The sequence below is a fragment of the Mesorhizobium intechi genome (assembly GCF_002879535.1).
Classification (GTDB): Bacteria; Pseudomonadota; Alphaproteobacteria; order Rhizobiales; family Rhizobiaceae; genus Mesorhizobium; species Mesorhizobium intechi.
In genome coordinates this window covers 1-47,181 of record NZ_PNOT02000210.1, presented here as the reverse complement: position 1 = coordinate 47,181, position 47,181 = coordinate 1, and the positions used below count along the sequence as shown (strand labels likewise).

At 65.2% G+C, this 47,181-nt stretch carries 40 protein-coding genes; 21 read left to right on the top strand and 19 right to left on the bottom strand.

The window, feature by feature from the left end:
* From C1D09_RS17820 to C1D09_RS17805, 4 genes are all read left to right on the top strand, one after another.
* Positions 1 to 979 (top strand): COG4223 family protein (locus C1D09_RS17820; RefSeq protein WP_143975551.1); only part of this gene is annotated, 979 nt, incomplete at its 5' end.
* Between the two features lie 10 nt (positions 980 to 989).
* Entirely contained in the window at positions 990 to 2,591 is a 1,602-nt protein-coding gene (locus tag C1D09_RS17815; RefSeq protein WP_143975550.1) for a heme biosynthesis protein HemY, read from the top strand.
* A 52-nt stretch (positions 2,592 to 2,643) separates the two neighbouring features.
* Entirely contained in the window at positions 2,644 to 3,123 is a 480-nt protein-coding gene (locus tag C1D09_RS17810) for a tellurite resistance TerB family protein (RefSeq protein WP_143975549.1), read from the top strand.
* Between the two features lie 18 nt (positions 3,124 to 3,141).
* On the top strand, positions 3,142 to 3,858 hold the full coding sequence (locus C1D09_RS17805; RefSeq protein ID WP_143975548.1) for a glutamine amidotransferase: 717 nt from the start codon (positions 3,142 to 3,144) through the stop codon (positions 3,856 to 3,858).
* A 737-nt stretch (positions 3,859 to 4,595) separates the two neighbouring features.
* Here C1D09_RS17805 and C1D09_RS33190 read toward each other — a convergent pair.
* A complete protein-coding gene (locus C1D09_RS33190; RefSeq protein ID WP_167514664.1) occupies positions 4,596 to 5,261 on the bottom strand; it encodes a hypothetical protein in 666 nt (221 codons plus the stop codon).
* Between C1D09_RS33190 and C1D09_RS17800 the strand changes: the two genes are divergently transcribed.
* Entirely contained in the window at positions 5,236 to 8,160 is a 2,925-nt protein-coding gene (locus tag C1D09_RS17800; protein WP_167514663.1) for an autotransporter outer membrane beta-barrel domain-containing protein, read from the top strand. The genes C1D09_RS33190 and C1D09_RS17800 overlap by 26 nt on opposite strands.
* Before the next feature lie 251 nt (positions 8,161 to 8,411).
* On the opposite strand, the gene C1D09_RS17795 is transcribed toward C1D09_RS17800, so the two are convergent.
* The 7 genes from C1D09_RS17795 to C1D09_RS17765 form a co-directional block, all read right to left on the bottom strand.
* The gene (locus C1D09_RS17795; RefSeq protein WP_143975546.1) at positions 8,412 to 9,650 is read right to left on the bottom strand and encodes an MFS transporter; all 1,239 of its coding nucleotides are present in this window, start codon (positions 9,648 to 9,650) and stop codon (positions 8,412 to 8,414) included.
* 262 nt (positions 9,651 to 9,912) lie between these two features.
* Positions 9,913 to 11,013 (bottom strand): aminotransferase class I/II-fold pyridoxal phosphate-dependent enzyme, encoded by a 1,101-nt coding sequence (locus tag C1D09_RS17790; RefSeq protein WP_143975545.1) that lies wholly within the window; start codon positions 11,011 to 11,013, stop codon positions 9,913 to 9,915.
* Between the two features lie 115 nt (positions 11,014 to 11,128).
* A complete protein-coding gene (locus tag C1D09_RS17785; RefSeq protein WP_143975544.1) occupies positions 11,129 to 11,587 on the bottom strand; it encodes a Ros/MucR family transcriptional regulator in 459 nt (152 codons plus the stop codon).
* Positions 11,588 to 11,798: 211 nt separating this feature from the next.
* On the bottom strand, positions 11,799 to 12,503 hold the full coding sequence (locus tag C1D09_RS17780) for an ROK family protein (protein ID WP_143975543.1): 705 nt from the start codon (positions 12,501 to 12,503) through the stop codon (positions 11,799 to 11,801).
* 14 nt (positions 12,504 to 12,517) lie between these two features.
* The gene (gene zwf, locus C1D09_RS17775) at positions 12,518 to 13,894 is read right to left on the bottom strand and encodes a glucose-6-phosphate dehydrogenase (protein ID WP_143975542.1); all 1,377 of its coding nucleotides are present in this window, start codon (positions 13,892 to 13,894) and stop codon (positions 12,518 to 12,520) included.
* A 22-nt stretch (positions 13,895 to 13,916) separates the two neighbouring features.
* Positions 13,917 to 14,933 (bottom strand): phosphogluconate dehydrogenase (NAD(+)-dependent, decarboxylating), encoded by a 1,017-nt coding sequence (gene gnd / locus C1D09_RS17770; protein WP_143975541.1) that lies wholly within the window; start codon positions 14,931 to 14,933, stop codon positions 13,917 to 13,919.
* 49 nt (positions 14,934 to 14,982) lie between these two features.
* Positions 14,983 to 17,400, bottom strand: coding sequence for a glucan 1,4-alpha-glucosidase (locus C1D09_RS17765; protein WP_143975540.1), 2,418 nt, complete (start codon positions 17,398 to 17,400; stop codon positions 14,983 to 14,985).
* A 210-nt stretch (positions 17,401 to 17,610) separates the two neighbouring features.
* On the opposite strand from C1D09_RS17765, the gene C1D09_RS17760 reads away from it, so the two are divergent.
* The 5 genes from C1D09_RS17760 (at position 17,611) to C1D09_RS17740 (ending at position 24,303) form a co-directional block, all read left to right on the top strand.
* The gene (locus C1D09_RS17760) at positions 17,611 to 18,624 is read left to right on the top strand and encodes an ABC transporter substrate-binding protein (protein ID WP_027047529.1); all 1,014 of its coding nucleotides are present in this window, start codon (positions 17,611 to 17,613) and stop codon (positions 18,622 to 18,624) included.
* A 49-nt stretch (positions 18,625 to 18,673) separates the two neighbouring features.
* The gene (locus C1D09_RS17755) at positions 18,674 to 20,143 is read left to right on the top strand and encodes a sugar ABC transporter ATP-binding protein (protein WP_143975539.1); all 1,470 of its coding nucleotides are present in this window, start codon (positions 18,674 to 18,676) and stop codon (positions 20,141 to 20,143) included.
* 1 nt (position 20,144) lies between these two features.
* Positions 20,145 to 21,125: an ABC transporter permease gene (locus C1D09_RS17750; RefSeq protein WP_167514662.1), complete on the top strand. Its 981-nt coding sequence runs from the start codon at positions 20,145 to 20,147 to the stop codon at positions 21,123 to 21,125.
* 3 nt (positions 21,126 to 21,128) lie between these two features.
* On the top strand, positions 21,129 to 22,076 hold the full coding sequence (locus tag C1D09_RS17745) for an ABC transporter permease (RefSeq protein ID WP_143975537.1): 948 nt from the start codon (positions 21,129 to 21,131) through the stop codon (positions 22,074 to 22,076).
* A 154-nt stretch (positions 22,077 to 22,230) separates the two neighbouring features.
* The gene (locus C1D09_RS17740) at positions 22,231 to 24,303 is read left to right on the top strand and encodes a 3-hydroxyacyl-CoA dehydrogenase NAD-binding domain-containing protein (protein ID WP_143975536.1); all 2,073 of its coding nucleotides are present in this window, start codon (positions 22,231 to 22,233) and stop codon (positions 24,301 to 24,303) included.
* A 75-nt stretch (positions 24,304 to 24,378) separates the two neighbouring features.
* Here C1D09_RS17740 and C1D09_RS17735 read toward each other — a convergent pair whose 3' ends face one another.
* The 9 genes from C1D09_RS17735 to C1D09_RS17695 all read right to left on the bottom strand — a co-directional run bounded on the left by C1D09_RS17735 (position 24,379) and on the right by C1D09_RS17695 (position 32,268).
* The gene (locus C1D09_RS17735; RefSeq protein WP_143975535.1) at positions 24,379 to 25,887 is read right to left on the bottom strand and encodes an aldehyde dehydrogenase family protein; all 1,509 of its coding nucleotides are present in this window, start codon (positions 25,885 to 25,887) and stop codon (positions 24,379 to 24,381) included.
* A 160-nt stretch (positions 25,888 to 26,047) separates the two neighbouring features.
* Positions 26,048 to 26,392: a cupin domain-containing protein gene (locus C1D09_RS17730; protein WP_143975534.1), complete on the bottom strand. Its 345-nt coding sequence runs from the start codon at positions 26,390 to 26,392 to the stop codon at positions 26,048 to 26,050.
* Between the two features lie 22 nt (positions 26,393 to 26,414).
* Positions 26,415 to 26,756, bottom strand: coding sequence for a cupin domain-containing protein (locus C1D09_RS17725; protein WP_143975533.1), 342 nt, complete (start codon positions 26,754 to 26,756; stop codon positions 26,415 to 26,417).
* A 23-nt stretch (positions 26,757 to 26,779) separates the two neighbouring features.
* Positions 26,780 to 27,130, bottom strand: coding sequence for a cupin domain-containing protein (locus C1D09_RS17720; RefSeq protein WP_143975532.1), 351 nt, complete (start codon positions 27,128 to 27,130; stop codon positions 26,780 to 26,782).
* The gene (locus tag C1D09_RS17715; protein WP_143975531.1) at positions 27,127 to 28,401 is read right to left on the bottom strand and encodes a glycosyltransferase; all 1,275 of its coding nucleotides are present in this window, start codon (positions 28,399 to 28,401) and stop codon (positions 27,127 to 27,129) included. The genes C1D09_RS17720 and C1D09_RS17715 overlap by 4 nt, the downstream gene beginning before the upstream one ends.
* A gap of 10 nt (positions 28,402 to 28,411) precedes the next feature.
* Positions 28,412 to 29,485 carry an ABC transporter ATP-binding protein gene (locus tag C1D09_RS17710; protein ID WP_143975530.1) on the bottom strand — a complete coding sequence of 358 codons (1,074 nt, stop codon included), beginning with the start codon at positions 29,483 to 29,485 and terminating at the stop codon, positions 28,412 to 28,414.
* Positions 29,482 to 30,276: an ABC transporter permease gene (locus C1D09_RS17705; RefSeq protein ID WP_143975529.1), complete on the bottom strand. Its 795-nt coding sequence runs from the start codon at positions 30,274 to 30,276 to the stop codon at positions 29,482 to 29,484. The genes C1D09_RS17710 and C1D09_RS17705 overlap by 4 nt, the downstream gene beginning before the upstream one ends.
* Positions 30,269 to 31,111 (bottom strand): ABC transporter permease, encoded by an 843-nt coding sequence (locus C1D09_RS17700; RefSeq protein ID WP_143975528.1) that lies wholly within the window; start codon positions 31,109 to 31,111, stop codon positions 30,269 to 30,271. Before C1D09_RS17700 ends, C1D09_RS17705 begins: the two co-directional genes overlap by 8 nt.
* A 92-nt stretch (positions 31,112 to 31,203) precedes the next feature.
* Positions 31,204 to 32,268, bottom strand: coding sequence for a polyamine ABC transporter substrate-binding protein (locus tag C1D09_RS17695; RefSeq protein WP_143975527.1), 1,065 nt, complete (start codon positions 32,266 to 32,268; stop codon positions 31,204 to 31,206).
* Positions 32,269 to 32,504: 236 nt separating this feature from the next.
* Here C1D09_RS17695 and C1D09_RS17690 point away from each other — a divergent pair, with 236 nt between their 5' ends.
* From C1D09_RS17690 to C1D09_RS17675, 4 genes are read left to right on the top strand one after another with little or no spacing between them, the layout of a single operon-like run.
* Complete coding sequence (locus C1D09_RS17690; RefSeq protein WP_143975526.1) at positions 32,505 to 33,443, top strand: GntR family transcriptional regulator; 939 nt, start codon at positions 32,505 to 32,507, stop codon at positions 33,441 to 33,443.
* Between the two features lie 10 nt (positions 33,444 to 33,453).
* The gene (locus tag C1D09_RS17685) at positions 33,454 to 34,737 is read left to right on the top strand and encodes a glycosyltransferase (protein ID WP_143975525.1); all 1,284 of its coding nucleotides are present in this window, start codon (positions 33,454 to 33,456) and stop codon (positions 34,735 to 34,737) included.
* 5 nt (positions 34,738 to 34,742) lie between these two features.
* Positions 34,743 to 36,116 carry a glutamine synthetase family protein gene (locus tag C1D09_RS17680; RefSeq protein ID WP_143975524.1) on the top strand — a complete coding sequence of 458 codons (1,374 nt, stop codon included), beginning with the start codon at positions 34,743 to 34,745 and terminating at the stop codon, positions 36,114 to 36,116.
* Positions 36,117 to 36,118: 2 nt separating this feature from the next.
* Entirely contained in the window at positions 36,119 to 37,417 is a 1,299-nt protein-coding gene (locus C1D09_RS17675) for an NAD(P)/FAD-dependent oxidoreductase (protein ID WP_167514661.1), read from the top strand.
* 16 nt (positions 37,418 to 37,433) lie between these two features.
* Here C1D09_RS17675 and C1D09_RS17670 read toward each other — a convergent pair whose 3' ends face one another.
* The gene (locus C1D09_RS17670) at positions 37,434 to 38,204 is read right to left on the bottom strand and encodes an IclR family transcriptional regulator (protein WP_143975523.1); all 771 of its coding nucleotides are present in this window, start codon (positions 38,202 to 38,204) and stop codon (positions 37,434 to 37,436) included.
* Between the two features lie 114 nt (positions 38,205 to 38,318).
* Here C1D09_RS17670 and C1D09_RS17665 point away from each other — a divergent pair, with 114 nt between their 5' ends.
* The 7 genes from C1D09_RS17665 (at position 38,319) to C1D09_RS17635 (ending at position 46,143) form a co-directional block, all read left to right on the top strand.
* Entirely contained in the window at positions 38,319 to 39,176 is an 858-nt protein-coding gene (locus C1D09_RS17665) for a CoA transferase subunit A (RefSeq protein WP_143975522.1), read from the top strand.
* The gene (locus C1D09_RS17660) at positions 39,173 to 39,970 is read left to right on the top strand and encodes a CoA-transferase subunit beta (RefSeq protein ID WP_143975521.1); all 798 of its coding nucleotides are present in this window, start codon (positions 39,173 to 39,175) and stop codon (positions 39,968 to 39,970) included. Before C1D09_RS17665 ends, C1D09_RS17660 begins: the two co-directional genes overlap by 4 nt.
* Position 39,971: 1 nt before the next feature.
* Positions 39,972 to 41,177 (top strand): 3-oxoadipyl-CoA thiolase, encoded by a 1,206-nt coding sequence (gene pcaF / locus C1D09_RS17655; RefSeq protein ID WP_143975553.1) that lies wholly within the window; start codon positions 39,972 to 39,974, stop codon positions 41,175 to 41,177.
* Positions 41,178 to 41,331: 154 nt separating this feature from the next.
* A complete protein-coding gene (locus tag C1D09_RS17650) occupies positions 41,332 to 42,363 on the top strand; it encodes a BMP family protein (RefSeq protein WP_143975520.1) in 1,032 nt (343 codons plus the stop codon).
* Positions 42,364 to 42,656: 293 nt separating this feature from the next.
* Positions 42,657 to 44,147: an ABC transporter ATP-binding protein gene (locus tag C1D09_RS17645; protein WP_143975552.1), complete on the top strand. Its 1,491-nt coding sequence runs from the start codon at positions 42,657 to 42,659 to the stop codon at positions 44,145 to 44,147.
* Positions 44,147 to 45,202, top strand: a complete 1,056-nt coding sequence (locus C1D09_RS17640; RefSeq protein ID WP_143975519.1) for an ABC transporter permease — start codon at positions 44,147 to 44,149, stop codon at positions 45,200 to 45,202. The genes C1D09_RS17645 and C1D09_RS17640 overlap by 1 nt, the downstream gene beginning before the upstream one ends.
* Positions 45,199 to 46,143, top strand: coding sequence for an ABC transporter permease (locus C1D09_RS17635; RefSeq protein WP_143975518.1), 945 nt, complete (start codon positions 45,199 to 45,201; stop codon positions 46,141 to 46,143). Before C1D09_RS17640 ends, C1D09_RS17635 begins: the two co-directional genes overlap by 4 nt.
* Before the next feature lie 74 nt (positions 46,144 to 46,217).
* Here C1D09_RS17635 and C1D09_RS17630 read toward each other — a convergent pair whose 3' ends face one another.
* The gene (locus C1D09_RS17630) at positions 46,218 to 46,985 is read right to left on the bottom strand and encodes an SDR family NAD(P)-dependent oxidoreductase (protein ID WP_143975517.1); all 768 of its coding nucleotides are present in this window, start codon (positions 46,983 to 46,985) and stop codon (positions 46,218 to 46,220) included.
* Positions 46,986 to 47,181: the final 196 nt, after the last annotated feature.

The window sequence follows — 47,181 nt, the reverse complement described above, 5'->3', positions numbered from 1 at the left end:
CGCCGGTGGCTTGCAATTTGCCGGCCTGCTCGGCGCGCCAGGTTCCGGCGCCGGCGTCTCGCTCGACGGCGTCAATGGCGAAATCGCTTCGCTGAAGACCGAGATTGCCGGGCTGAAGAACGGCGGCGGCAACAACGACGCCGCGGCCAAGGTGGTCGGACTTTCCTCGGGGCTGGAACAGGTAAAGGCCGATGTCGCGGCGCTGAAATCGGCTGTCGAACAGGGCGGCGCTGGCGACAATGCCGGGCTGGCGGCCCTTGGTGACAAGGTCAAGCAGATCGAAACCGCGGTCGCCACCCTCGGCAAGGCCGGCGGCGCGGCGCCGGTCGATCTCGGCCCGCTCAACGAAAAATTGGCTGGGCTCGACGCGCTGGTGAAATCGACGGACGAGGCGGCGAAGGCCCGGGACAGCCGGCTCGCCGCGCTTGAACAGTCGGTGTCACAGCTTTCCGACAAGGTCGAGGCGGCGGCAGGACAGCCGAAGATCGCGCTCGCCATTGCCGCGTCGGCTTTGAAGTCGGCGCTCGAACGCGGTGCGCCGTTCTCGGCGGAACTCGATACGCTGGCCGCGATTTCACCCGACGCGCCTGAGCTCGCGACCTTACGGCCCTATGCCGAAAAAGGCGTGCCCACCCGCACCGAGATCGCCGCGCAGATGGATGCCGCCGCCAATGCCATGGTCGCCGCCGCCACGCCGGTCGACCAGAATGCCGGCTTCCTGCAGAACCTGATGGCGAGCGCCGAATCGCTGGTCAAGGTCCGGCCGATCGGCGCCGTCGAGGGTCCCGGCGCGCCGGAAACCGTGGCGCGCATGGAAGTGGCCGTCACGCAGGGGGACTATGCCAAGGCGCTCAGTGAATACAATTCGCTGCCTGAGGCCGTGAAGGCCGCCGGTGCCGACTTTGCCGGCAAACTGAAGGCGCGCATCGAGGTCGAAACCCAGGTCGACGCGCTGATCTCCGGCGCGATGAAGGCATGAGGGCAAAACGATGATCCGCCTGCTCGCCTTCCTCATCGTCGTCTTCGCGCTCGGGCTCGGCTTTGCCTGGCTGGCTGACCGGCCGGGCGACATGGTCGTCACCTTCGACGGCTATCAGTACCAGGTCAGCCTTATGGTGGCCGCGGTGGCCGTCGTCGCTGTCGTCGCCGCCGTGATGATCCTGTGGTGGCTGATCAGGTCGCTGTGGAACAGCCCCTATACGATCTCGCGCTATTTCCGCGTGCGCCGCCGCGACCGCGGCTACCAGGCGCTGTCGACCGGCATGATCGCGGCTGGCGCCGGTGACGGTGCGCTGGCTCGCAAGAAGACCAAGGAAGCGGCCAAGCTGATCCGTTCCGATCAGGAACCGCTGATCCATCTGCTCGAGGCGCAGGCCTCGCTGCTCGAAGGCGACCATGAGGGCGCGCGCCAGAAGTTCGAAAGCATGCTCGACGATCCGGAAATGCGGCTGCTCGGCCTGCGCGGGCTTTATCTCGAAGCCGAACGGCTGGGTGATCGCAATGCCGCCCGGCACTATGCCGGCCGTGCCGCCGCCGTTGCGCCGCAGCTGGCCTGGGCGGCCGAATCGACGCTGGAGGAAATGACCGCGCGCGGCGACTGGGACGGCGCCTTGAAACTGGTCGATGCGCAGAAGTCGACGCGGCAGATCGAGCGCGACGCCGCCAACCGCCGCCGCGCCGTGCTGTTGACCGCCAAGGCGCAATCGCTCGCCGACAGCGATCCCGCCGCCGCCAGGACAGCCGCGCTCGAGGCCAACAAGCTGCAACCGGATTTCGCCCCGGCCGCCGTTGCCGCCGCCGCCGCGCTGTTCAAGCAGAACGATGTGCGCAAGGGTTCGAAAATCCTGGAGACGGCCTGGAGGGCCGAGCCGCACCCCGAGATTGCCGAACTCTACACCCATGCCAGGCCGGGCGATGCCGTGCTCGACCGGCTCAACCGGGCGAAGAAGCTGCAGGAGATGAAGAGGAACCACGCCGAATCGTCGATGACGGTGGCGCGGGCCGCGCTCGACGCACAGGACTTCGCCACCGCCCGCGGCGAGGCCGAGGCCGCCATCCGGATGGACCGCCGCGAGGGCGCCTATCTGCTGCTGGCCGACATCGAGGAGGCCGAGACGGGCGACCAGGGCAAGGTGCGGCAGCTGCTCTCCAAAGCCGTGCGGGCGCCGCGCGATCCGGCCTGGGTCGCCGATGGCGTCGTTTCGGAACGCTGGGCGCCGGTGTCACCCGTCACCGGACGGCTCGACGCCTTCGAGTGGCGCGCGCCTATGGAGCGGCTTGGCCAGTTGATCGACAGCCATGAAGATGCGCCTGAGACCACGGTGCCGGTGATCGAGGCGCTGGCGAAGCCGGCCAGTGAAAAGCCGGTCGAAACGATCGAGCCTGCCACGGCGGGCAGCGAGACAACTGGCACGGGAGTCGACAGAAGCGAAGACCACGTCGCGCCGATCACCGCGGCTGGGTTCGCGGCGGTGCCGACCGATGCCGAGGCCGTCGAGCCGGCGGAAGAAATGGTGCGGCTGCCGGACGATCCAGGCGTCGATCCGGACGAGGAAGCGGAAAAATCGCCGCGCCGGTTCCGGCTGTTTTGATTTTGGCCTTCGGCCGATTGGCTTGGCCCTGGGGCCTTTTGGGAATGGATTGATGTTCGAACGTGTTCTGTCGTTTCTCAGGGATTTGCCGGCCGGGGCCGGCGCGCAAACCAGCACGGACGATCCGCGCGTCGCCGCCTCGGCGCTGCTCTACCATGTGATGAACGCCGACGGCGTGCGCCAGGACGTCGAATGGGAGCGATTCAAGGCTGTGCTCTCCGAGAGCTACTCGATCAGCGGCGCCGAGCTCGAAGCGCTCGCCGCTGCCGGCGAGCGGGCCGACAATGAGGCGATCGACCTCTATGCCTTCACCAGCGTGCTCAAGCGCCATCTCGACGCGGACGGGCGCAAGGCCTTCATCGGGCTGATGTGGGAGATTGTCTATGCCGATGGCGAGCTGCACGAGCTTGAGGACAATACGGTGTGGCGGGTCGCCGAACTGATCGGCGTCGAACGCCACGACCGGGTCGAGGCGCGCCGCCAGGCGGCCGCGCACGCGCCGGGTGCCCGTGGAACATCCAGCGACGAATAGACGGGATCCCGCCTGACGATGCCGCGCGCAACGAGCTCGAAGCCAAAGATCCTGATCGTGCTGCATCAGGAGAATTCGAGCCCCGGACGCGTTGGCCACATGCTCATCGAAGAGGGTTTCGAGCTCGATATCCGCCGGCCGCCGCTCGGCGACGCCTTGCCGGAGACGCTGGACGGCCATGCCGGCACGGTGGTGTTCGGCGGACCGATGAGCGCCAACGACGAGGATGAGTTCGTTCGTCGCGAAACCAACTGGCTGGAAATCCCGCTCCGCGAGAACCGGCCGTGCCTGGGCATCTGCCTTGGCGCGCAGATGCTGGTCAATCATCTCGGCGGCAAGGTCGAGGGCCACGGCGAAGGGCTGGTCGAGATCGGCTGGTATCCGATCAAGGCGACCGAGGCCGGCAGGAACCTGATGCACTGGCCCGAAATGGTCTACCAGTTCCACCGCGAGGGCTTTTCCCTGCCGAGGGATGCGACGCTGCTGGCGACGGCCGAGACCTACCCCAACCAGGCTTTTCGCTATGGCGACAATGCCTGGGGCATCCAGTTCCACGGCGAACTGACCCGGGTGATGATGCAGCGCTGGGTGGTGCGTGGCGCCCATCGCTTCGAATTGCCGGGCGCGCAGCCCGGCCGCGATCATCTCGGCGGCCGGCTGATCTGGGACATGCATCTGAAGCGCTGGCTGGACGAGTTTTTGCGGATGGTGTTCGGCAAGGGGGCGGTTCGTTAGAGGCAACCCAACTCGCTGGATGGCCGAACTTGGCTCAAAACGACTTGCGTCCGCCGAGGCGCCGACCGCTTTGCGCCCTCATGGCTGTCGTTCGGGCCAGCGACAGCGTTTCTCGGAAGCAGACGCGCAGGCAGAAGTCGTGTATTTGCTGGCACGCTTTTTGGCTGGCCCAGCATGATCGAAGCCGAACTCTGGCAATGGAACAGATGAAGCGCGGTCGGAACCAAGTTGCTGCTTCACTCAATTATAAGTCGCTACTTTACTCAATTGTAAATTGTGATTTTCGGGCAACGGATAGCAGAAAACACAACCAGAAGGCGTCACCATTCGTTGCTCCATGACCCGGCTGCTGCAATCTTCCGGTGGGGGGCTTTGCGGTGACTGAAGGGAATGCCTGTGGGAATCGCTGGAATGCCGGATCGGCCCGGCGCGCCGGAATTGCGCGCGCGGGCAACGCTGGCTTCGTTGCGTGCCGGGCTGCTCGCATCCGCGGCGCTGCTTGTCACCGTCTTGCCGGCCGCGGCCCAGGACGCGACCTGGAATCTCAACCCGACGGCACCTGGAATCCCCGGGACGTTCGATTACAGCAGCGGCGCCAATTGGACCCCGGCAGCAGTGCCGACCGGCACCGCCATTTTCGGAGTATCGAACGGCACCAACCTGTCGCTCACGGCGCCCACCATCACTGTCGGTGGCTGGACACTCAACGCCGGGGCTTCCGCCTATACGTTCAACATTCAATCATTCTTCTCCCCAAAACTGACGTTCAATGGCGCCGGCATTGTTATCGACGGCGGCAGCGCCACCATCAACAACAACGGCTCTCTCTCGTTCTCCAACAGCAGCACGGCCGGCAGCGCCACCATCGTCAATAACAGCGGCGGTTTCAGCACCTTATTGCAGTTCCTCAACAGCAGCACGGCCGGAAATGCCACCATCAACAACAACAACTCGCCATCCAACCAAACAGAAAACATAATAGATTTCTTCAATACGGCCACGGCCGGCAACGCCACCATCAACAACGAAAAAAATCTTAACTTCCGCGACAACAGCACGGCCGACAATTCCAAAATCATCAACAACGCCGTAACGGATTTCTTGGGCGCGAGCACGGCCGGCAACGCCACCATTACCGAGAACGGCTTGTTGGCCTTCCACGACACCAGCACAGCCGGCAACGCCAGCATCACCAACAATGGCGGCACCGGGATGAGTTTCGCAGATACGAGCACGGCCGGCAGCGCCACCATCATTAACAATTTCAATCTGGGTTTCTTTAATACGAGCGCGGCCGGCAGCGCCAACATTACGACCAATAGCGGCGGCACGACTTTCATTCGGGACACGGCCAGTGGCGGCACAGCGCGCTTCATCTTGAACGGGACCGGTGCGCTGGACATTTCAAATCTCACGAGCGGCGGCACCACGGCCGGGTCGATCGAGGGGGACGGCAATGTCCATCTCGGCGCGAACACATTGGCGGTTGGCGGCAATGATCTCTCGACGGCGTTTTCCGGTGTCGTCAGCGGGACCGGCGGGCTGACCAAGGACGGCGCCGGCACACTGACCCTGAACGGCACCAACACCTATACCGGCCTCACAACCGTCAACGGCGGCGCGCTTCTCGTAGAGGGCTCGCTCGGCAATACCGAGACGACGGTCAACAGCGGCGCGACGCTGGGCGGCTCCGGCTCGATCGGCAGCGCGGTGATCATCGCCGATGGCGGCGTGCTGGCGCCGGGTTCCAGCCCCGGCACGCTGACGGTTGGATCGCTCAGCCTGAGTTCGGGCTCAACCCTCAACTACGAGCTTGGCCGGGCCGGCATTGTCGGCGGCGGCGTCAACGACCTGACCGTGGTGACCGGCGACCTGACGCTGGACGGCAGCCTTGACATCACCGATGTCGGCGGCTTCGGGCCTGGCGTCTACCGGCTGATCAATTATGGCGGCACGCTCACCGACAATGGTCTCGAGCTCGGCACTCTGCCGGCCGGCGTCACGCCAGCCGACCTGACGGTGCAGACCTCGGTGGCCAACCAGGTCAATCTGATCAGCACGTTCGTCGCCGAGCTGTTGTTCTGGGACGGCGACGCGGCCGGCAATGCCAACAACAATCTGGTCGATGGCGGCAACGGCACCTGGACGGCGACGAGCCCCAACTGGACGGAAAGCAACGGCCTGAACAACGGCGCCATGACGCCGCAGCCCGGCTTCGCCGTCTTCCAGACGCTCGGCGGCACCGTCGTCGCCGACGACGGCGACGGCGCGCTGGCGGTCACCGGCATGCAGTTTGCAGCCGATGGCTACCGCATCGAGGGCGACGCCATCACGCTGGCCGGCGCCGGCGGCGAAAGCATCATCCGGGTCGGCGACGGCACGGCGGCCGGAGCGGGCTATACAGCCACCATCGCCTCTGTTCTGACCGGGGCCAGCAGCCTGATCAAGACCGATGCCGGCACGCTGGTGCTTTCGGGCGCCAACACCCACACGGGCGGCACGACCGTCTCGGGCGGCGTGCTTTCGGTTGCGGCCGACAACAATCTCGGCGCGGCCGCCGGCAGCCTGACGCTCTCCGGCGGCGCGCTACGCAACACGGCGGCCTTCGCCTCAGCGCGCAATGTTACGCTTTCGGCGGCCGGCGGCACCCTCGACACCGTGGCCGACCTCACTTTGTCCGGCGCGATCTCAGGCAGCGGCAACCTTGCCAAGACCGGCGCCGGCACGCTGGTGCTTGCCTCGGACAACTCGGCATTTACCGGCGCCATTTCGGTCGGCGGTGGCACGCTTGCCGCAGGCGCGGCGAACGCGTTCAGTTCCTCCTCGCAATTCTCGGTTGCCTCGAGCGCCACGCTCGATCTTGCCGGCACTTCCCAGACGGTTGCCGGGCTGGCCAACGCCGGAACCGTGCGCATCGCCGCCGGCGGCGTCGGCCACACGCTGACCGTCAGCGGCAACTATATCGGCATTGGCGGCAACATCGTTCTCAACACCGCGCTCGGTGGCGACAGTTCGGCGACCGACATGCTGGTCATCGCCGGCAACACATCGGGCACGAGCACGCTCCAGATTGCGAATCTCGGCGGCGCCGAAGGCCAGACCGTCGACGGCATCAAGATCGTCGATGTCGGCGGCACCTCGAACGGCACCTTCTCGCTGAAGAGCGACTACACCTTCGACGGCGATGCGGCGGTCGTCGGCGGCGCCTATGCCTACAGGCTCTATGAGGGCGGCGTGAGCACGCCCGCCGACGGCGACTGGTATTTGCGCTCCGCGCTTATCGATAGTGGCGGCCCCGGAACTCCACTCTATCAGGCCGGCGCACCGCTCTATGAGGCCTATGCGGGCTCGTTGCAGAGCTTCAACCAGCTGGGCACGCTGCAGCAGAGGCTCGGCAACCGCTCCTGGACCGTCGAAGCGCAAGGCGCCGATGGGGTCTCCGACGATGTGAAGGCCGAGGCCGGCATCGGGCTGTGGGGCAGGATCGAAGGCGCCAGCGGCTCCTACGATCCGCAAAGCTCGACCACCGGAACGACTTACGACAGCTCGACCTGGAGGCTGCAGACCGGAGCCGACATGCTTTTGTCCGACAGCGCGGCCGGTCAGTTCATCGGCGGCGTCGTCTTCCAGTATGGCACGGTGTCGGCCGACGTCTCGTCGGTGTTCGGCAGCGGGTCGATCGATAGCACCGGCTACGGCGTTTCCGGCTCACTGACCTGGTATGGCGCGGAGGGCTTCTACGTCGACGGCCAGGCGCAAGTGATCTGGTACGACAGCAATCTCGACTCGGCGACCGCGGGGAAGCGGCTCGTCGACGGCAACAAAGGCGTCGGCTATGCGCTCGGCCTCGAAGCGGGCAAGCGCATCATGCTCGACCCGAACTGGTCGCTGACACCGCAGGCGCAGCTTGCCTGGTCATCCATTAATCTCGACGCCTTCACCGACACGTTCGGCGCCAGCGTTGCTCCCGGCGACAGCGACAGCCTGCTCGGCCGCCTCGGCCTCTCGCTCGACCACCAGACGCAATGGCAAGACCGCATGGGCCGCGCCGGCCGCACGAACCTCTACGGCATCGCCAACCTTTACTATGACTTCGGGGATGGCTCGTCCGTCGACCTCGCCGGCAGCACGCTTACCAGCCGCGATAAGCGGCTCTGGGGCGGCCTCGGCATCGGCGGCACGATCAACTGGGCCGACGACAGGTTTTCGGTTTTTGGCGAAGCCGTCGCCCGGACCGACCTGGAAGACTTCGGCGACAGCCATGTTCTGACCGGCTCGCTTGGCTTGCGCGTCAAGTGGTGAAAACAAGGTCGACATCCAACACCGAAGTTGGTTGTGTCGCTCCGCGTCGATCTATGCGGGGCGCCTGAAGGTCTGCTTCTGATTGTGCGAGCCTCGAAGCTGCCAGTCCATTCACGGCATATTGCGGCCCTTCCAGAACTCGGGACGGACGGCTCTCTTGGCGCGCCGGTCTGCCCTCTAACCGTTGTGCTCGCCGGCCGACGAGTTCTCGCTCCGAGCGCCGGACTCGGCGTTTTGGGCCTACCGCCCAATCAGTTGCGCCCGTCGAGGTGCCGCACCCTGCGCAACTGCGGAAACAGCCACGCCCACAGGCCCGCCACCGCGATGGCGCCGACGCCGCCGATCACCACCGCCGGCACGGTGCCGATCAGCGCCGCCATGGTGCCAGCACGGAATTCGCCGACCTCGTTGGAGGCGCCGACGAAAACCTGGTTGACGGCGTTGACGCGGCCGCGCACCTCGTCCGGCGTCCACAGCTGGATCAGCGTCTCCCTGATATAGACGCTGAACATGTCGGTCGCGCCGAGCAAGGCCAGTGCGACGATCGACAACCAGGTGATGGTCGACAGGCCAAACAGCACGGTGCAGGCGCCGAATGCCGCGACGAAGCCGAGCATGATCTTACCGGCATTGTCACGAAGCGGGTGCCCGGCCAGCCAGACCGCAACACAGATGGCGCCTATGCCGGGCGCCGAGCGCAAAAGACCGAGGCCCCAAGGGCCGAGTTCAAGAATATCGCGCGCATAGACCGGCAACAGCGCCGAGGCGCCCGACAGAAGCACGGCGAACAGATCGAGCGAGATGGCGCCGAGCACGATCTTCTCGCTCCATATGTAGCGGAAGCCGGCAAACAGCGTCTCCATCGTCGGCTTGTCGGTGGCGCTCCGCTGGGCCGGCCTGGGAATGGTGAAGATCAGCAGACCGGCCACCAGCATCAGCAGAGAGGCAGTGCCGTAGGCCAACTCGGCCGACACGCCGTAGAGCAGGCCGCCGGCGACCGGGCCGACGATCGTCGCCGTCTGCCAGGCGGACGAGTTCCAGGCGATGGCATTGCCGAAATCTTCCGGTGGCACCAGATTGGCAAACAGCGACGACGAGGCCGGTCCGTAGAAGGCACGCGCCATGCCGAACAGCGCCAGGACGACGAAGATCGGCAGCGGACTGAGGAGGCCCCGCAGCGTGAAATACAGGAGCACCAGCGCACAGCCTGCCTCGACCACCGTTGCCAGCGCCATGATCAGCCGGCGGCCGAAGCGGTCGGCGACGACGCCGGTGATCAGCACCAGAAGCAGGGACGGCGCGAACTGGACGATGCCGACAATGCCGAGGTCGAAAGGATCGCGAGTCAAATCATAGACCTGCCAGCCGACGGCGACAGAGACGATCATGGTCGCGAAAGTGGTGAGGAAGCGCGCCGTCCAGTAGCTGAGGAAAGCTTTGTGCCGGAAGGCAGCGTAACGCTGCTCTGGTGGAGTTTGCAGGGATGTCATGAATATAGGCCCCGTTGCGATCGCATTGGAACGACGCGCATCCCACCGGACGCACAAAGTACGCTCCAACGCCGATTAGTTTCGTATCGTGTTTTCCGAGAATCGGAGTGGATTTTCGGGCCGATGCGATGCCGGCGGGGCACTTCCCAGATGGGCGCTGGTCCGACCAATGGAACGTCTAGCAAAGTTCGATGCGGGATGTGTGCGAAAATCAGCACTGGATCAAGGGATTTCAGCCCGTTGCGTCCATCGCACAGGGAAGTTACTGCCGAAGTGCCGCCGAAATGGCGTCGAGCCCGCCTCGCAACTCGACCTCCGTCGGCCAGCCGAAGCCGACGCGGAAGAAGCGTTTTTCCATTTCGAACCAGTGGCCGGGCCCGACATAGGTGCCATGGTTTTCCAGCAGGTTCACATAGAAGCGGTCGAGATCGAAGCCGGGTTCGACCTTGAGGCGCGGGAAGCCGACGACGCCGCCCTCGGGGCGCACCCAGTCGACCAGCGGCTCGCGGTCGATCCAGGCCTGGACGATGTCTCGACGCTTCGCCATTTCGGGCAGCAGCGCTCCCAGGAAAGCCTCACGACGCTCGAGCATGCCGCACGCAATGCCTTCGTCGATGACGCTGCCGCAGATGCCGATCTGTTCCTTGGCGGCAAGGAACGTCTCCTGAAGCGCGGCATCCCTGGTGATCAGCCAGCCGATGCGGATGCCCGGAATGCCGAAGGCCTTCGACAGCGACGAGACGCTGATCGCCTTCTTGCTCAGCGACGCCGCCGACGGCAGGCGCCTGCCATAGGAAAGGTCGCGGTAGGTCTCGTCGACCAGCAAATGGCAATTGCGGCTTTCCGCGAGCGCCACCAGCGCGTCGAGATCGGCCTGGCGCATCATCGTGCCGGTCGGGTTGTGTGGGCACGTTACGCTTATCAGCCTGGTGTTCGGCCGCATCGCCGCCCTGACGGCCTCGACATCGATGGCAAAGCCTTGCTCGAAGGCGAGGTCGACAAAGCCGATGGCGCAGCCGATCGCGCGTGGTGTTTCGATGTTCGTGGCATAATTGGGCCGTATGACGACGAGATGATCGCTCGCCGACAGCAGCGACGTCGAGATGATGAACAGCGCGCCGGCCGCACCGGCGGTGACCAGCACATCGTCAGGCGAGATGCCGGCATCCTGCGCCGCTATCAGAGCGCGCAGTTCCTTGTCGCCGCGATGCTCGCCATAGAACAGCGTGAGGTCCGGCAGCGAAAGGCCAATGTCTGAAAGCTTCTGGTCGGCGATCGAACTTTCGGAAAGATTGTAGAGGATGCGGTCGTAGCCGTACTCCTCCGGCGCCTCTTTCTCGATCACCATCCTGGTGTAGTTCATGGCTTCCCCCGCATGACCTTTGTCCGGTTCATCCAAGCCACAAAAACAGGAAGCCTGCCAAGGCGGTTTCGCCGGCAGGCTCCTGTTCCAGTCGTCCTAAATATTGGCTCAGGGCTCAGGCCGAAACCTTGGCCTTGCGGCCCTTGGCTTTGACGGGCGCCACTTCGACGGCCTTGCGGCCGAGGCCGATCGACTTCGCCAGTTGCGAGCGCGAGGCCGCATAGTTGGGCGCCACCATCGGATAGTCCGACGGAAGGCCCCATTTGGCGCGGTAGGCGTCCGGCGTCAGGCCGAAATGCACGCCGAGATGGCGCTTGAGGGATTTGAACTTCTTGCCGTCTTCGAGGCAGATGATGAAATCCGGCGTCACCGACTTCTTCGGGTTGACCGCGGGAACCAGGGGGGCCGCCACCGGCACTGCCGGCTTGCCGAGCCCGCCGATCGAGGCGGCGACGCTGGCGATGAGGTCCGCCAGGCCGGAGGCGGGCAGGCGGTTCTTCTCGACGTAGGCGGATACGATGTGGGCGGTCAGCTCGAGAAGGTCGATGCGAGCGTCGTTGCTATCGTCGGTCAATGTTTCCTCCGTCTATGGTGCGCGGCCTTGAAAATGGGGATCGTTTTCGAAGGGACGAGGCACAAATCAAAAATGCTGAAGGGTCGTCAAGCGTATCCAGTGGAGCACGCGGGTCAGTGCGTGAAATTCCTAGTCGGCCAATCTGCACAACGCAATGATTAAGGGTGGCGTCACACGTTATTTTGAACAACTATACTGAACTGTAATAATATCAGACGATCAAGGCCTTGTCTCGCCACAGACGAAATCCGCCTTCGAAGGCGCGTGTGTTGTCACCGCGCCTGGCCTCGGCCGGCAACTCGTCGAGCTTGTCGACATTGCCGCCGCCAATGACGACATAGTCTGGCTGCAGGGCGGCGCGCAGCCGGGTGACGACGTCGAAGACGTATTTGCGCCACTTCGTCTTGCCGCGCTTCTCCAGGCCGCGCTCGCCGACATAGTCCTCGAAACTGCGGCCTTTCCTGTAGGGAAGATGGGCGAGCTCCAACGGCTGGCCGACATTGTCGAAGACCATGGCCGCACCGAGGCCGGTTCCCAGCCCCAGGAACAGCATGCGCCCGCCTTCATAGCTGCCGATGGCCTGCATCAGCGCATCATTGACGACCTTGACCGGCTTGCCGAACTGCGTGGCGAAATCGAAGCCGGCCCAGCCCTTGCCGAGATTCTTGGGGTCGAGCACGGGCTTGTTGTGCCGCACCGGGCCGGGATAGCCCATCGAGATGACGTCGTAGGACAAGCCCTCGGCGAGCTTCTTCACCTTGTCGATCATCTGCTGCGGCGTCAGTCCCGGCCCGGAATCGTCCCGGCGCTCGGCGCCGCCGGCGCTGGTCAGGATCTTGACGTGCGAGCCGCCAATGTCGATCGAAAGCACGATCTGCTCGGCGTCCGATGCCGCCTTCTTCACCGCTTTGGCCATAGCGTCCCCTCCACTCATGCCACCGGGTCGATCCAGCCATTGGGAGGCCCGAAGCCGGCCATGGCGTCGGCCGGCCCCCATGTCTTCGGCTCGTAGAGATGCGGCGGCGTGGTGTCGCCGAGCACCGGCCCGACGATGCGCCAGGCGAGCTCGGCCGCGTCCTGGCGGGTGAAGAGCTGGCCATTGCCGTTCATGGCGTCGCCGATCAGCCTTTCGTAAGGCGGCATGTCGGCCTTGCTGTCGTCGAGCGCCGTGAGTTCCACCTGCTCACCGACCATGTCGTCGCCAGACGCCTTGCGCTGCGCGCCGATGGCGATCACCACCTGCGGGTCGATGCGGAAACGCACGTAGTTCTGGTCGGCGGGCTTGATCGGGTCGAAGACGTCGAGCGGCGGGCGCTTCAGCCGCACCACCACTTCAGTGACATGCACAGGCATGTTCTTGCCGGCGCGGATGAAGAAGGGCACATCCTGCCAGCGCCATGTGTCGACGAAGAAGCGCACCGCCGCGAAGGTCTCGACCGGCGAATTCGGCTTCACGCCGGGCTCGGCGAGATAGCCGGTGAACTGGCCGCGCACGACATCCTCTTTCGTCAGTGTCCGGATGGCCCGAAGCACCTGCACCTTTTCGTCGATCAGGTCGTCGGCGGAGCGGCCGACCGGAGGTTCCATGGCCAGCAGCAAGAGGATGTTGAGCAGATGGTTCTCGATGACATCCCTTATGCAGCCGACATCGTCATAGAACCGGCCACGGCCCTCCACGCCAAAATCCTCGGCCATGGTGATCTGCACGCTCTCGACGAAATTGCGGTTCCAGATCGGCTCGAGGAAGGAATTGGCGAAGCGGAAATAAAGCAGGTTCTGGATCGCTTCCTTGCCCAGATAGTGGTCGATGCGGAAGATCGACTGTTCGTCGAACACCAGATGCAGCACCCGGTTCAGCCAGCGTGCCGACTGCAGATCGTGGCCGAACGGCTTTTCCACCATCAGCCGCGCGCCACGCGCGGTGCCCGACTGCTCCAACCCCTGCACGACAGTCTCGAACATGGTCGGCGGCACCGCCATGTAGTGGAGCGGCCGCTGGGCGGTGCCAAGCGCGGTCTTCAGCTTCTCGAAGGTAGCGGGATCGCGGTAGTCGCCGCTGACATAGCGCAGCAGCGAGGCGAATTTGGCGAACACCTTCTCGTCGATCTTGCCGATGGCGTTGACGATGCCGTCGCGGGCGCGGGCCTGCAACTGCTTGATGTCCCAGGCGTCGAAGGCGACACCGATCACCGGTTCGGTGAGCGTGCCCTTGGCGACCATCTGGTACAGGGCCGGAAATATCTTCTTGTGGGCGAGGTCGCCGGTGGCGCCGAAGAGCACCAGCGTGTCGGACCGTTCCTGGCTCATGCGTGCGTCTCCCGCTGTGGCGTCACTTGCCGGCCTTCGGCTTTTCGACATGGCCGCCGAAGGCGTAGCGCATGGCGGACAACAGCTTGTCCGAGAATTCGGATTCACCTTGCGAGGAGAAGCGGTCGAACAGCGCCGAGGACAGCACCGGCGCCGGCACGCCGGTGTCGATCGCCGCCTTCAGGGTCCAGCGGCCTTCGCCGGAATCCGAAACCCGGCCGCCGAACTGCGCGAGGCCAGGATCGCTCTTCAGCGCGCCCGCGGTGAGGTCGAGCAGCCACGAGCCGATGACGCTGCCATGCCGCCAGACCTCCGCCACCTGCGGAAGATCGATGTCGAACTGGTAATATTGCGGGTTTTCCAGCGGGCTGGTCTCGGCGTCGGCCGTGCGCGGCCGCTTGCCGGCATTGGCCGACTTCAGGATGTTCATGCCTTCGGCATAGGCGGCCATGACGCCATATTCGATGCCGTTGTGGACCATCTTGACGAAGTGGCCGGCGCCGCTCGGTCCACAATGCAGGTAACCGAAGGGCGCGGTGCCGGCGGCCTTGTCGGGCGCCGGCGCGCCGGCATCGGCGCCGGGCGCCAGCGTGGCGAAGATCGAATCGAGGTGCTGCACCGCAACGTCGGGACCGCCGATCATCAGGCAGTAGCCGCGCTCGAGGCCCCAGACACCGCCGCTGGTGCCGACATCGACGAGATGGATGCCCTTGGCGGCCAGTTTCGCCGCCTGGTCGACGGCGTCGTGATAGTAGGAGTTGCCGCCGTCGATGACGATGTCGCCGGGCTCCATCAGGGCCGAGACCTGATCGATGATCTTGCCGGTGATCGCCGCCGGCAGCATCAGCCAGACACAGCGCGGCTTGGCGAGCTTGCCGACGAACTCCGTCAGGGATGCCGCGCCCAGCGCGCCGTCGCTGACCAGGGCCGCGACGCTTGCCGGGTTGATGTCGTAGACGACGCATTCATGGCCGTCGCGCATCAGGCGCCGCACCATGTTGGCACCCATCCGGCCCAGTCCCATCATTCCGATCTGCATGGTTTCGTCCTGTTTCCTAGAGATTTTCCGGGTTTATCGAGGAAGGATCTTAGCCGTTATCCCGCGCGCCTGATGTGACGGAGAAGTCGACATTCTCCCAATCGCCGGTTCCGGGCCAGAAAAAAGTGAAGATCAGGGTGCTTCCGCCGGGGAGGCCGGCGGTGGGAAGATCGGCAAGATGAATGCCGAAGGCATTTTCCGCCGTCTGGCTGTCATGGGCGGTTGCCCAACCGTCGCTGCTCCAGTGCACCGTGGCCGCGGCCTGCAATTCGATGCGCAGCGTCTTGCCCTCGGGCAGCGTGCGGATCTTGTTGTTGAAGCGCCAGGTCCTGAATGGCGATACGGTCTTGTCCTTGATGTAGCGCTTCACGCCTTGCGGCGGCATGTCGAAGACAACGCCGTCGCGCAGCGAGCGCAGCAGCTTGATATGCTCGGAATGCGCCCAGACCAGCGGCATGGCGCTGCCCGAGGGGCGGCCATGCCGCAACTCGCGCTCCGGCAGGTCGACGCCGTCCCAGACCTGCTCCGGCAGGAGGCCGCCGGGCTCGGCCGAACCTTCCAATGCCGCCAGAAGACTGGCTGCCTTATCCATGCGCCCCGCCGCCAGTTCATAGTGGGCGCGCTCGCCGGCGAGCAATGGCCACGGCCGGCCCTGGCCGGTGCCGTCGAAAGGCGCGCCCTCCTGGTGTTCGCCATAGCCGTCGCCATTGTAGCGATACCAGAGCGGGCCTTGCGGCAGCGCGCAGCGCAAGTGCGCGTCGATGACCTTGACCGTATCGACGATGCGCGGGTCATCAGCCGACCTCAGGCCGAAGCGCACCAGCGCCAGCGCGTCCGGGCTGACGATTTCCTGCGCCGGCCGGTCGGTGTCGTCGGGCGGCCGGTTCTTGATCGGCACATAGCCGTCCTTCGGCGAGGCGGCCTCGGCGCTGTCGGGTGGCGCGATGCGAACATAATAGCCTTCGACGCCGGCCGCCCTGCCGATGGCCGTGTCGGTGGCATAGGTCCAGCGTTCGACCTGGTCGTTCCAGCCGTCCGATGTCTCGCGCAAATAGGTTGCTTCGTCCTTCCTGCCGCAGGCATCGAGCAGGTCGGCCGCGGCAAGCAGAGCCGCGATCTCGACGGCCAGGGTGAACGGGCTGTAGCCGGCATCCTCTTCCCAGCGGTCCTCGCCGGTAACCGGTCCATTGCGCACGACATAGGTCGCGGCGCGCTCGATCATCGGCAGGAAGGCGGCAAGCCTGGCGCGGGGCAGGTGTCCCGCGCGATGCAGGGCATCGGCCAGAAGCAGCGGCAAGGCGCATTCGTCCATCTGGATGCCTGGCCAATAGGCCGACCCGTCGAGCCAGACATTTTGCGGCCAGTGCCCATCCGGCTGCTGAATGGAGCGCAGATACTCGAGGATCTGCAAGGCCGAGCCGGCATCGCCGGCGGCGAGAAAGCCGCCCGCCGTCTCCACAAGATCGCGCGGCCAGACCAGATGGTAGCCGCCGAGATCGTCGTCCCCCTTGTTGAAACCCCAGGGGATGGACAGGCTGGCGACCGCCGCGCCCGGCATGGCGGTGGAGCGGTGCGTCGCCAGAACCGCGGTCGAGGTGCGATAGGTGTTGATGCCGGATGCCGCTGTCCGGTCCAGGGGCAGCAGGCCCGCCTGCCATTTGCGCCAATTCTGGACGTAGGCCTTGGCGGCGGGCTCAAAGCCCCGATTCAGGCTGGCGAAGGCATTGTCGGCGGCCTCGTCCGGCGTCGCGCCGAAACCCAGCGCCAGCACCGCTTTTGTCTTGGTCGGCGAAAGACCGATCTCGCCGGTCAGCGCGACATTGCCGTCTTCCGCGCGCTGGCAAGCCGGATCGAGCTTGCCGGTATGGTTCAGTTGCTGCCAGCCGTCGGAGAAACCTACATAGCCGGCTGAACAGTCCCGCCAGGGCAGCGACGAGGCCAGTGCCAGGCAAGAGCCGCGGCCCGAGGCGAACAGCACGGGCTTTCCCTTGTGGTCGCCGACCCAGGCGGTGTTGCCCATGCCGGCATTGACTAGATGCGGCGCCAGCAGCGCGTAGACGCGGTAATCGTCGGGCGCACCTTCAAGCGCGGTGAAGGTGATTTCCTGCAGCAGCACGGGCCGCGCCGGATCGCACAGGGTGCGCTTCTCGATGCGGTAGGCGCCGTCGGCGGCCGTGTTGACCATCCGGTAGGCGGGCACGCCGGCCTCGAACGGCTCTATTTCATGCGCGGCATCGCGCTTCTCTTCCGAGAAATAGCCGTTGGGGCCGGTGACGATCAGGCCGAGGTCGCGCGTGCAGGCACAGTCGAGCCGCGGATAATAGATTTCGTTCAGGATGCCGTGGCTGACGGTGAACCAGATCCGGCCGGCGGGCGACAGCGAGGTGCCGACGCCGCTCTTGGCGCTCGATGTCCAGCGCGCCGGAATGCCCGGTGCGCCCGGGGGAACGATCGGCGTCACTGCCATCTCTGTTTGGCCTCCTGTGCGCATGGCTTACCCATCCAGTCAGACCATTTCAATTGGCGCACCGCAAGTTGATCGGCAGGCTTTGCGGATTGCAGTTGACAGGGTCGCTGTCCCGGTTGCATTTGTCTGACAATCGATAAAAAACAGGAACGCAGGCTCGATTTTTCACCTAGAATCCGCACGACCAGCAACTCTTGGGAGGAGTATGACATGAAGAAACTGTTAGCCTTGAGCGCTCTTGCCGCAATGCTCGCATCGGGCACGGCACTTGCCGATACCAGCGGCAAGAAGATCGCATTCTCGAACAATTACGCCGGCAATTCGTGGCGGCAGGCCATGCTCGACAGCTACGGCATCGTCACCAAGAAGGCGGTCGCCGACAAGATCGTCGGCGCGGCCGACATCTTCACCACCGCCGACAAGGAAGTGCCGACGCAAGCGGCCCAGGTGCAGAACCTGATCCTGCAGGGCTATGACGCCATCGTCATCAATGCCGCCTCGCCGGACGCCCTCAACGGCGCCATCAAGCAGGCCTGCGATGCCGGTATCACGGTCGTCTCCTTCGATGGCACCGTGACCGAGCCCTGTGCCTACCGCGTCGTCGTCGACTTCAAGGACATGGGCAAGCAGGAAGTCGAGCAGATGGCCAAGTTCCAGCCCAAGGGCGGGAACCTTCTGGAAATCCGTGGCCTGGCAGGCACCTCGATCGACGATGCCATCCATGCCGGCATCCTCGAAGGCGTCGCCGCCCATCCCGAGTTCAAGATCGTCGGTTCGGTGACCGGCGACTGGGATCAGACGACGGCGCAGAAAGCCGTTGCGACCATCCTGCCTTCATTGCCCGACGTGGTCGGCATCGTCGACCAGGGTGGTGACGGCTATGGTGCCGCCCAGGCTTTCGCCGCCGCCGGCAAGCCGCGCCCGACCATCATCATGGGCAACCGGCAGGACGAGCTGAAGTGGTGGAAGGAGCAGAAGGACAAGGACGGCTACAAGACCTGGTCGGCTTCGATCGCGCCCGGCGTGTCGTCGCTCGCCTTCTGGGTGGCGCAGCAGGTGCTCGATGGCCGCAAGGACATTCCGCACGATCTGCTGGTGCCGTATCTGGCCTTCACCCAGGACGACTTCGAGGCAGCCCTGCCGAAGATCAAGGAAGGCGGCGTCGCCACCCACGAATACACGCAGGAAGACGCCCTCGCGGCGATCAAGGCCAACATCAAGTGAATGTCGCGCCAGCGTCGCCCTTCGTACCATCGCGCGGATATCTCTAGGCATGCCTGAAGGGGACGCTGACATCATCAGACTGAACGGCGCCGAAAAACATTTCGGCGCCGTTCGCGCACTGGGCGGCGTGGACTTCCATGTCCGGCGCGGCGAATGCGTCGGCCTCGTCGGCCACAACGGCGCCGGCAAATCGACGCTGATGCACATGGTGGCTGGCACGCTGACGCCGGACAGCGGCAAGATCGGCGTGCATGGCGGCGTCGAGGACAACTACTCGGTGTCGCGGGCGCAAAAGCGCGGCATACGCTGCGTGTTCCAGGAACTGTCGCTCTGCCCCAATCTCAGCGTCGCCGAAAACACGCGCATCAACCACGCGTCGCTCTCGGGCCTCGGCTGGCGACGCAAGGCGGCCGCGCTGATCACCGCCAAGCTTGACGAGATCTTTCCGGATCATGGCATTTCGGCCTGGGACATTGTCGGCGACCTGTCGATCGGCCGGCGCCAGATGGTCGAGGTGGCACGCGCCTTCACGGTGACGCAGGACAGGCTCGACCTGGTCATCCTCGACGAGCCGACATCATCGCTGGACGCGCATACGGCCGGCCAATTGCTGGCCTTCGTGCGCCGCTTCATCGCCGGCGGCAAGAGCTGCATCCTGATCTCGCATGTGCTGGGCGAAGTGCTCAGGAATGCCGACCGCATCGTGGTGATGCGCGACGGCAAGGTGGTCGTCGCCGATGCGGCGAGTGCCTTCGATCGCGACCGGCTGGTGACGGCGATGGGCGGGGCGGAGGCGCGCCAGAAGATCGCCGCCGAAATTGCCGCCGCCAGGCCGGCAGCCGGCCCCTTGCGGGTGCGGGCGCGCGCCGCCGCGCAGAAGGACGGCGCCGACCTTGTCGCCCGTGCCGGCGAGATCATCGGCCTTGCCGGGCTGGCGGGACACGGCCAGACCGACCTGTTGCTGGCGATTTTCGCTGCTGCTTCCCGCGCCAGGACCGGCATCGAAGTAACCGCGCCGGTGGCGCTGGTCGCAGGCGACCGCCAGTCGGACGGCATTTTCCCGCAATGGTCGATCGCCGAAAATATCGGGATCCGCTCGCTGGCGCGGCTGCGCAACGGGCTGCTGATTTCGCCGCGGCGCGAGGCCGAACTGGCCGAGTTCTGGCAGAAGAAGATCGGCATCCGCACACCCGACATGAACAACAACATCTTCTCGCTGTCGGGCGGCAACCAGCAGAAGGCACTGTTTGCCCGCGCGCTCGGCTCGGATGCCCAGATCGTGCTGATGGACGATCCGATGCGCGGCGTCGATATCGGCACCAAGCTGGAAGTTTACGACCTCGTGCGCGAGGAGGCTGGCCGCGGCCGCACCTTCCTCTGGTACACCACGGAAACCGAGGAACTCGACAATTGCGACCATGTCTATGTCTTCAAGAACGGCCGCATCGTCGCCAATCTGGGTCGCGACGAATTGACCGAAGAGAAGATCATCCAGTCCTCCTTCGGCGATGCGGCCTGAGATGACCGCCGCCAGCCTCGAAGCCACCGCCAGGAGTTCCGCCGAGCGAGGCGCGCTGGCCCGTGCCCGCCTGCTGCGCGGGCTGCTGCCGGCGCTGTCGCTGGCATTGGTGCTGCTGGCCATCGCCTGGCTAAACCCACGCGCCATCAGCTATTTCGGCTTCAGCCTGATGCTGAACCTGGCGATCCCGATCGCGCTGGCGACGATCGCGCAGATGTTCGTCATTTCAGGCAACGAGCTCGATCTGTCGATCGGCACCTTCGTCGGTTTCGTGGGTTGCGTCACCGCGACCTGGCTGAAGGACGCGCCGCTTATCGGCGTCGCCATCCTGCTTGGCTCGATCGGCGTCTATGCGCTGCTCGGCGCGCTGATCCATCTGCGCAATCTGCCGTCGATCGTGGTGACGCTTGGCATGAGTTTCGTCTGGCAGGGGCTCGCCATCCTCGTCCTGCCCAAGCCCGGCGGCAAGGCGCCGGACTGGCTGCTGGCGATCATGTCGTTCAAGCCGCCCTTCGTGCCGTTCCCGATCATCGCGGCGCTGCTGATCGGCCTCGTCGTCCATTTCGGCCTGATGCGCACCTCCTATGGCGTGATCCTGCGCGGCTCCGGCGGCAATCCGGCGGCGCTCAAGCGCGCCGGCTGGTCGCTGCTCAGAACCAAGATCGTGCTGTTCGCGCTGGCCGGCCTTTTCGGCGTGCTGTCGGGCATGGCGCTGATCGGCATCACCACCTCGGCCGATGCCAATATCGGCAACGGCTATACGCTGCTGTCGATCGCCGGCGTCATTCTCGGCGGCGGTGAATTCGTCGGCGGCCGTGTGTCGCCGATCGGCGCGGTGATCGGCGCGCTGACATTGGCACTGGCCGCTTCGCCGCTGCTCACCTTCATGCACATTCCGCCGGACTGGCAGGTGGCCGCCAACGGCGCCATCTTGATCATCGTGCTCGCGGCACGGGTTCTGATCAGCCGCAGGGAGAGGTAAGCGATGATCCTGGTTAGATCGCTGGCCGGCAAACCCTGGGTATGGTCGTTCCTCGGCGCGCTGGTCGTGTGGCTGGCGACGATCGCCTTCACCGGCGGCTACGGCGCCGGCGGCATGGTCACCGCTGCATTGTCGCTGGCGGTGTTCACGGTCATCGTCGGCGTCGGCCAGATGTTCGTCATCACGCTTGGGCCCGGCAATGTCGACCTGTCGCTGCCGGCCAACATCGGCCTCGCCAGCGCGGTCGCCATGAAGGTGATGGCCGGCAGCGATTCCATGATCGTGGTCGGCCTTCTGGCGGCGCTCGCCTGCGGCGCGGCGATCGGCGCGGTCAACTATCTGCTGATCTGGGCGTTGCGCATCCCGCCGATCATCGCCACCTTGTCGGCAAGCTTCATCATCCAGTCGATCGACATCAGCTACGGCCGTGGGCTGCAGATCAAGCCGCCCCCGGGCTTCGCCGATTTCACCAACTGGCAGGTCCTGGGCATTCCCGTGCTGGCGGTGCTGACCGTGCTGTTCACGATCGGCGCGGCCATCGCCTTGCAGCGCATGATCTATGGCCGCTCGGTGCTGGCGATCGGCCAGAATATCCGCGCCGCCTGGCTCGCCGGCGTCAATGTCGGGCGCATCCGTTTCCTCACCTACACGCTGTCGGGCGCGCTCGGCGGCATCGATGGCGCCCTGCTCGCCGGCTATTTCCGCGGCGCCAATGTCGATATCGGCAATGAATACCTGCTCGCCTCGATCGCCGTCGTCGTCATCGGCGGCACGTCTGTGGCCGGCGGCAAGGCCAATGTGCCCGGCGTGTGGGGCGCGGCGCTGTTTCTGGTGCTGCTGCTCACCATGCTCAACACGTTTGGGGTCAGCGCCGGCGTGCGGCTGCTGCTGACGGGGCTGATCATTGTCGGCGTGATCACGGCGGCGGGTGGGGAGAAGGCGGTGCGGTGATCGCCGTTCCAAAGCATCTGGCGTGCATCGACCGCGACCTCCTGGGGCGGCCCGTCGCGCCCCAAACGTTGGGCCAGCCCAACAGCGGGTTCCCATTCGCGGCCCGGCCTAGTAAACCCTTCCGCGATCTCAACCGGTCCCGGGAGGGCTCTGCTTGTCCAATTCCGTCAGCGTCGTGAACGAGAATGGCGTCGCCATCGTCACCATCGACAACCCGCCGGTCAACGCGCTGAGTTTCCATGTCCGCGCGCCGCTGATGCGGGCGCTTGTCGACTTGCGCGATGACGCTTCGGTCACGGCAATCGTGATTGCCTGCGCCGGACGGACCTTTGTCGCCGGCGCCGACATCACCGAATTCGGCAAGCCGGTGCAGCAGCCCGATCTGCGCGCCATCGTCGCGATGCTGGAGACCATCGTCAAACCGACGGTTGCCGCCATCCACGGCACCGCGCTCGGCGGCGGGCTGGAACTGGCGCTCGGCTGTCATTTCCGCGTCGCCGATGCCGGCGCCAAGCTCGGCCTGCCGGAAGTGAAGCTCGGCCTGCTGCCAGGTGGTGGCGGCACGGTGCGGCTGCCGCGTCTTGTCGGCGCGGTGAAGGCGTTGAGGATGATCGTTTCCGGGACGCCGGTCGGCGCGAATGAAGCGCATGAAGCCGGTCTGGTCGATGCCGTTTTCGAGGGCGATCCGACAACTCATGCCGTGAACTTCGCCCGGGAAATCGCCCGCAAGGGTGGTCCCTTCACGCCGGTGCGCGATCGCAATGACAGTCTGGGGGAAACCGATCTGGCGGCTTTCGATGCCGAGGCGGCGGACCTCGCCAGGAAAGCCCGCGGGCTGGAAGCACCGGTCGCCTGCGCGCAAGCCGTGCGCAACGCCGTCACACGACCTTTCGACGAGGCGCTGGCGGCGGAGCGCGCATTGTTCATGAAACTGGTCGCCAGCGACCAGTCGCGGGCGCAGCGCCATCTGTTCTTCGCCGAACGTGAGGCGGCAAAGCTTCCCGGAAAGGACACGCCCAAGCGCAGGATCGCCCGCGTCGGCGTGATCGGCGCCGGCACGATGGGCGGCGGCATCGCCATGGCCTTCGCCGGTGGCGGCTTTCCGGTCACCTTGCTGGAAACCAGCGCCGAAGCGCTGCAGCGCGGGCTGGGCACGATCGAGAAGAACTATGCCGTTTCCGTTTCGCGCGGTTCCCTGAGCGAAGACGCCAAGCGTCAGCGGCTCGCCCAGTTCAAGGGCTCGACCGACTATGCCGATCTCGCCGATTGCGACCTGATCATCGAGGCGGTGTTCGAGGACATGGCGGTGAAGAAGGCGGTATTCGGTAAGCTGGATGCTATCGCCAAGCCGGGCGCCATCCTCGCCACCAACACCTCCTATCTCGACATCAATGAGATCGCCGGCTCGATCGCGCGGCCGCAGGATGTGCTCGGCCTGCATTTCTTCTCGCCGGCCAATGTCATGAAGCTCCTGGAGATCGTGCGGGCCGACAAGACCGCGCCGGATGCGCTGGCGACCGTGGTCGATCTCGCGCGGCGGATCGGCAAGGTGGCGGTCGTCGTCGGCGTCTGCCATGGCTTTGTCGGCAACCGCATGCTGGCCGCGCGCGGCTCCGAATCGGAAGCGCTGCTGCTGGAGGGCGCGACACCGAGCCAGATCGACAAGGCCTTCACCGATTTCGGCTGGCCGATGGGGCCGTTCCAGATGGGGGATCTCGCCGGCCTCGACATTGGCTGGCGCAACCGCAAGGCGCGCGGCCTGACGGCCGTCATCGCTGACGCGCTGTGCGAGCAGGGGCGTTTCGGGCAGAAGACCGGCCGGGGTTTCTATCGCTACGAGGCCGGCGCCCGGGCAGGCGTTCCAGATCCGGAGGTCGAGGCGCTGATCCGCGGAAAGGCCGCCGAGCGGGGTATCACGCCGCGTGCGATCAATGCCGAAGAGATCATCGAGCGCACGCTCTATCCCCTGGTCAATGAGGGGGCGAAAATCCTCGAAGAGAAGATCGCGGCCCGTGCCTCCGACATCGATGTCGTCTGGGCCAATGGCTACGGTTTTCCCATCGGCAAGGGTGGCCCGATGTTCTGGGCCGGTCTCGAAGGAGCGGCAAGGATCATCGAGCGGCTCGACCACTGGCACCAGCGGACCGGCAAGGAGGTGTTCAAGCCGGCCCCGCTGCTGAAGCGGATGGCGGAGACAGGCTCCTGGGAAGCCGAGGCGACCGGCTGACCAGATGACCGCTGACCGCGGTTGCGATCATCGAATCCGGGGTCGAGCCTCGCGGTGTCACCGCGCGGCATTCCCTCACACGTGCTTGCGGCCGCCGGCGTCGCGGAACCAGCTCTCGGGGTAGGGATACCACCAGTCCTGGATCGCCGGCTTGTGGTCGATGATGACCATCTTGGAACGGCGGAAGGCATCAAGCCCCTGGCGTCCCAGTTCGCGGCCGAGACCCGACGCCTTCCAGCCGCCGAAGGGCAGGGCGTCATTGTCGATCAGCGGGTTGTTGACCCAGACCATGCCGGCCTCGAGCCGTTCGGCCGCCTCATGCGCTTCGGCGAGATCGGTGGTGAACACCGAGGCGCCGAGCCCGAAGGGGCTATCATTGGCGAGCCGGATCGCCTCGTCGAAATCCTTCACCCGGCAGATGGCGGCGACCGGCCCAAAACACTCCTCGCGCACGATCGCCATGTCGGGGGTGACGCCGGTCAGGATCGTCGGTTCGTAGAACCAGCCGGTGTTGTGCGACGGTGGGACGCGCCCGCCGGTGACGGCCCTGGCGCCATGGGCAATGGCGTCGTCGACAAGACGCATGACCTTGGCTCGAGCCGCTTCGCTGACCAGCGGACCGATCTCGGTCTTGTCCATGCCGTTGCCGATGCGCAGCGCACGCGTCCTCTCGGCAAACAATTCGACGAAGCGGTCATGCACGGCATCGACGACGAAGAAGCGCTCGGCCGAAGTGCAGACCTGACCGCTGAGGTGGAAGGCAGCGGTGACGCTGCCGGCCGCTGCGACCTCGAGCGGCGCGTGTTGGCTGATGATCAGCGGATCGCTGCCGCCGGCCTCGATGACGCAAGGCTTCATGCGTTCGGCGCACGCGACGGCAACCGCCTTGCCGGCGGCGACCGAGCCGGTGAAGGCGACGGCGTGCGTGCGGTCGGACGTGATGAGTGCCTGGGCGGTCGCGGCGCCGCCCGGCAGGCAGGAGACCAGGCCTGCCGGCAGCGAGCGGAATACAGTCATGTAGTCCAGTGTCGACAGCGTCGTCGCCTCAGCCGGCTTGACGATGCAGGCATTGCCCGCGGCAAGCGATGCCGCGACGGTCCAGCACATCAGCAGGATCGGAAAATTGTAGGGCATGATGTGGACGGAGACGCCATAGGGTTCGTAGCGCGCATATTGGAACGAGCCGGCCTGCGTCGTGCCGGCGATCTTGCCGGCGTCGTCGCGCGCCATCTCGGCATAGTAGCGGAAGATCGGCGCGCAATTGGCGATCTCGCCGATGGCTTCCGGATAGGGCTTGCCCATCTCGCGCACCATGAGCTCGGCGCAGCGGGTGAAGTCGGCCGCCTCGATGGCATTGGCAACGGCATGCAGGTGTTTCGCCCGGCTCTTGGCATCGAGCTTTTTCCAGGCGGCTTGAGCCGCGGTCGCCGCAGTGAGCACGGCGTCGATCTCGCCGTCGCTGGCCGCGGCGATGGCGCCGACCGTCTCCAGCGTGGCCGGGTCGATCACCGCTTTGCTTGCACCGGCCATCGGCCGGTAGTCCGGATTGACGAAGAAGGTCGGCCGGTCAGGGGAGAAATGCATCTTGTCCTCCTCCACGTATGGAGCCTTTTTGCGAATTCGCCCTGCCGAGGCAGATGGCGTGGTTTCGAGAATCGGAGCGCAGCGGACATTTTGGTCCGTGAGCACCGGAAGCGCAGAAAGCCGCGTCAGGTGTCCGGCAGAGAAGAGCTATCAGAAAGGCTCAGCGGATCATGTAGACCTTCTTGATGGTCTCGTGGACGGTGCAGACGCCTTTCCAGTCCTGCGGAAAGAAGGCCGCCGTATCCGGCTCGATTTCGATCACTTCGCCCGATTCGTGCACATAGGTGCAGCGGCCTTCGAGGAAGTGGCAGAACTCGTCGCGGGTGACGTGGCAGTGCCATTTGCCGGGGGTGCAGACCCACAGGCCGCATTCGGAACGGCCTTCCGGCCCCTTGTGGAACAGCTTGCCCGAGGTGTGGGACTCACCCTCGATCATCGTCGGGATGACGCCCCAGTCGACGAGGTCGGTGACGGCGAGCGGCGATTGCATGATGGGCGTGGTCATATCGATTTCCTTGAAATGGTGCTCACCGGCACATGAAGGCCTTGGTCAGCGTTTGCGTGATGATGGAGATGCCGGTCCAGCCGGCGGGAAAGAACACCAGCGTGCCCGCCTCGACCGGAATCTGTTCGCCGTTGTCATGGACATAGCTGCCGTGACCCGACAGGAAATGGCAGAACTCGTCGGTCTGGAAGGTGACCTTGCGGGTGCCCGGCGTGCACGACCACAGGCCGCATTCGCTCGATCCGTCCGGGTTCTGCGACAGTATCTTGCCGGAGGCGCGCGGCGCGCCGGCAAGCGTGTTGCTGCCCGCGCCCCAATCCTCCAGGTCCACGCTCGAGGCCTGTGGCCAGTGCGGTGTCGCCATCTCTTGCTCCCTGTGTCGCGACGTCAGGCCAGCATGTAGACGTTGCGCATGGTCTCGTGCACCGTGCATTCGCCCGTCCAGCCGGCGGGGAACATGACCACGGTCCCGGCCGACACTTCTATCACTTCGCCGACATCCGAGCGGTAGGTCGCTTGGCCGGCGACGAAATGGCACAATTCATCGCGCGGGATCGAGAGGCGCCACCTGCCCGGCGTGCAGACCCAGATGCCCGATTCCGGCTGGTTGTTCGGGCCCTTGTGCACCAGCCTGCCGGTGGAGTGCGACGCGCCGTCCAATGCGTTGGGCTGGGTGCCCCAGTCGACGAGATCGGTGCGGGTGGAGGCCTGGTGGAGGTGCGGAGCGGAGGAGGTCACAGCAGCGCCTCCAGCAAGCCGGCAGCCTTCTCCGGACCATTCTGCGCGTGCATCTGTGCCGATGTCTGCGCCAGCTTCGCCTTCATCCTGGGATCGGTCAGGCAGGTCTCGATCTTCGCGACCAGCTCGGCATCGCTCCAGTCGTAGCGCGGCATGCCGAATCCATGCCCGGTCTCCTCGACGCGGGTGGCGTTGTCGTGACCGTCCCAGACATAGGGCATGATGATCGCCGGTTTGCCGAAATAGAGGCACTCGGTGAACGAGTTGTTGCCGCCATGGTGGATCACCGCATCGACCTGCGGGATCACCGAAGGCTGCGGGAACCAGCCCTCGACGATGACGTTGCCGGGCACGTCGGTGTACTGGTCCTTGTAGCCGCCGACATTGACCAGCGCGCGGTAGCGGGTCTTGCCCAGCGTGGCGATGATGCGCTTCAGCAACTCGACATCGCCGGCGCCAAGGCTGCCGAAGGAAACGTAGAGCAGCGGTCCGTCATTGTTCGTCGCGAAGGTCGGCACCGCATAGGGCTTCTCCTGCCGCACGCAGCCTTCGAGATACTGGAATTTCGCCGGGTCGAGCGGATGACGGCGCTTGAACTTCGCCGCTTCGGGATAGAGCAGCAGATTGAGATAGGGCGATGCCTCGAAAAACTGGCCGACCGGGTAGGCCGCCTCGTTGTTGGCCTTCAGGAAGGCGTTGAAGTCGTCATGGATCGGCTTGATCACCGTGTTGAAATGGTCGCGGTAGCGCTGGTGGCCGGCATGGTCGTTCTCGCCGCATCCGGAGAGGTGTGGCGGGATGTCCTCGTCCTCGATCTCGTTTTCCGAGCAGGAGATGACGCGCACCCATGGCTTGCCGAACTGTTTGATCGCCGGGAACAAGATGACGTTGTCGACGCAGATGACGTCGGGCTTGATGGCGGCCAGCACATCCGGCAGATCCTTTTGCGCCCATTTGGCGCTGTCGACGATCGCGGTCCAGCAATCCTTGACGTAATTATCGACCTGGTCGTAGGGCGATTTGCGGAAGTTCGGGATGTGGCCGTTGATGAAATCCTCCCAGAATTTCGCCATCTGCTCGGGCGGCATCGGCTCGGACAGGTTCACCGGGTGCGCCTCGAAACCGTAGCCCCTGTAAACCTCGACGAAGCCGGGATCGGACAGGAACACGGCCCTGTGGCCACGCGCCTCGACGGCTTGCGCGATGCCCACGGAATTGAGCGCCGGGCCGTAGGCGGCTTCCGGAAAAAAGGCGATCGTCTTCTGCGCCATCAAGCTTCTCCTATTCTGCGAAAATTCTGACATCGGCGGCGTCCCAGCCGAGTTCGACCTGGTCGCCCGACGACACCGGCCGGCGGTCCGCCGCATCCGCGGTGACGCGCACCAGGAACGGTTTTGGCGACAGCGGCGTGCGGACGTGCAGCTGCAGGTCGAGCCCGTGATAGGCCAGCGCCTCGACCGCGCCGGTCGTGCGGTTGGCGGTCTCGACCGATGGGAAAAGCCGGATGCGCTCGGGCCGCACCGATGCCACAGCTCCGGCGCCGGAGGAAAGCGCGGCGGGAACCTTGCCGGCGACCAGAGCACCATTCACGGCGACCACGCCATCGGCTGACGCCTTGCCCGGGATAAAATTCATCACGCCGATGAAGTCGGCGACGAAGCGGTCGGCGGGATGCTCGTAGACAGCATGCGGCGTGTCGCATTGCAGCAGCCTGCCGTCTTTCAACACGGCCATGCGATCGGCCATGACGAGCGATTCCTCCTGGTCATGGGTGACGATGACGAAGGTGATCCCGACCTCGTGCTGCAGGCGCTTCAATTCCAGTTGCATGGCGCCGCGCAGCTTCTTGTCGAGCGCGGCGAGCGGCTCGTCGAGCAGCAGCAGCCTTGGCCGCTTGACCAGCGCGCGGGCGAGCGCGACGCGCTGTTTCTGGCCGCCCGACAATTGCTCCGGCTTACGGTCGGCGAAGGGAACGAGCTCGGTGGTCGCCAGGATGGCGTCGACGCGGGAACGGATTTCCTTGGCCGGCAAGCGCTCCATCTCCAGCCCATAGGAGACATTGGCGCGCACGCTCATATGCGGGAACAGCGCGTAGGACTGGAACATCAGATTGACCGGTCGCTTGTTGGGCGGGGTCCTGGCGATGTCCTTGCCGTCGAGCAGGATACGGCCGTCGCTCGGCGTCTCGAAGCCGGCGAGCATGCGCAAGAGCGTGGTCTTGCCGCAGCCGGAGGGGCCCAGCAGCGCGAAGAATTCGTTCTCGCGGATGTCCAGCGAGATGCCGTCGACGGCGGTGACGCGGCCGAAATTCTTCGACACATGATCGATGGCCAACAGCGTGCGCGGTTCGCTCATTGGCCGATCATTCCCCTGTTAAGCCGCTGCGACAGGGTCAGCGCGGTGATGCTTACGGCCATGACGATGGTCGCCAGCGCGTTGATCTCCGGGGTGATGCCGAAGCGGATCATGGCGTAGATCTGCATAGGCAGCGTGGTCGAGGCACGGCCGGCGCCCGCGGTGAAGAAGGCGATGATGAACTCGTCGACCGACAGCGTGAAGGCGAGCAGCGCGCCGGCGATCACCGCCGGCGCGATGACCGGCAAGGTCACGCGCCGGAAAGTGGTCGGCGCGGAGGCGCCGAGATCGGCGGATGCCTCGATGATCGACCAGTCGAAGCTCTTCAGCCGGGCGCGCACCACCGAGCAGACGAAGGCCAGGTTGAAGACGACATGGGCGAGGATGATGGTGTGCAGGCCCATGGTCAGGTTGAGCATGGAGAAGAAGGAGAGCAGCGCGATCGCCAGCACGATGTCTGGAATGATCATCGGCGCGAAGATCAGGGCTTCCAGTCCCTTGCCATATTGCCGGCGCATCTCGACGCCGATCGCCAGCAGCGTGCCGAGCAAGGTGGCGATGGCGGTGGAGACCAGCGCCACGATCAGCGTGTTGAGCGCGGCGGACAGGATCGCGGAATTGTTGGCCAGCGAGGCGTACCATTTCAGCGAGAAGCCCGACCATGCGGTCGGCAGCCCGCCTTCGTTGAAGGAGAGCGCCACCAGTACGGCGATCGGGATGTAGAGGAAGGCAAAGACCAAGCTTAGCACAAGCCACAGCGTGCGCCGCGTCGCAGGGGAGCGCTCAGCCATCGGTGCCTCCTCCGGCTTGCGCCGCACGCCCCGCGGCGCGGTCGGCGGCGAGTGCCTGCGCCATCAACACCAAAAGCATGATGGCGATCAGCGCCATCGCCAAGGCGGCGCCGAAGGGCCAGTCATTGGCGGTGAGGAACTGGTCGTAGACGAGATTGCCGATCATCTGGAAGCGACCGCCGCCGAGCAGCGCCGGAGTGACGAAATTGCCGATCGACAGCACGAAGACGAAGACCGCGCCGGCGGCGATGCCGGGCACGGTCAGCGGCAGGATGACACGGCGGAAGGTGGTGGCGGCCGAAGCACCGAGATCGCGCGAGGCTTCGGCGAGTTCAGGGTTGAGCCGCGACAGCGGCGCGTAGCAGGCGAGGATGACGAAGGGCAGATAATTGTAGACGAGGCCGGCGATGACCGCGCCCTCGGTGTAGAGCATCGATGGCGGTTCGCCGGTATAGCCGAGCCAGCGCAAGAGTTGCGTGATCAGGCCTTCGCGGTTGAGCAGCACGATCCAGGCATAGGTGCGGATCAGATAGTTGGACCAGAACGGCAGCACGGCAAAGAACAGGAACACTGGCTGCCAGCGGCGCGGGGCAGCGGAGATGGCGTAGGCCGCGGCATAGCCGATCACCACCGCGATCAGCGTGGCGGTGCCGGCGATGCGCGCGGACTCCAGAAAAATGCCGGCGTAGAGCGGGTCGAAGACCAGCCCGAAATTCTCCAGCGTGAAGGTGTAGTCGATGCCGCCATAGATGCCGCGCCGGAAGAAGGCGAGCGCCAGCACCAGCGCGCACGGCACCACCATCAGCGCGGTCAACCAGACCAGCGCCGGGGCCATCAACAGGGAGGAGCGAAGTCGGGTCTGGGACAATTTCAAGGTACCGCTCAGGCCGGCAGCCAAAACACTGCCGGCCGTGATATCCGTGCCGCCTACTGCGCGGCCTTGATCTCGCTGACGATCTTGGAATAATCGCGCTGGGCTTCGCCGACATCGCGCAGCTGCTCGAACTTGACGAGATCGGCCACCGGCATCGCCATGTTGGGGAACTTCGCCAGGAAATCGGCAGGCAGGCTTTCCATCGCCGGCTTGTTCGGCACCTTGTAGTCGATGTTCTGCGCCGCCCAGGCGTGGTTCTTGGCGTCGAGCATGAAGTTGATGAATTTGAAGGCGTCTTCCTTGTGCTCGGAGGCCTTCATCACCACCATCGTGTCGACCCAGAGGTCCGAACCTTCCCTCGGAATGACGTATTTGATCTCGGGTTTCTCGGCGATGCCGTAATTGCACCAGCCGTCCCAGGCCTGCACCATCAGCGCCTCGCCGGAAACCAGTTTGGAATAGAAGGTGGTGTCGTCATAGGCGAGCAGGGTCTTCTTGGCCGAGATCAAGAGGTCCTTGACTTCGGCCATCTTGACCGGATCGGTCTCGTTTACGGAAAAGCCCTTGTCGAGCTGCCCGGCCGCCAGCAGCCAGCGGTCGGTCGCCAGCATGGTGGTCTTGCCCTTCAGCGCGTCTGAAGGGGCGAGCAGGTCGCTCCAGCTCGTCGGAGCCGTCTTGACCAGGTCCGAGCGGTAGCAGAGGCCGGTCGTGCCCCAGGTGTAGGGCACGGAGAACGAGTTGCCGACATCGTGCGGCAGTTTGGTCGCTTCCGGATAGAGGTTGGCGAGATTGGGGATCTTGGCGTGGTCCATCGGCTCGGTCAGGCCGAGCTTGTTCAGCACCTCGGCGAAGGGCGAAGAGACGAACACCACGTCATAGCCCTTGCCGCCGGCGGCGATCAGCTTGCCCATGATCTCTTCATTGGTGGCGTGCACCACCACTTCGCCGGAGACGCCGGTAGCGGTCTTGAAGGCGGCCATGGCGTCGGGCGCCATATAGCCGTCCCAGTTGGAGATGACGAGATCGGCCGCGATCGCCGGCGCCGACAGCGCCAGGGCAAGGCCGAGAGCGATTGAAGAGACCTTGAGCGCACGGCGCCGCGGGCTGGTAGCGGTCATGGCAGACTCCCATTCCGGTTGATCGTCGAATTCTGTGCTGGACCGAGCGCGGCCGGTGCCGCTGCTTTTCGATCCTGTTCCCTCGGTCTTTTTATCGCCGACTGCCCTGACAGTACTATTGCAGAAAAAAGTACGTCAATCCATAATTTGCCAAGCGACCGAGGAATCTGGCCGATTGCGCTTGTGCCGGCGATCGGCCAAACCAATGCGGTCATATCCGTCCGCCGAGACAAGTCATGCAAGCCGCAGCCCGACGACCTCGCACCAACCATCTCGACCTGGCTCAGCGCATCCTGGACGTGGCGCGCCAGCGCGGCTTCGAGCCCGGCGCGCGCCTGCCCGAACAGCAGATCGCCTCGCTGTGCAATGTTTCGCGTACGCCGGTGCGGGCGGCACTCAGCCTGCTCGCGGAACGAGGCGTCGTGCGCTGGGAGGCCGATACCGGCTACCACCTGGCGGTCGACCTCGCCGCGCAGCCGGCCATTGCCGCCGAGCTTCCCAGCGCTGAGGAGGACGAGCTGGCCGAGGCGATCCTGCGCGACCGCTCGGCGCGGCGGCTGGACCAGACGGTGACCGCCGCCGCGCTGATGCGACGCTACGGCGCTGATCGCAAGACGGTACTAAAGGCGCTTAATAAACTGACTGAAGAGAATCTGCTGGACCGCGCGCCCGGTCAATCCTGGCTTTTCCGGCGCACGCCCGACGATCCCGAGGCGCAGGGCGAAAGCTATGAGTTCCGCTTGCTGCTCGAGCCGGCGGCGATCCTGATGCCGGGCTTCCGGCTGGACGGCGCGCGGGCGGCAGCGTTGCGCCAGGGCATGGACGCTCTGTCGGCGCTGCCGGATACCGCCTTCGACACGCGTGAGTTCCAGCGGCTGGACATGGATTTCCACGGCATGATCGCCGAGGGCTCAGCCAACCGCTTTATCGCCGACGCGCTGGCCGATCATCTCCGCCTGCGCCGGCTGCCGGGCATCTATGCCGGGGTCAACGTCTTCCGGCTGCGGCAATCCTTGCTGGAACACCTGAACATACTCGACCATCTTGAAAGCCGGCAGTATGAGGTGGCTGCCGATCTGCTTCGCATCCACCTGCGGCTCTCCCGCAGCCAGCGACCGCAAGCGGCCAGTCGCGGGGCGCCCGCCCTGTTCGGCATGATCAGCCGGCCGGAATGAAGAGGATTAATTGACGCGCAAAGCCAGCCCGACCATCGCGCTGTTTCCCGAAGCGAGCTTCGGCGCCGCGTTGAATTGCGTCGGCATCGCGCAGGCCTTGCGGGCGCGGGGCGCTCGGCCCGTCTTCATCTGCCATGCCGGTTTCTCCGGTGTCTTTGCCGACTATGGTTTCCAGGAATACCAGTTGCCGACCGACGAGCCGCTGAGCGACAGCGAGCGCCAGAGCTACTGGCAGGCCTTCGTGCGCCGGCACTTGCCGCATTTCAGGCTCAGCCCGATCGACCAGCTCGAAACCTATGTCGCGCCGACCTGGCAGGCGATCGTCGACACGGCAGTCAATGCCGAGGCGCCGCTGCGGCAATTGCTGGCGCGGCTGAAGCCAGACGCCGTGGTGCTCGACAATGTCATCATGTTCCCGGCGATCGCCGCCGCCGGCTGCCCCTGGGTGCGCGTCGTCTCCTGCGCCGAGACCGAACTCCCTGACGCCGAAGTGCCGCCTTACCTTTCCGGGATGGCTGCTGACGATCCGCAACGTGCGGCGTTCGAGGCGCGTTATCTGTCGGCCTCGGCGCCGGCGCATGACCGCTTCAACCGCTTTCGCGCCGATGCCGGCCTGGCGCCATTGCCGAAGGGCCTGTTCCTGGAAAGCTCGCCCGACCTCAACCTGCTGCTGACGCCGGCGATCGTGCGGCGCGAGCGGGCCGAGCCGCTCGATCCCGCCCGCTTCGTCTATCTCGAAGGCTGCGTGCGCTCGGAAGGGCCGTTTGAGGTGCCGGTGTTTCCGCGCAACAAGGGGCCGCTGGTCTATGTCGCCTTCGGCAGTCTCGGCGCGATGGATGTCGGGCTGATCGAGCGCATGCTTGCCGTCTTCGACAGGCTGCCGGCGCGCTTCATCGTCAATGTCGGCGGCCTGCGCGACGCCTATCGCGCGGTGCCGGACAATGTCTATCTCGACGCCTGGTTTCCGCAGCCCTCCGTGGTGGCGAAGTCGGACCTGTTCATCCATCACGGCGGCAACAACAGTTTTTGCGAGGCGCTGCGCTTCGGCGTGCCGTCGCTGATCATGCCCTATTGCTGGGACGGACATGACAATGCGCGCCGCGCCGAAGAGACCGGCACCGGCGACCATATCGGCCGTGACGGCTGGACCGAAGGAGTATTGGAGAGAGCCATTCTCGGCCTGCTGGCCGACGACGCCATGCGCGCCCGTCTGAGGGACAATGCGGCCCAGATGGCGCTGAAACCCGGAACGGACGTGGCCGCGCAAGCCATACTCTCTCTGATACGGACTTGAACGACATGCTTGACAAGAACATGAACATCGCGACCAACGATCCAAGGGCCTGGCTGGCACAGCACGGTATCAAGGAGGTCGAATGCCTTGTACCCGACATGAACGGAGTGCTGCGCGGCAAGGCGTTGCCGACGGCCAAATTCCTCAAGGCGGTGGAAGACCGTGCGCTCTATCTGCCGAGCAGCGCTTTCCTGGTCAGCATCGACGGCCGCTACTCCGGCTCGATCGACGAAGGTTTTGCCTATTCGGACCCGGACATGCGCATGGTGCCCGATGTTTCGACGCTTTGCCTGGCGCCGGGCGCGGGCGCCGGCAAAGCCTATGTCTTCGCCGACGCATTCCACATGGACGGCCGGCCATGGATGGCCTCGCCGCGCCATGTGCTGCGCGCCGTGCTTGATCTCTACCGCCAGCGTGGCTGGCGGGCGGTGGTGGCGCCGGAAGTCGAGTTCTATCTGACCGCGCCCAACCCAGATCCGGACAGACCGCTGACCGCGCCGGTCGGGGCCAATGGCCGCGCCGAAGGCGTGCAGCATCCCTATGACATGGTGGCACTGGAAGAATTCGAGCCGGTGATCCGGCGCGTCTATGACCATGCCGCGGCCGCCGGCCTGCCGCTCGACACGCTGATCCATGAATCGGGCACGGCGCAGCTGGAGATCAATCTCCTGCATGGCGACGCGCTGCCGCTGGCCGACCAGGTGCTTTTGTTCAAGCGGCTGACGCGTCAGGCCGCGCAGCAATGCGGCATGCACGCCACCTTCATGGCCAAGCCGATCGCCGCCCAGGCGGGCAGTTCGATGCATCTGCACATGTCTGTCATCGACGAGAAGACGGGCGCTGCGCTGTTTGCGGACAGCGACGATGCCGACACCGAGATGTTCGGTCATTTCATCGGCGGCCTGCAGACATATGTTCCGGAGATCATGCCGCTGTTCGCGCCGAACGTGAATTCGTTCCGCCGCATAAGGCCCAACCACAGCGCGCCGGCTAACATCGAGTGGTCGCACGACAACCGATCCTGCGGCCTGCGCGTGCCGGCAGGTGGCCGTTTGGCGCGCCGGGTGGAGAACCGTCTGCCCGGCGCCGATGCCAATCCCTATCTCGCGATCGCTGGTTCGCTGCTTGCCGGCTATCTCGGCGTCGAGCAAAAGCTGGCGCGCTCGGCCGAGGCATCGGGCAATGCCTACAAGATCAAGAGCACGCTGCCGAAAACCATGGAGGAGGCGCTCGACCGCTTCACCGCCTGCGAGCCGGTGCGTAAACTGCTCGGCGAGGATTTCTTCCAGACCTATCTGCGCGTGAAGAGCGTCGAGCTCGACCTGTTCCAGAGCGTGGTGACGAGTTGGGAACGCGATCACCTGCTGCTGAAGGTGTGATCATGGCATCTTCGACGGGCTTCAATTCCGGTCTCGATATCGGCAAATCCTACTATGTCGCCACCGCCAATCCAGCGCCGGACCATCCCGCGCTTGCCGGCGATATCGAAGCCGACCTGGTCGTCGTCGGCGGCGGCTGCACCGGCCTGTCGGCCGCCCTTCACGCCGCCGAGCGCGGCCTGAAGGTGGTGCTGCTCGAAGGCGGCAAGATCGGCTGGGGCGCATCGGGGCGCAATGGCGGCCAGATGATCCCCGGCCTGCGCAAGGGCGCCAAGGGGCTGGTCAAGCTCTACGGTCCGGAACGGGCCAAGGTGCTGTTCGACCTTGCTTTCGAGGCGCGCGGCCTGGTGCTCGACATCATCGAGCGCCACGCCATCGATTGCGATCTCAGGCTCACCGGCCATCTGGTCGGCGCGGTCAACGGCTCCGATCTCAAGGATCTGGAAGAGGAGGCAAAGTGCCTCGACAGCGTGATGAAGTTCCGCGATGTCGAGGTCCTGTCGGCGGCGGACGCGCGCGCCAAGGTCGACACGCCATATCATGGTGCGATGTATGAACCGCTTGGCGGCCACATGCACCCGCTCAACTACACGCTCGGCCTTGCCCGCGCGGCGGCGGCGGCGGGCGTCACCATCCACGAGAATTCGGTGGCGATGAAACTGGAGCGCGAGCCTTCGATCCGGGTCTCGACATCGAAGGGTTCGGTACGCGCAAAGCATGTCGTGCTGGCGGGCGATGCGCTGCTCAACGGGCTGGAGCCGCGCGTCAACAGCCGCATCATGCCGGTCGGCAACTACATCGTCGCCACCGAGCCGCTGGAAGGCAAGCGCAACGTCATCCCGGCCAATGTCGCGGTGTCCGACACGCGCTTCGTCGTCAACTATTACCGCATGTCGGCGGATGGCCGCCTGCTGTTCGGCGGCGGCGAGCGCTACACGCCGTCGCCGCCGGCCGACATTGCCGGCTTCGTGCGGCCGCATATGGAAGCGACGTTTCCGCAGCTCAAGGGTTGCCGGATCGATCATGCCTGGGGCGGGCTGGTGTCGGTGACGACGTCGCGGCTGCCGCATGTCGGGCACTATGGCGAGGTCTATTTCGCGCATGGCTATTCCGGCAAGGGCGTCATCCTGTCGACGCTGTCGGGCAAGCTGCTGGCGGAAGCCATCACCGGCGATGCCTCGCGGCTCGACCTGTTCTCGACGCTGGCGCCGCTGCCGTTCCCGGGCGGCACGGCGCTGCGCGGGCCGCTCTATGTGCTGGGCATGCTTTGGTACGCGATGCGGGATCGCATCAAGCATTGAGACGGGCCGACGCGGCCTAAACGACGAAGAAATCCTCGATGCGCTCTCTGGCTCCAAGCAGCGCCGGCAGGATTTCCCGCTCCATCTCGGCGACCGTGAACCGCGCCGATTGCGTCGAGACATTGATCGCCGCGACCGTGCTTCCAGCGCGGTCGCGTATCGGCACGGCGATGGAGCGCAAGCCGAGTTCCAGCTCCTCGTCGACGATGGCAAAGCCGTCGGCCTTCGCCTTGCCGATGGCCTGGGCCAGCAGCCCGATGTCCGTGATCGTCTTCGGCGTCCGTCTCTCGACGGTCGCCTGGTGCAGAAATTTGTCGAGTTCCTCCGGCGCCAGGCCGGCGAGCAGCATGCGCCCCATCGAAGTGCAATAGGCGGGCAGCCGGGTGCCGACATCGAGCGATACGCTGAGGATGCGGCGGCCCGGAATGCGGGCGACATAGACGACATCCTGGCCCGACAGGATCGCCGCGGAGCAGGCTTCGTTCAGCTGCGCAGCGACCCCGCGCATGATCGGCGCGGCGAAGCTCCAGAGCGAGCCGCCGCCCAGCCATGTGCGGGCAACGGCCAGCAGGCGCGGCGACAGCGAGAATACACGGCCGTCCTGCGTGGCATAGCCCGATGCGACAAGCGTCAGCAGGAAACGGCGGGCGCCGGCACGGGTCAGGCCGGCTTGCTCGGCCATTTCCGTCAGCGTCATGCCCGACGGGTGGCGGGCGAGGATTTCCATGACGGTGAGGCCGCGCTGCAGCGAGCCGACATGATCTCGGGAAGCAGCATCTTCGTCCATCTCACCACCTCCGCCAATCGCCGCCGGGATTGACTCCATGACCTAACTCGGCGTAGAAAGTTTCGCATACAAAACATAAGTTCGCAATACGAACTTTTGGACCGGGAGTCGACGATGGTCAAGTTCCTGCCGCTCAAACAGGCCGTGGCCGAGAATTTGAACGATGGCGATTCCGTCGCCTTTGAAGGCTTCACCCACCTGATCCCGACGGCCGCCGCGCATGAGGCGATCCGCCAGGGGTTTCGCGACCTGACCCTGATCCGCATGACGCCGGACCTGATCTACGACCAGATGATCGGCATGGGCATGGCGAAGAAGATCATCTTCTCCTATGTCGGCAATCCCGGCGTCGGCCTCTTGCGGCGCGCGCGCGATTCCATCGAGAACGGTTTTCCCCGGGCGATCGAGGTCGAAGAGCACAGCCATGCCGGCATGGCAAATGCCTACGAGGCGGGCGCGGCCGGCCTGCCCTGCGCGGTGTTCCGCGGCTATCGCGGCGCCGGGCTGGCGACAGTCAATCCCAACATCAAGTCGGTCACTTGTCCATTCACCGGCGAGGTGCTGGCGGCCGTTCCCTCGATCCGGCCCGACGTCACCTTCATCCATGCGCAGAAGGCCGACAGGAAAGGCAATGTGCTGGTCGAGGGCATCATCGGCATCCAGAAGGAGGCCGTGCTGGCGGCCAGGCGCGCGGTGGTAACGGTGGAGGAGGTGGTCGACAATTTCGACGATCTGCACCCCAATCTGACCGTGCTGCCGCGCTGGACGATCGCGGCGATCTCCGTGGTGCCCGGCGGTTCGCACCCGTCCTATGCGCATGGCTATTATGCACGCGACAACGCCGCCTATCTCGAATGGGACGAGATCGCCGCCGACCGCGACAAGTTCCAGGCTTGGATGCAGGCAAATGTCATCGAAAAGAGCGCCGACGATTTCGCCGGCCGCGTCGAGCATCTGAGGAAAGCGGCATGAGCGGCAATCCGGGCTTCACCCCCAACGAAATGATGACCATCGCCGCCAGCCGCGCGCTGCGGAATGACGATGTCTGCTTCGTCGGCATCGGCGCGCCGTCCGCAGCCTGCAACGTGGCGCGGCTGACGCATGCCCCCGACATCACCTTGATCTACGAGAGCGGCACGATCGGCACGGCGCCTGACGTGCTGCCGCTGTCGATCGGCGACGGCGAATTGTGCGAGACCGCCGTCACCACCGTCGCGGTGCCGGAAATGTTCCGCTACTGGCTGCAAGGCGGCCGCATCTCGATCGGATTCCTCGGTGCGGCACAGCTCGACAAGTTCGGCAACATCAACACAACGGTCATCGGCGACTATTTCCATCCCAAGACCAGGCTGCCTGGCGGCGGCGGCGCGCCCGAGATCGCGACCTCGTCGAAGGAGATCTACATCACCATGGCGCAGACCAAGCGCGGCATGGTCGAGAAGATCGACTTCTTCACCTCCTTCGGCCATGGCGAGGGCGGCGATCACCGAAAGCGGCTTGGGATCGACACCGCCGGGCCGACGCTGCTGATCACCGATCTCGCCATCTGGAAGCCGGATCCGATGACCAAGGAATTCACAGTGGTGTCGCTGCATCCCGGTGTCACGCGCCAGCAGGTGCAGGAGAGCTGTGGCTGGGTGGTTAAGTTCGCCGAGGCGCTTGACGAGACCCCGGCGCCAAGCGAACTCGAACTCAAGACATTGCGCGACCTGCAGGCCCGCACCAAGGCGGCGCATGAGGGAAACGGAAAAGCAAAGGCTGCATGACATGGCCGAGGCCTATATCTGCGACTACATCCGCACGCCGATCGGCCGCTTCGGCGGGTCGCTGTCCTCGGTGCGGTCAGACGACCTCGGAGCTGTTCCGCTGAAGGCGCTTGTCGAGCGCAATGCCGGCATCGACTGGCAGGCGATGGACGACGTCGTCTATGGTTGCGCCAACCAGGCCGGCGAGGACAACCGCAACGTGGCGCGCATGGCGCTGCTGCTGGCCGGCCTGCCTAAGGAAATCCCGGGTTCGACCGTCAACCGCCTGTGCGGCTCGGGCATGGATGCGCTGACCATCGCCGCGCGTACCATCAAGGCCGGCGAGGCGGAATTGATGATCGCCGGCGGTGTGGAATCGATGAGCCGGGCGCCCTTCGTGATGCCGAAGGCTGACACTGCCTTTTCGCGCAATGCCGAGATCTACGACACCACCATCGGCTGGCGCTTCATCAACCCGCTGATGAAGAAGCAGTATGGCGTCGATTCGATGCCGGAGACGGGCGAAAACGTGGCAGAAGAATTCGCCGTCACCCGCGCGGCCCAGGACGCCTTTGCCGTGCGCAGCCAGGACAAGGCCGTCGCGGCGCAGGCCAATGGAAGGCTGGCCAAGGAAATCACTGAAGTGACAATCCCGCAGCGCAAGGGCGATGCGGTTGTCGTGTCGAAAGACGAACATCCCCGCGCCGGCACCACGGTCGAGTCGCTGGCCAAGCTGCCGACACCGTTCCGCCAAGGCGGCACGGTGACCGCCGGCAATGCCTCCGGCGTCAATGACGGAGCGGCGGCGCTGATCGTCGCCTCGGAGGCGGCGGTCAAGAAATACGGCCTGACGCCGATAGCCCGCATCCTTGGCGGGGCCGCCGCCGGTGTCGCGCCGCGCATCATGGGCATCGGCCCGGCGCCGGCGACGCTGAAGCTCTGCGCGCGGCTTGGCCTGACGCCGCAACAGTTCGATGTCATCGAGCTCAACGAGGCCTTTGCCTCGCAAGGTATCGCCGTGCTGCGACAGCTCGGCATCGCCGAGGACGCCGAGCACGTCAACCCGAATGGCGGCGCCATCGCGCTCGGCCATCCGCTGGGCATGTCGGGCGCACGCATCTCCGGCACGGCGGCCCTTGAACTGCGCGAGCGCGGCGCCCGCTATGGCCTGGCGACGATGTGCATCGGCGTCGGCCAGGGCATCGCCATCGCGCTCGAACGGGCCTGACCGCCGTCTTCCGTTTGGCCAGCGAGAACCGGGGCTGGATTCGGCGCGCCGCCAAATTTGACCATGTGGACAAAAGTCCGGACCCGTTCCATAGTTCCCCGTCTGATTTTTAGAACGGCCGGCTCGACACGGCTGTCAAACAGAGGGGACTGCAATGGAAAACCGGAAGAACAGATTTTCGTCGACACGCGAAGGGATTTCGCGGCGCAATGTGCTGGAACTCGGCGCACTTGGCCTGGCAGTGGCGATGTTGCCGGGCGCGGCCTTCGCCAAGGACAAGAAACTGAAGGTCGCGGCGATCTTCGCCACGCCGATCGAGGAGCCCTGGGACAACCAGATCCATTTCGCCTTGCAGAAGGCGGAGAAGGAACTCGGCATCGAGTACAAATGGTCCGAGAAAGTGCAGACCGCCGACTTCAGCCGCGTCATGCGCGAATATGCGCAAGGCGGCTACCAGCTGGTGCTGGGCGACGCCTTCGCCGCCGAGCGTGAATCGCGCCGCACCGCAAAACAGTTCCCGAAGACCGCCTGGCTGTTCGGCTCCGGCGCCGGTCCGGCGGAACCCAATTTCGGCGTCTTCGACAACTGGATCCATGAGCCCGCCTATCTCTCGGGCATGATTGCCGGCAAGATGTCGAAGTCGGGTACGGTCGGCGCCGTCGCGGCGATGGGCATTCCGGAAGTGAACCGGCTGGTCAACGCTTTCTTTGCCGGCGCCAAGGAGGTCAACCCGAACGTCAAGAAGAAGGTCGCCTTCATCGGTTCCTTCTTCGATCCGCCGAAGGCCAAGGAAGCCGCGGTGGCGCAGATCGATGCCGGCGTCGACGTCATCTATGCCGAGCGCTTTGGCGTCATCGAGGCGGCGGTCGAGAAGAAGATCCTCGCCATCTCCAACATGTCGGACCAGTCGAGCCTCGGCCCCGATACGGTCATCACCGGCCCGGTGTGGGACATGTATCCGACGGTCGAACAGGCGATCAAACTGGTCAAGGCCGGCGTCTACACCGCGCAGGACTATGGCGATTTCTCGCGCATGGCCAAGGGCGGGTCGTATCTCGCGCCCTACCACAAGTTCGACAAGACGCTGCCGGCCGAGGTCAAGGATCTGGTCGAGAAGAAGAAGGCGGAGATCCTCGAAGGCAATTTCCGGGTGGACGTCGACGAGAACACGCCGGTTTCGGACTAGGCTTGCTTACCCTCCCCTGGTGGGGGGTGAGCAGCCGGTTCGCCGCAGGCGAATTCATCGTGCCGGTGGCACGATGAAAGGCCAGCGAACGCCGGGACGCTGCGAAGCAGCGGGGACCCGGTGGTCTTAGCGCCCGGCCCTTCGCAGGCTCAGAGCGTTCGTAGTTCGAAAAGCCAGGCAGTTGGCTTTTCGCGGCCTTCAGCCACCGCTCCTCACCCCAACAAGGGGGAGGTGAGGAGCCGCTCCAACGCCACCAGGATCCTGCCTTGTCGACGCCAGCCCCACTCATCGAAATGCGCGGCATCACCAAGAGCTTCGGCGCCGTCAAGGCGAACGAGGCTGTCGACCTCAGCGTCGCGCCCGGTGAAATCCTCGGACTGCTGGGCGAGAACGGCGCCGGCAAGACGACGCTGATGAATGTGCTGTTCGGCGCCTATGCGCCGGATGCCGGGGAAATCCTCATCCAGGGTGCGCCCGTGCGGATCACCAGTTCGGCCGATGCGCTGGCCGCCGGCATCGGCATGGTGCACCAGCATTTTCACCTGGCGCCTCGGCTGACAGTGCTGGAGAACCTTTTGATAGGCCTTCCCGGCAAGGGCGGGCGGATCGACCGCGCCGGCGGGTTGGCGCGGCTGGCCGAAATCGGCCGCCAGCATGGACTGGCGCTCGATCCCGACCTGCCGGTCTCGGCGCTGTCGGTCGGCGAACAGCAGCGGCTCGAGATCGTCAAGGCGCTGTTTCGCGGTGCCAGGCTTCTGATCCTTGACGAGCCGACGGCGGTGCTGGCGCCGAGCGAGGTCGAGGGGCTGTTTTCGGCGCTGCGCTCGATGGCGGCACAAGGGCTGGGTATCATCTTCATCTCGCACAAGCTCAACGAGGTGCGGGCGCTCACCCATCGCTGCACGGTGCTGCGGCATGGCCGCGTCGCCGGCCGTGTCGACGATCCGGCCAACACGACATCCGCCGCCATGGCGCAACTGATGTGCGGCCACGAGATCGTGCCGCCGGCAAGAGGGCCGTCGACGCCCGGGGCCGATGTACTGACATTGGACGGCATTTCCACCTCAAAGCATGTAGGCACGGCGCTGCGCGAAGTCTCCCTTACCGTTCGTGCCGGCGAGATTCTCGGCATTGCCGGCGTGTCGGGCAACGGCCAGCGGGCACTCGCCGAAGTGATTTCCGGCATGCGCGCGCCCGATACCGGTCGGATGACGATCGCCGGCCAGACGGTCTCCCGATTCTCGCCGCGCGAGGTGCAGGCGCTTGGCCTTGGCCGCATCCCGGAAGACCGCATGACCACGGGCCTGGTCACCAATTTGCCGCTTGCCGATTCGATGGTGCTGCCCCGCATCGGCTCGGAGGCGTTCAGCAGCAAGGGCCTGCTCAAGCCGGATGCGATCCGCGCCTTCGCCGAAGAACAGATCAGAGCCTATGATATCAGATGCCCTGGGCCGATGACCCGGGCCGGGGCGCTGTCCGGCGGCAATCTGCAGAAGGCGCTCTTGGCGCGCGAGCTTGCCTTCGACCCGAAGGTTCTGATCGTCTCGCAGCCGACACGCGGCCTCGACATCGGGGCTGCTCGCTTCATCCACGAAAAGTTCCTCGACATGCGCGCCAAGGGCTGCGGCATCATCGTCATCGGCGAGGATCTGGAAGAACTGCTGGTGCTCTGCGACCGCATCGCGGTGATGTATGAGGGCCGCATCGTCGGCACGCTCGACAGCACTGACGCGACGATCGCGCGGCTCGGCCTGCTGATGACCGGGGCGGAGGGCCGCGGCTGATGTTTCGCCTGGAAGTCCGGACGTCAACGCCTGCCTGGCTCAACCTTGCGCTGCCGCTGCTGGCGGTCGCGGCGACGCTTGTCCTGTGCAGCGGCCTGATCGCACTGGCCGGCGCCGGCGTTGTGGAATCCTACGGCGTGATGTTCACGGCCTCGCTCGGTGACAGCTACGCCATCACCGAAACGCTGGTGCGCGCCGCACCGATGATCTTCACCGGGCTGGCGGTCGCCGTCGCCTTCCGCGCCAAGTTCTGGAACATCGGCGCCGAGGGCCAGTTGCTGGCCGGTGCCGTTGCCAGCTGCCTTGTCGGCGCCATCCCGATGCCGGGAGCGCTCGCCATGCTGTTGATGGCAATTGTCGGCGCCGCCGCCGGTGGCGCGGTCGCGTTGGTGCCTGCGACGCTCAGGGTCAAATTCAAGGTCGACGATGTCGTCAGCTCGCTGCTGCTCAACTCGGTCATCTACTACGCGCTGATGGCGCTGATCGAAGGGCCGTGGAAGGACAGCTTCAGCGGCTATCCGATCTCGCCGCCAATCGAGGATTCGGCCAATTTCCCGGTGCTGATCGAAGGCACGCGCCTGCATCTCGGCGTCATCGTGGCGCTGATCGCGGCACCTCTGATCTGGTTCCTCATCGCGCGCACGACGCTCGGCTTCCGCATCAGGGTCACCGGCGAGAACCCGGAAGCCGCCCGCTATGGCGGCATTCCTGTCGAGCGGGTGCTGATCTCGACCGCCCTCATGTCCGGTGCGCTCGCCGGGCTCGCCGGCGTCGGCGAGGTCGGCGGCGTGCATTTCCAGGTGATGAGCGACATCTCGCCGGGCTACGGCTATTCCGGCATCGTCGTCGCCATGCTGGCACGACTCAATCCGCTGGGCGTGGTGCCGGCGGCGATCTTCCTCGCCGCCGTGATGACCGGCGCCGAGGCGATGTCGCGCGCGACAGGCGTGCCGGCCTTCCTCAGCGACGTCATCCAGGGCACCGCTTTGCTCGCCATGCTGGTGGCGCTGCTGTTCACCGCCTATCGCATTCGTCGCGTCGGAGCCGCCTCATGAGTGCGGTGTTCGAACAGATCTTCCAGGTTGGCTTCCTGGCCGCCATCATCCGCATCGCCACGCCGCTGGCCTTCGCCACGCTCGGCGAAATGTTCTCCGAGCGCGCCGGTGTGCTCAATCTCGGCATCGAAGGCATCATGCTGCTCTGCGCGATGACCGGCTTCACCGCCACCAGCCTCAGCGGCAGCCTGTGGCTCGGCGTCCTGGTGGCGGTGCTGACCGGGATGCTGATGGGTGCGCTGCATGCGCTGTTCACGGTGGCGCTGGGCCTGAGCCAGCATGTCTGCGGCATCGGCGTGACCTTGTTCTCGTCGGGCCTTGCCTATTTCCTCTACCGGCTGATCTTCGGCCAGCAATCGGTGCCGCCCGCCATCAAGGGTTTTCAGACGCTGCCGATCCCGGTCCTGTCTGACATTCCGGTGCTCGGGCCGGCAGTTTTCAACCAGTTCGCACTGGTCTACGTGGCAATCATCGCCATACCCGTCGCTGCCTTCGTGCTTTACCGTACGCCCTGGGGTCTGTCGGTGCGCATGGTCGGCGAGAACCCGCGCGCCGCGGATTCGGCCGGCGTCAGCGTCATTGCCACCCGCTTCCAGGCCGTCATCCTCGGCGGTGCCCTGATGGGACTGGCCGGCGCCTTCCTGTCGATGGCGCAGTTCAACGCCTTCACCTTCGGTGTCGTCTCGGGGCGCGGCTGGGTGGCGATCGCGCTGGTCGTGTTCGGCCGCTGGGATCCCTGGCGCTCGGCGGGGGCGGCGCTGCTGTTCGCCTTCGTCGATGCGCTGCAGCTGCGCATGCAGGCGAGCGGGCTCGGCCACATCCCCTATGAAGCGTTCCTGATGCTGCCCTTCATCTTCACCATCGTCGCCATGGCCGTGATGTCACGCAACGCGGTGGCGCCATCGGCGCTGCTCAAGCCGTTTCGAAGGGAAGAGCGGTAGGCGAGTGGGACTCGGTGCCCTTTCCTGTCCCCCGATCGACGGGAGAGCAAGGCGCCAAGCCATCCTGGAAAGCCTCACACCGCCGTGAAACCATTGTCGACGAACAGATGCGCGCCGTTGACAAAGCTGGACTCGTCGCTGGCAAGGTAAAGCGCGGCCTTCGCCACCTCCTCCGGCTCGCCGATGCGGCCCTGCTGTGCCGCCAATGCGGCGTCGGAGACATCGACGCCGAGCCTGCCGAGGTCGGCGACCTCGCGCAGGCCGTGCGGTGTCCTGATAAAGCCGGGGCAGACGGCGTTGCAGCGGATGTTACGGTCGCGGAACTCCACCGCAATGGCGCGCGCGAACATGTGGCAGGCTCCCTTGGTGGTGTCGTAGAGCACCTCCATTGGTGTGGCCGCCACCGCCGAGATCGACGAGGTGCAGACGATCGAGCCGCCGCCCGCCGCGATCATGCCGGGCAGGACGGCGCGCGTCATCAGGAACATCGAACGCACATTGACGGCATGCAGCCAGTCCCACTCCTGCACGGTCGTCTCCAGGAAGGGCTTTATCACGATGGTGCCGGCGTGATTGAACAGCACCGTGACCGGGCCGAGTTTTTCGGTCGCGCCCTTCACCGCCGCCTGAACCTGCGCCTCGTCGGATACGTCGGCGACAAAATGCTCGGCTACATGGCCGCGTGCGCGGATTGCCGCCGCGGTGGCAGCGGCCGCCTCGCCATTTCGGTCGATGATCGCCACCTTGGCGCCTTCGGCCGCGAACAACTCGGAAGCCGCGCCGCCCATTCCCGTCGCACCGCCCGAAATGATGGCAACCTTGCCGGCCAGTCTTTCGCCCATTTTTGCTCCCCTTTTCGACCCAGTTGGCGTTTGCTTGTCGGGCGATGCTACCGCGCCCACGCAAGGCGGCCAATGGACCAATTGAGTGCATCGGGAAGAAGGCCATAGGTCCATTGGGGCGCGTGTGGAGCGCCGCTCATGCCCTGCCGATCAATCGCGCTGGCAAGGGATCCCAGCAATTCATTACCAACTTCAC

What these genes read in the sequence shown, in the direction of transcription:
- C1D09_RS17705 (WP_143975529.1), bottom strand. Translation starts at nt 30,276, where the DNA reads ATGGCTGAGCGCTCCCCTGCGACGCGGCGCACGCTGTGGCTTGTGCTA.
- C1D09_RS17790 (WP_143975545.1), bottom strand. Translation starts at nt 11,013, where the DNA reads ATGAACTACACCAGGATGGTGATCGAGAAAGAGGCGCCGGAGGAGTAC.
- gnd (WP_143975541.1), bottom strand. Translation starts at nt 14,933, where the DNA reads ATGCAGATCGGAATGATGGGACTGGGCCGGATGGGTGCCAACATGGTG.
- C1D09_RS17660 (WP_143975521.1), top strand. Translation starts at nt 39,173, where the DNA reads ATGAGCGGCAATCCGGGCTTCACCCCCAACGAAATGATGACCATCGCC.
- C1D09_RS17670 (WP_143975523.1), bottom strand. Translation starts at nt 38,204, where the DNA reads ATGGACGAAGATGCTGCTTCCCGAGATCATGTCGGCTCGCTGCAGCGC.
- C1D09_RS17645 (WP_143975552.1), top strand. Translation starts at nt 42,657, where the DNA reads ATGCGCGGCATCACCAAGAGCTTCGGCGCCGTCAAGGCGAACGAGGCT.
- C1D09_RS17715 (WP_143975531.1), bottom strand. Translation starts at nt 28,401, where the DNA reads ATGGCGCAGAAGACGATCGCCTTTTTTCCGGAAGCCGCCTACGGCCCG.
- C1D09_RS17630 (WP_143975517.1), bottom strand. Translation starts at nt 46,985, where the DNA reads ATGGGCGAAAGACTGGCCGGCAAGGTTGCCATCATTTCGGGCGGTGCG.
- C1D09_RS17795 (WP_143975546.1), bottom strand. Translation starts at nt 9,650, where the DNA reads ATGACATCCCTGCAAACTCCACCAGAGCAGCGTTACGCTGCCTTCCGG.
- C1D09_RS17710 (WP_143975530.1), bottom strand. Translation starts at nt 29,485, where the DNA reads ATGAGCGAACCGCGCACGCTGTTGGCCATCGATCATGTGTCGAAGAAT.
- C1D09_RS17750 (WP_167514662.1), top strand. Translation starts at nt 20,145, where the DNA reads ATGACCGCCGCCAGCCTCGAAGCCACCGCCAGGAGTTCCGCCGAGCGA.
- C1D09_RS17650 (WP_143975520.1), top strand. Translation starts at nt 41,332, where the DNA reads ATGGAAAACCGGAAGAACAGATTTTCGTCGACACGCGAAGGGATTTCG.
- C1D09_RS17725 (WP_143975533.1), bottom strand. Translation starts at nt 26,756, where the DNA reads ATGGCGACACCGCACTGGCCACAGGCCTCGAGCGTGGACCTGGAGGAT.
- C1D09_RS17760 (WP_027047529.1), top strand. Translation starts at nt 17,611, where the DNA reads ATGAAGAAACTGTTAGCCTTGAGCGCTCTTGCCGCAATGCTCGCATCG.
- C1D09_RS17745 (WP_143975537.1), top strand. Translation starts at nt 21,129, where the DNA reads ATGATCCTGGTTAGATCGCTGGCCGGCAAACCCTGGGTATGGTCGTTC.
- C1D09_RS17805 (WP_143975548.1), top strand. Translation starts at nt 3,142, where the DNA reads ATGCCGCGCGCAACGAGCTCGAAGCCAAAGATCCTGATCGTGCTGCAT.
- C1D09_RS17735 (WP_143975535.1), bottom strand. Translation starts at nt 25,887, where the DNA reads ATGCATTTCTCCCCTGACCGGCCGACCTTCTTCGTCAATCCGGACTAC.
- C1D09_RS17675 (WP_167514661.1), top strand. Translation starts at nt 36,119, where the DNA reads ATGGCATCTTCGACGGGCTTCAATTCCGGTCTCGATATCGGCAAATCC.
- C1D09_RS17640 (WP_143975519.1), top strand. Translation starts at nt 44,147, where the DNA reads ATGTTTCGCCTGGAAGTCCGGACGTCAACGCCTGCCTGGCTCAACCTT.
- C1D09_RS17695 (WP_143975527.1), bottom strand. Translation starts at nt 32,268, where the DNA reads ATGACCGCTACCAGCCCGCGGCGCCGTGCGCTCAAGGTCTCTTCAATC.
- C1D09_RS17810 (WP_143975549.1), top strand. Translation starts at nt 2,644, where the DNA reads ATGTTCGAACGTGTTCTGTCGTTTCTCAGGGATTTGCCGGCCGGGGCC.
- C1D09_RS17755 (WP_143975539.1), top strand. Translation starts at nt 18,674, where the DNA reads ATGCCTGAAGGGGACGCTGACATCATCAGACTGAACGGCGCCGAAAAA.
- C1D09_RS17680 (WP_143975524.1), top strand. Translation starts at nt 34,743, where the DNA reads ATGCTTGACAAGAACATGAACATCGCGACCAACGATCCAAGGGCCTGG.
- C1D09_RS17635 (WP_143975518.1), top strand. Translation starts at nt 45,199, where the DNA reads ATGAGTGCGGTGTTCGAACAGATCTTCCAGGTTGGCTTCCTGGCCGCC.
- C1D09_RS17700 (WP_143975528.1), bottom strand. Translation starts at nt 31,111, where the DNA reads ATGGCCCCGGCGCTGGTCTGGTTGACCGCGCTGATGGTGGTGCCGTGC.
- C1D09_RS17665 (WP_143975522.1), top strand. Translation starts at nt 38,319, where the DNA reads ATGGTCAAGTTCCTGCCGCTCAAACAGGCCGTGGCCGAGAATTTGAAC.
- C1D09_RS17765 (WP_143975540.1), bottom strand. Translation starts at nt 17,400, where the DNA reads ATGGCAGTGACGCCGATCGTTCCCCCGGGCGCACCGGGCATTCCGGCG.
- C1D09_RS17815 (WP_143975550.1), top strand. Translation starts at nt 990, where the DNA reads ATGATCCGCCTGCTCGCCTTCCTCATCGTCGTCTTCGCGCTCGGGCTC.
- zwf (WP_143975542.1), bottom strand. Translation starts at nt 13,894, where the DNA reads ATGAGCCAGGAACGGTCCGACACGCTGGTGCTCTTCGGCGCCACCGGC.
- C1D09_RS17730 (WP_143975534.1), bottom strand. Translation starts at nt 26,392, where the DNA reads ATGACCACGCCCATCATGCAATCGCCGCTCGCCGTCACCGACCTCGTC.
- pcaF (WP_143975553.1), top strand. Translation starts at nt 39,972, where the DNA reads ATGGCCGAGGCCTATATCTGCGACTACATCCGCACGCCGATCGGCCGC.
- C1D09_RS17690 (WP_143975526.1), top strand. Translation starts at nt 32,505, where the DNA reads ATGCAAGCCGCAGCCCGACGACCTCGCACCAACCATCTCGACCTGGCT.
- C1D09_RS17780 (WP_143975543.1), bottom strand. Translation starts at nt 12,503, where the DNA reads ATGGCCAAAGCGGTGAAGAAGGCGGCATCGGACGCCGAGCAGATCGTG.
- C1D09_RS33190 (WP_167514664.1), bottom strand. Translation starts at nt 5,261, where the DNA reads ATGTCCAGCGCACCGGTCCCGTTCAAGATGAAGCGCGCTGTGCCGCCA.